This window comes from Rhizobium indicum (genome assembly GCF_005862305.2).
GTDB classification, from domain to species: Bacteria; Pseudomonadota; Alphaproteobacteria; order Rhizobiales; family Rhizobiaceae; genus Rhizobium; species Rhizobium indicum.
In genome coordinates, this window is sequence record NZ_CP054021.1 from 1740277 (window position 1) to 1796398 (window position 56122).

56 protein-coding genes (2 of these 56 running past the window's edge) are annotated in these 56122 nt (G+C 61.9%); 27 read left to right on the forward strand and 29 right to left on the reverse strand.

The features are described from left to right. A protein-coding gene (locus FFM53_RS08700) for a pseudouridine synthase (protein WP_138390685.1) crosses the window boundary here: on the reverse strand, positions 1–857 show its 5' end (the start). The gene continues 1234 nt to the left of window position 1, outside the view; 857 of the gene's 2091 nt are visible here — the first part of the coding sequence; it begins with the start codon at positions 855–857; the stop codon falls past the left edge of the window. A gap of 90 nt (positions 858–947) precedes the next feature. On the opposite strand from FFM53_RS08700, the gene FFM53_RS08705 reads away from it, so the two are divergent. Further along, positions 948–1385, forward strand: a complete 438-nt coding sequence (locus FFM53_RS08705; protein ID WP_138329004.1) for a nucleoside deaminase — start codon at positions 948–950, stop codon at positions 1383–1385. Positions 1386–1435: 50 nt separating this feature from the next. Here the strand turns inward: FFM53_RS08705 and FFM53_RS08710 are convergent, their stop codons facing one another. Further along, a complete protein-coding gene (locus tag FFM53_RS08710) occupies positions 1436–2065 on the reverse strand; it encodes a hypothetical protein (RefSeq protein ID WP_138328908.1) in 630 nt (209 codons plus the stop codon). A 133-nt stretch (positions 2066–2198) separates the two neighbouring features. Next, positions 2199–5090 carry an isoleucine--tRNA ligase gene (gene ileS / locus FFM53_RS08715; RefSeq protein WP_138329005.1) on the reverse strand — a complete coding sequence of 964 codons (2892 nt, stop codon included), beginning with the start codon at positions 5088–5090 and terminating at the stop codon, positions 2199–2201. 353 nt (positions 5091–5443) lie between these two features. Here ileS and FFM53_RS08720 point away from each other — a divergent pair, with 353 nt between their 5' ends. Together FFM53_RS08720 and FFM53_RS08725 are read left to right on the forward strand one after the other, a co-directional pair. Beyond that, a complete protein-coding gene (locus FFM53_RS08720; protein ID WP_017959151.1) occupies positions 5444–5707 on the forward strand; it encodes a type II toxin-antitoxin system Phd/YefM family antitoxin in 264 nt (87 codons plus the stop codon). Then, positions 5704–6162, forward strand: coding sequence for a type II toxin-antitoxin system VapC family toxin (locus tag FFM53_RS08725; protein WP_138328909.1), 459 nt, complete (start codon positions 5704–5706; stop codon positions 6160–6162). Before FFM53_RS08720 ends, FFM53_RS08725 begins: the two co-directional genes overlap by 4 nt. Positions 6163–6173: 11 nt before the next feature. On the opposite strand, the gene FFM53_RS08730 is transcribed toward FFM53_RS08725, so the two are convergent. Continuing rightward, positions 6174–7157, reverse strand: a complete 984-nt coding sequence (locus tag FFM53_RS08730) for a bifunctional riboflavin kinase/FAD synthetase (RefSeq protein ID WP_138329006.1) — start codon at positions 7155–7157, stop codon at positions 6174–6176. 30 nt (positions 7158–7187) lie between these two features. Further along, positions 7188–8036: a TIGR01459 family HAD-type hydrolase gene (locus tag FFM53_RS08735; RefSeq protein ID WP_138328910.1), complete on the reverse strand. Its 849-nt coding sequence runs from the start codon at positions 8034–8036 to the stop codon at positions 7188–7190. A 394-nt stretch (positions 8037–8430) separates the two neighbouring features. On the opposite strand from FFM53_RS08735, the gene groES reads away from it, so the two are divergent. Both groES and groL read left to right on the forward strand, forming a co-directional pair. Further along, entirely contained in the window at positions 8431–8727 is a 297-nt protein-coding gene (gene groES / locus FFM53_RS08740) for a co-chaperone GroES (protein WP_003545797.1), read from the forward strand. A gap of 72 nt (positions 8728–8799) precedes the next feature. Beyond that, positions 8800–10443 (forward strand): chaperonin GroEL, encoded by a 1644-nt coding sequence (gene groL, locus FFM53_RS08745; protein ID WP_012756206.1) that lies wholly within the window; start codon positions 8800–8802, stop codon positions 10441–10443. Between the two features lie 142 nt (positions 10444–10585). On the opposite strand, the gene FFM53_RS08750 is transcribed toward groL, so the two are convergent. Continuing rightward, positions 10586–10723: a hypothetical protein gene (locus tag FFM53_RS08750; protein WP_173883565.1), complete on the reverse strand. Its 138-nt coding sequence runs from the start codon at positions 10721–10723 to the stop codon at positions 10586–10588. A 351-nt stretch (positions 10724–11074) separates the two neighbouring features. On the opposite strand from FFM53_RS08750, the gene FFM53_RS08755 reads away from it, so the two are divergent. Then, complete coding sequence (locus FFM53_RS08755; RefSeq protein WP_138390686.1) at positions 11075–11521, forward strand: hypothetical protein; 447 nt, start codon at positions 11075–11077, stop codon at positions 11519–11521. A 63-nt stretch (positions 11522–11584) separates the two neighbouring features. On the opposite strand, the gene FFM53_RS08760 is transcribed toward FFM53_RS08755, so the two are convergent. Then, positions 11585–12295: a glutathione S-transferase family protein gene (locus FFM53_RS08760; RefSeq protein WP_138390687.1), complete on the reverse strand. Its 711-nt coding sequence runs from the start codon at positions 12293–12295 to the stop codon at positions 11585–11587. Positions 12296–12610: 315 nt separating this feature from the next. Here FFM53_RS08760 and FFM53_RS08765 point away from each other — a divergent pair, with 315 nt between their 5' ends. After that, the gene (locus FFM53_RS08765; protein WP_138328914.1) at positions 12611–13027 is read left to right on the forward strand and encodes a DoxX family protein; all 417 of its coding nucleotides are present in this window, start codon (positions 12611–12613) and stop codon (positions 13025–13027) included. 79 nt (positions 13028–13106) lie between these two features. On the opposite strand, the gene hisG is transcribed toward FFM53_RS08765, so the two are convergent. The 3 genes from hisG to hisS all read right to left on the reverse strand — a co-directional run bounded on the left by hisG (position 13107) and on the right by hisS (position 16675). Continuing rightward, a complete protein-coding gene (hisG, locus tag FFM53_RS08770) occupies positions 13107–13802 on the reverse strand; it encodes an ATP phosphoribosyltransferase (protein WP_138390688.1) in 696 nt (231 codons plus the stop codon). Next, positions 13799–14920, reverse strand: coding sequence for an ATP phosphoribosyltransferase regulatory subunit (locus tag FFM53_RS08775; protein ID WP_138390689.1), 1122 nt, complete (start codon positions 14918–14920; stop codon positions 13799–13801). The genes hisG and FFM53_RS08775 overlap by 4 nt, the downstream gene beginning before the upstream one ends. Positions 14921–15151: 231 nt before the next feature. Continuing rightward, entirely contained in the window at positions 15152–16675 is a 1524-nt protein-coding gene (gene hisS / locus FFM53_RS08780; protein WP_138390690.1) for a histidine--tRNA ligase, read from the reverse strand. Positions 16676–16805: 130 nt separating this feature from the next. Here hisS and FFM53_RS08785 point away from each other — a divergent pair, with 130 nt between their 5' ends. The 3 genes from FFM53_RS08785 (at position 16806) to copM (ending at position 18423) form a co-directional block, all read left to right on the forward strand. Continuing rightward, positions 16806–17567: a hypothetical protein gene (locus FFM53_RS08785; protein ID WP_173883566.1), complete on the forward strand. Its 762-nt coding sequence runs from the start codon at positions 16806–16808 to the stop codon at positions 17565–17567. 57 nt (positions 17568–17624) lie between these two features. After that, positions 17625–17990, forward strand: coding sequence for a hypothetical protein (locus tag FFM53_RS08790; RefSeq protein WP_138390692.1), 366 nt, complete (start codon positions 17625–17627; stop codon positions 17988–17990). A 73-nt stretch (positions 17991–18063) separates the two neighbouring features. Further along, positions 18064–18423 (forward strand): CopM family metallochaperone, encoded by a 360-nt coding sequence (gene copM, locus FFM53_RS08795; protein ID WP_138390693.1) that lies wholly within the window; start codon positions 18064–18066, stop codon positions 18421–18423. A gap of 66 nt (positions 18424–18489) precedes the next feature. Here the strand turns inward: copM and FFM53_RS08800 are convergent, their stop codons facing one another. Further along, positions 18490–19539, reverse strand: a complete 1050-nt coding sequence (locus FFM53_RS08800) for an aldo/keto reductase (RefSeq protein ID WP_138390694.1) — start codon at positions 19537–19539, stop codon at positions 18490–18492. 232 nt (positions 19540–19771) lie between these two features. On the opposite strand from FFM53_RS08800, the gene FFM53_RS08805 reads away from it, so the two are divergent. After that, positions 19772–20476, forward strand: a complete 705-nt coding sequence (locus FFM53_RS08805; protein WP_012756195.1) for an HAD family hydrolase — start codon at positions 19772–19774, stop codon at positions 20474–20476. A gap of 121 nt (positions 20477–20597) precedes the next feature. Here FFM53_RS08805 and FFM53_RS08810 read toward each other — a convergent pair whose 3' ends face one another. Both FFM53_RS08810 and FFM53_RS08815 read right to left on the reverse strand, forming a co-directional pair. Beyond that, on the reverse strand, positions 20598–21104 hold the full coding sequence (locus tag FFM53_RS08810) for a hypothetical protein (protein ID WP_138390695.1): 507 nt from the start codon (positions 21102–21104) through the stop codon (positions 20598–20600). After that, on the reverse strand, positions 21101–21730 hold the full coding sequence (locus FFM53_RS08815; RefSeq protein WP_138390696.1) for a DNA-3-methyladenine glycosylase I: 630 nt from the start codon (positions 21728–21730) through the stop codon (positions 21101–21103). Before FFM53_RS08815 ends, FFM53_RS08810 begins: the two co-directional genes overlap by 4 nt. A 229-nt stretch (positions 21731–21959) precedes the next feature. Here FFM53_RS08815 and FFM53_RS08820 point away from each other — a divergent pair, with 229 nt between their 5' ends. The 3 genes from FFM53_RS08820 to FFM53_RS08830 all read left to right on the forward strand — a co-directional run bounded on the left by FFM53_RS08820 (position 21960) and on the right by FFM53_RS08830 (position 24436). Continuing rightward, entirely contained in the window at positions 21960–22709 is a 750-nt protein-coding gene (locus FFM53_RS08820) for a L,D-transpeptidase (protein ID WP_138390697.1), read from the forward strand. 239 nt (positions 22710–22948) lie between these two features. Next, positions 22949–23641, forward strand: a complete 693-nt coding sequence (locus FFM53_RS08825; RefSeq protein ID WP_064651506.1) for a L,D-transpeptidase — start codon at positions 22949–22951, stop codon at positions 23639–23641. A 120-nt stretch (positions 23642–23761) separates the two neighbouring features. After that, positions 23762–24436 (forward strand): outer membrane protein, encoded by a 675-nt coding sequence (locus FFM53_RS08830; RefSeq protein WP_138328923.1) that lies wholly within the window; start codon positions 23762–23764, stop codon positions 24434–24436. Positions 24437–24454: 18 nt separating this feature from the next. On the opposite strand, the gene FFM53_RS08835 is transcribed toward FFM53_RS08830, so the two are convergent. From FFM53_RS08835 to FFM53_RS08850, 4 genes are all read right to left on the reverse strand, one after another. Next, complete coding sequence (locus FFM53_RS08835) at positions 24455–24895, reverse strand: hypothetical protein (RefSeq protein WP_138390698.1); 441 nt, start codon at positions 24893–24895, stop codon at positions 24455–24457. Between the two features lie 65 nt (positions 24896–24960). Then, a complete protein-coding gene (glcF, locus tag FFM53_RS08840) occupies positions 24961–26271 on the reverse strand; it encodes a glycolate oxidase subunit GlcF (protein ID WP_138390699.1) in 1311 nt (436 codons plus the stop codon). A gap of 245 nt (positions 26272–26516) precedes the next feature. Next, complete coding sequence (glcE, locus tag FFM53_RS08845) at positions 26517–27716, reverse strand: glycolate oxidase subunit GlcE (protein WP_138390700.1); 1200 nt, start codon at positions 27714–27716, stop codon at positions 26517–26519. Next, complete coding sequence (locus tag FFM53_RS08850) at positions 27713–29152, reverse strand: FAD-linked oxidase C-terminal domain-containing protein (protein WP_138390701.1); 1440 nt, start codon at positions 29150–29152, stop codon at positions 27713–27715. Before FFM53_RS08850 ends, glcE begins: the two co-directional genes overlap by 4 nt. Positions 29153–29313: 161 nt before the next feature. Here FFM53_RS08850 and FFM53_RS08855 point away from each other — a divergent pair, with 161 nt between their 5' ends. After that, entirely contained in the window at positions 29314–30210 is an 897-nt protein-coding gene (locus tag FFM53_RS08855) for a LysR family transcriptional regulator (RefSeq protein WP_138328929.1), read from the forward strand. A 7-nt stretch (positions 30211–30217) separates the two neighbouring features. On the opposite strand, the gene FFM53_RS08860 is transcribed toward FFM53_RS08855, so the two are convergent. Together FFM53_RS08860 and FFM53_RS08865 are read right to left on the reverse strand one after the other, a co-directional pair. Continuing rightward, on the reverse strand, positions 30218–31375 hold the full coding sequence (locus FFM53_RS08860; RefSeq protein WP_138390702.1) for an adenosylhomocysteinase: 1158 nt from the start codon (positions 31373–31375) through the stop codon (positions 30218–30220). 98 nt (positions 31376–31473) lie between these two features. Next, positions 31474–32382, reverse strand: a complete 909-nt coding sequence (locus FFM53_RS08865; protein ID WP_138390703.1) for a LysR substrate-binding domain-containing protein — start codon at positions 32380–32382, stop codon at positions 31474–31476. A gap of 231 nt (positions 32383–32613) precedes the next feature. On the opposite strand from FFM53_RS08865, the gene FFM53_RS08870 reads away from it, so the two are divergent. The 4 genes from FFM53_RS08870 to FFM53_RS08885 all read left to right on the forward strand — a co-directional run bounded on the left by FFM53_RS08870 (position 32614) and on the right by FFM53_RS08885 (position 36983). Beyond that, a complete protein-coding gene (locus tag FFM53_RS08870; RefSeq protein ID WP_062943475.1) occupies positions 32614–33144 on the forward strand; it encodes an NUDIX hydrolase in 531 nt (176 codons plus the stop codon). A gap of 62 nt (positions 33145–33206) precedes the next feature. Further along, positions 33207–34706, forward strand: a complete 1500-nt coding sequence (locus tag FFM53_RS08875) for an inorganic phosphate transporter (protein ID WP_138328933.1) — start codon at positions 33207–33209, stop codon at positions 34704–34706. An 18-nt stretch (positions 34707–34724) separates the two neighbouring features. Then, positions 34725–35462 (forward strand): 16S rRNA (uracil(1498)-N(3))-methyltransferase, encoded by a 738-nt coding sequence (locus FFM53_RS08880; protein WP_138328934.1) that lies wholly within the window; start codon positions 34725–34727, stop codon positions 35460–35462. Positions 35463–35609: 147 nt separating this feature from the next. Continuing rightward, positions 35610–36983, forward strand: a complete 1374-nt coding sequence (locus tag FFM53_RS08885; RefSeq protein ID WP_138328935.1) for a glutamate--cysteine ligase — start codon at positions 35610–35612, stop codon at positions 36981–36983. Positions 36984–37047: 64 nt separating this feature from the next. Here FFM53_RS08885 and FFM53_RS08890 read toward each other — a convergent pair whose 3' ends face one another. The 3 genes from FFM53_RS08890 to FFM53_RS08900 all read right to left on the reverse strand — a co-directional run bounded on the left by FFM53_RS08890 (position 37048) and on the right by FFM53_RS08900 (position 39981). Continuing rightward, positions 37048–37932 (reverse strand): hypothetical protein, encoded by an 885-nt coding sequence (locus FFM53_RS08890; protein WP_138390704.1) that lies wholly within the window; start codon positions 37930–37932, stop codon positions 37048–37050. Positions 37933–37998: 66 nt separating this feature from the next. After that, positions 37999–38910, reverse strand: coding sequence for a myo-inosose-2 dehydratase (iolE, locus tag FFM53_RS08895; RefSeq protein ID WP_138328937.1), 912 nt, complete (start codon positions 38908–38910; stop codon positions 37999–38001). Positions 38911–38985: 75 nt separating this feature from the next. Beyond that, positions 38986–39981 carry a LacI family DNA-binding transcriptional regulator gene (locus FFM53_RS08900; protein ID WP_138390705.1) on the reverse strand — a complete coding sequence of 332 codons (996 nt, stop codon included), beginning with the start codon at positions 39979–39981 and terminating at the stop codon, positions 38986–38988. A gap of 183 nt (positions 39982–40164) precedes the next feature. On the opposite strand from FFM53_RS08900, the gene FFM53_RS08905 reads away from it, so the two are divergent. From FFM53_RS08905 to FFM53_RS08935, 7 genes are all read left to right on the forward strand, one after another. Next, a complete protein-coding gene (locus tag FFM53_RS08905; protein ID WP_138328939.1) occupies positions 40165–41115 on the forward strand; it encodes a sugar ABC transporter substrate-binding protein in 951 nt (316 codons plus the stop codon). 105 nt (positions 41116–41220) lie between these two features. Beyond that, the gene (locus FFM53_RS08910; RefSeq protein ID WP_097620998.1) at positions 41221–42342 is read left to right on the forward strand and encodes an ABC transporter permease; all 1122 of its coding nucleotides are present in this window, start codon (positions 41221–41223) and stop codon (positions 42340–42342) included. Continuing rightward, entirely contained in the window at positions 42342–43130 is a 789-nt protein-coding gene (locus FFM53_RS08915; RefSeq protein ID WP_138390706.1) for an ATP-binding cassette domain-containing protein, read from the forward strand. Before FFM53_RS08910 ends, FFM53_RS08915 begins: the two co-directional genes overlap by 1 nt. A gap of 77 nt (positions 43131–43207) precedes the next feature. After that, a complete protein-coding gene (locus tag FFM53_RS08920; protein WP_138328940.1) occupies positions 43208–44002 on the forward strand; it encodes a hydroxypyruvate isomerase family protein in 795 nt (264 codons plus the stop codon). Positions 44003–44031: 29 nt separating this feature from the next. Beyond that, positions 44032–45051: a Gfo/Idh/MocA family oxidoreductase gene (locus FFM53_RS08925; RefSeq protein WP_094086672.1), complete on the forward strand. Its 1020-nt coding sequence runs from the start codon at positions 44032–44034 to the stop codon at positions 45049–45051. 56 nt (positions 45052–45107) lie between these two features. Further along, positions 45108–45437 carry a MurR/RpiR family transcriptional regulator gene (locus tag FFM53_RS08930; protein ID WP_094086673.1) on the forward strand — a complete coding sequence of 110 codons (330 nt, stop codon included), beginning with the start codon at positions 45108–45110 and terminating at the stop codon, positions 45435–45437. A gap of 175 nt (positions 45438–45612) precedes the next feature. Next, a complete protein-coding gene (locus FFM53_RS08935; RefSeq protein ID WP_138328941.1) occupies positions 45613–46479 on the forward strand; it encodes a DUF937 domain-containing protein in 867 nt (288 codons plus the stop codon). Between the two features lie 264 nt (positions 46480–46743). On the opposite strand, the gene FFM53_RS08940 is transcribed toward FFM53_RS08935, so the two are convergent. After that, positions 46744–47043 carry a DUF1127 domain-containing protein gene (locus tag FFM53_RS08940; RefSeq protein ID WP_138328942.1) on the reverse strand — a complete coding sequence of 100 codons (300 nt, stop codon included), beginning with the start codon at positions 47041–47043 and terminating at the stop codon, positions 46744–46746. Between the two features lie 213 nt (positions 47044–47256). Between FFM53_RS08940 and FFM53_RS08945 the strand changes: the two genes are divergently transcribed. Further along, positions 47257–48213: a LysR substrate-binding domain-containing protein gene (locus FFM53_RS08945; RefSeq protein WP_038614725.1), complete on the forward strand. Its 957-nt coding sequence runs from the start codon at positions 47257–47259 to the stop codon at positions 48211–48213. 6 nt (positions 48214–48219) lie between these two features. On the opposite strand, the gene FFM53_RS08950 is transcribed toward FFM53_RS08945, so the two are convergent. The 6 genes from FFM53_RS08950 to FFM53_RS08975 form a co-directional block, all read right to left on the reverse strand. Next, positions 48220–48861 (reverse strand): TetR family transcriptional regulator, encoded by a 642-nt coding sequence (locus FFM53_RS08950; protein ID WP_138328944.1) that lies wholly within the window; start codon positions 48859–48861, stop codon positions 48220–48222. 214 nt (positions 48862–49075) lie between these two features. Next, positions 49076–52126 (reverse strand): autotransporter outer membrane beta-barrel domain-containing protein, encoded by a 3051-nt coding sequence (locus tag FFM53_RS08955; protein ID WP_246413124.1) that lies wholly within the window; start codon positions 52124–52126, stop codon positions 49076–49078. Positions 52127–52459: 333 nt separating this feature from the next. After that, positions 52460–52876: an MAPEG family protein gene (locus tag FFM53_RS08960; protein ID WP_138390708.1), complete on the reverse strand. Its 417-nt coding sequence runs from the start codon at positions 52874–52876 to the stop codon at positions 52460–52462. Positions 52877–53039: 163 nt separating this feature from the next. Continuing rightward, positions 53040–53594, reverse strand: a complete 555-nt coding sequence (locus FFM53_RS08965) for a hypothetical protein (RefSeq protein WP_138390709.1) — start codon at positions 53592–53594, stop codon at positions 53040–53042. A gap of 2 nt (positions 53595–53596) precedes the next feature. Further along, positions 53597–55081, reverse strand: a complete 1485-nt coding sequence (guaB, locus tag FFM53_RS08970; protein WP_128440017.1) for an IMP dehydrogenase — start codon at positions 55079–55081, stop codon at positions 53597–53599. Positions 55082–55359: 278 nt separating this feature from the next. Beyond that, positions 55360–56122: the 3' portion of an MBL fold metallo-hydrolase gene (locus FFM53_RS08975; RefSeq protein ID WP_138328948.1), read on the reverse strand. The gene runs 230 nt beyond the window's last position; only the last 763 of its 993 coding nucleotides appear in the window; its start codon lies beyond the right edge, outside the window; its stop codon occupies positions 55360–55362.

Genomic DNA, 56122 nt, shown 5'->3' on the forward strand with positions numbered 1-56122 from the left:
CGCGGGCCGAGCTGGTCGCGCAGTGTGCGGCCGCGCACTTCGACGACATGGCCTTCCGGCAGGTCGCCAAGCTGGAACGGGCCATAGGAAATGCGGATCAGGCGATTGACGTCGAGGCCGAGCGCGCCGAGCACGTTCTTGATTTCGCGGTTCTTGCCTTCGCGAAGACCCATGGTGATCCAGACGTTCGAGCCTTGCGTGCGGTCGAGCGTCGCCTCGATCGAGCCGTAGAGCACGCCGTCGACGGCAATGCCGTCCTTCAGCTTGTCGAGCGCGTCCTGATCGATCTCGCCATGGGCGCGGACGCGGTAGCGCCGCAGCCAGCCGGTGGCCGGCAGCTCGAGCGCGCGGGCGAGACCGCCGTCATTGGTCAAGAGCAGCAGGCCTTCGGTGTTGATATCGAGGCGGCCGATCGACATGACGCGCGGCAATTCTTCCGGCAGGTTGTCGAAGACGGTCGAGCGGCCTTCCGGATCGGCATTGGTGGTCACCAGGCCGGTGGGCTTATGATAGAGCCACAGCCTGGTGCGCTCGATGCCGCGGATCGGCACGCTGTCGACTTCGATGCGATCGGCGAGCGTGACGTTGACGACGGGGGTTTCGAGAACCCTGCCGTTCAGCGTCACACGGCCTTCCATGATCATGCGTTCGATGTCACGGCGGGAGGCGACGCCGGCGCGCGCCATCACCTTGGAAATGCGTTCGGCCTTGGCGTCACCATCGGTTTCGGCGGCGATTGCGCGTGCGACCGCAGGCTTTGCCGGCTTGTCGCCGTCGGCCTTCGGGCCGGCTTTCGACCTGATATCCCGTGAAATGGGCTTTGCGCCCGGGCGTTTTGGCTTGTCTTTGGGTGTCATTTGTTGTTTGCCTGCCTTTTGGGCCTGTCTATCAGGTCACGCATCTGCGGTTAAGTGGAAATTCTTGCGATCGTGAAGACAAATCGTTTCATGGAGATGGCGCTCGAAGAAGCGCGTGCCGCCGGAGAACGCGGCGAGGTGCCGATCGGCGCCGTCGTCGTTGTCGACGATATTGCCGTTTCACGCTCGGGAAACCGCACGCGCGAGCTCAAAGACGTCACCGCGCACGCCGAAATCGCCGCGATCCGGCTCGCCTGCGAAGCGCTCGGACAGGAACGTCTTGTCGGCGCCGATCTCTACGTGACGCTGGAGCCTTGCACCATGTGCGCGGCAGCCATCTCGTTTGCGCGTATCCGCAGGCTCTATTACGGCGCCGAGGACCCGAAGGGCGGCGGCGTCGACAATGGTGTGCGATTCTATGGGCAGCCGACCTGCCACCACGCCCCGGAGGTCTATTCCGGCTTCAACGAGGTCCAATCGGCCGATCTGCTGCGAAGGTTCTTTTCGCAAAGGAGAGAGGCGCCGTAATCCCAGCGCCGGTGCGCGGCGCCGTCATCCTTGCCGGCGCGCCGAAAAAGCTATTGCAGGAAGTTCCACCACTGCTTGCCGGTGTTGGCGACCGCTGCATCCTTCTTGCGCTTCTTCTGCTTCTTGAGTTCGGGCTCGCCGACATCGTCGAGCTTTGCCGGATCGTCAACGGTGCGGTAGCCGGGCGGCGGATCGGATATATAGCGGCGCTGATCGACATAGGAGCCCTTCTGCAGGGCACGGGCTTCACGATAGGCCTTGGTCTGGGCTTCCGTCGTGCGCCGGCCGCCTTCGATCGCAGAGCTGGCGAGCGGCGAGCGGTAATTCGGATTGTCCGAATTCTCGTCGGCTTCCGAAACGAGACGGGCGCGGGTCTCCTCCGGCGATTCTAGCCATTGCGGATTGTCCTTGTTGGCGACCGTCTGCTGCGGCGCAACGAGGGTCTCCTTCTGCGCCTGTGCCGGCAGAACCAGCGTCGGCCGCGGCGTGTACTTGACGCCCTTGTTCTTCGGGTCCGGGCCGGTCAAAGACACGGACTGGCCGAGATCGTCGGTCAACTGTTCCATGGCGGTCTTGTCGGTGCCGTAGGTCGGGCTGCTGGCACAACCGGACACCAGGGAGCATCCCGCCACTACAACAGACAGGCAGGCGCCCATACGGAACCAATGCGTTGCTAACATGAAAACCCTTCCAGCCCTGCCGGTGCAATCATCGCCCAACCGGACAACCGTCCCCCTGACGCAAAAATCCGGCCATTTTCAGGCAGCTTTTACCGGATGAACCGCGAAAACGCAATTCATCCGGCAATATTCTTCACTTGAGCGTGGCAAGCTCGCGAAGGGCAGCAGCGTCGCGGGCCGAAACATCAGGATATTCGGGATCGGAACCGACATCCCTGGTGATACGCCAGGAGCGAGCGCATTTCTCACCCTCTGCAAGCTTCGGCACGACGCTGACCTGAGGCACGTCGGCAAGGCGGAAGGCATCCACTGGTCCTTCGCCGGCCTTGATCTCGATTGCCGAGGTGATGCAGACCTCGGTGAAGTCCTGGCCTTCGATCGCCTGCAGCAATTCAGGATCGGCGATGTGGACGACAGGAGCCGCCTCCAGCGAGGAGCCGATGCGCTTGTCCTTGCGCTCGATTTCCAGAGCGCCGGTCACAACCGAACGCACGGCGCGGATCTTCTTCCACTTCTCGGCCAAGGCATCGTTGCGCCATTCCTTTGCAACCGGAGCAAACTGCTCAAGATGCACAGAAACGGCGGACGGGTTGCGCGACAGCCAGGCCTCCTCGGTGGTGAAGGGCAGCATCGGGGCGAGCCAGGTCACCATGCAATCGAAGATCTGACGGATGACGTGCAGGCTGGCGCGCCGGCGCAGGCTCGACGGCGCATCGCAATAGAGCGCATCCTTGCGGACATCGAAATAGAAGGCCGAAAGCTCGACATTGGCGAAATCGATCAGCGCCCGGGCGATCTTCTTAAAGTCGAAGGCATCGTAGTTCTCGCGCACCAGCTCGTCGAGCTCGGCAAGCCGGTGCAGCATCAGCTGCTCCAGCTCCGGCAGATCGGCAAGCGCGATCTCCTCGCCCTTGTCGTGGGCGAGCGTGCCGAGCATCCAGCGGATGGTGTTGCGCAGCTTGCGATAGGCGTCGACATTGGTCTGGATGATCGTCTTGCCGACGCGCAGGTCGTCGGCATAATCCGAGGTCATCACCCAAAGGCGCAGGATATCGGCGCCGGCATCCTTCATCACTTCCTGCGGTGCTGTGACGTTGCCCTTCGACTTCGACATCTTCTCGCCCTTCTCGTCCATGGTGAAACCATGGGTGAGGACGGCGTTGTAAGGCGCACGGCCGCGGGTGGCCGCCGATTCCAGCAGCGACGAATGGAACCAGCCGCGATGCTGGTCGGAACCTTCGAGATAAAGGTCGGCCGGCCACTTCAGGTCCGGGCGGTCTTCGAGCGTGAAGGTGTGCGTCGAGCCAGAGTCGAACCAGACGTCGAGGATATCCATGACTTGGGTCCAGCGGGAATGGTCGTGGTCGTTGCCGAGGAAACGCTCCTTGGCGCCTTCGGCAAACCAGGCGTCGGCGCCCTCATCTTCGAAGGCTTCGAGGATGCGGGCGTTGACGGCTTCATCGACCAGAACCTCGCCCTCATCGTCAGCAAAGACGGCGATCGGCACGCCCCATGCCCTTTGACGGGAAAGAACCCAGTCCGGGCGGCCTTCGATCATGGCGCGCAGGCGGTTTTGGCCGGCGGCGGGCACGAAGCGCGTATCGTCGATCGCACTGAGCGCGCGCGAACGCAGCGTCGTGCCGTCGGCAAGGGTCTTGTCCATATAGACGAACCATTGCGGCGTGTTGCGGAAGATGACCGGCTTCTTCGAGCGCCAGGAATGCGGATACTGGTGCTTCAGCCGGCCGCGGGCAAAGAGCGCGCCGCGGGCGATCAGCTCCCTGATGACACGGTCGTTGGCATCGCCCTTCTTGCCGTTGTCGTCGATGACGCGGGCACCCTCGAAGCCGGGAGCGTCGGCGGTATAGAAGCCACCGTCGTCGACCGGGAACGGGATCTTGGTGTCGATGCCGCGGGCCTCAAGCGTGCGGACAGCCGACATCCAGGCATCGAAGTCTTCGCGACCGTGGCTGGGTGCGGTGTGCACGAAGCCGGTGCCGGCGTCATCGGTGACGTGATCGCCATCGAGCAACGGCACGAGGAATTCGTAGCCGCCGTCGAGATCTTTGAAGGGATGGGCACAGGTCATCGTTGCGAAGTCGGCCGCAGTGACATCGCTCAAGCGCTTGTACTGCAGCTTTGCCTTGGCGAAGGATTCCTCGGCCAGCTTATCGGCAAAGATCAGCTTTTCGCCCGGACGCGGACCAAAATCGTTCTCTGCGGCCGTCACCTCGTAGAGGCCGTAGGAGATGCGCGGCGAAAAGGAGACCGCGCGGTTGCCGGGGATGGTCCAGGGCGTGGTCGTCCAGATGACCACGAACGCATCCTTGAGCGCAGCCGGACCTTCGACGACGGGGAATTTCACCCAGATCGTATCGCTCTCATAGTCTTGGTATTCGACTTCTGCCTCGGCCAGCGCGGTGCGCTCGACGACCGACCACATGATCGGCTTGGAGCCGCGATAAAGCTGACCGCTTGCGGCGATCTTCAAGAGTTCGCCGGCGATGCGCGATTCCGCGTGGAAGTTCATCGTCGTATAGGGATTGTCGAAGTCGCCCTCGATGCCGAGACGCTTGAACTCTTCCGCCTGGACCTTGATCCAGCCGGCGGCGAATTCACGGCATTCCCGGCGGAATTCGTTGACCGGGACCTCGTCCTTGTTCTTGCCCTTCTCGCGATACTTTTCCTCGATCTTCCATTCGATCGGCAGGCCGTGGCAATCCCAGCCGGGCACGTAATTGGCGTCGTAGCCGCGCATCTGGAACGAACGGTTGATGACGTCCTTGAGGATCTTGTTCAGCGCGTGGCCGATATGGATGTTGCCGTTGGCATAGGGCGGGCCGTCGTGAAGGACGAATTTCTCGCGGCCGGCGGCAGACGCGCGCAGTTTCTTGTAGAGACCCATCTCCTGCCAACGCTTGACGAGTTCCGGCTCCTTCTGCGGCAGGCCGGCGCGCATGGGGAAATCGGTCTCGGGCAAATAGAGGGTCTTCGAATAGTCGATCTTTTCGGCTGTGTCGGTCATGTCTGACAATCGTTTTTTGGCGGCCCAGGAAAGGGCGCAACGGGCGTGAAATAGCTGGTGACGGAAGCGCTCGTATCCAAGCGCCAAAAACCCGGACCTTCCGGCCGCTTAGCGCGCGCGGAAGGCCGGGCCGATAATTCGCATCATCATTGCCAGCCGATATTTCTTCATCGCGCCGGTTCATAGGCGTTTTTGCCGGCAAAAGGAAGAGAAGAATTCGCTGCCCGCAATCGGCTTCAACGGCTGGAATCGCCGGTGCCCGCATCGTTCCGGAAAGCCTATGGCTGGAAAGTCTATGCGGCTTGTGGTATATATCTGACTATCTGACCAGATTTGGATCGAGAGCCAGATCCATGAAAAAAATCACCAAGCAAAGCTGGAAGCTCGAAGACGCGAAAGCGCGCTTCAGCGAGGTGGTCCGTCGTGCACACAGCGAAGGACCGCAGCGCGTGACTGTTCGCGGCCGGGACAGCGTCGTCGTCATCAGCGCCGAAGAGCTCGACCAACTGACCAAAGCCGAACCGAAAAAGCCTTTCGTCGCCTTCATGGAGAGCCTCGACCTCAAAGAGCTCGACCTCGAGCGAGAAGCAGATTACGGGCGGGATGCAGAGCTGTGATCGGCTGGCTGCTCGATACCAACGTCATTGCCGCGCTGATCAATCCGAACGGTCCACCCTCCGTCAAATCCTGGGCTGCGGCTCAAGACGAGGAGCGGATGTTCATCAGCATCCTCACACTGGCGGAATATGACAAAGGCATCGAAAACCTGCCGGACGACGATCAAAACCGCTATCGTTATGCGGCCTCCCGCGATGCGCTGGAGGAAAGGTTTTCGCAGCGCGTTCTTTCGCTGAGCGACGCAGCCGTCAGGCACTGGGGCGTCATTTCAGGGCAGGTGAAACTCAAGACCGGACATGCGCCGTCGGTTGTCGACACGATGCTCGCAGCAACCGCAATCGAGCACAATCTCTATCTGGTGACGCGAAACGTCAGGGATACGCGCTTCTCCGGCGCGGCGATCTTCGATCCATGGACGAACGATCCCGGTCAGTTTCCGCTGAGCCGGAGATAGCCAAGGCGACCTCAGGAAAAGCAGAGTTTCTGATCAAGAGCGCCGATTGGTTTAACACCCGCAAGCAGCGCCCTCGCCTCTTCCTCATCGCGTTTGATCTGGGCGACCAGCGGATCGAGGCCGTCGAATTTCAGCTCAGGGCGGAGATAGCCGAAGAAGGAGACGGAGCAGAGCTGGCCATAGAGATCGCCGCTGAAATCGAAAAGATAGGTTTCGAGCAGCGGTGCGCCGTTTTCCGTCACCGTCGGGCGGCGGCCGTAGCTTGCGACGGCATCGTGGAGCGTGCCGTCCTGGCGGCGGAAGCGGACGGCGTAGATGCCGGCGGCAAGATCGACCTCCGGCGGCAGGCGCATGTTGGCCGTGGGAAAACCCAGCTGCCGGCCGAGCTTTTCGCCATCGATCACCTCAGCCTCCACCGTATAGCGGTAACCGAGCATGCCGGCGACTTCGCTGACATTGCCCTCCTTCAGGAGCGCGCGGATATGGCTCGAAGAGACGACATCGGCGTTTTCGTCGCGGAAAGCATCGATCAGGGTGACGCCGAAGCCGTAGGTATGGCCGGCATTCATCAGGAAGGCGGGACCGCCCTCGCGGCCGCGGCCGAAATGGAAATCGAAGCCGGTGACGACTTCGGAGGCGCCGAGCCAATCCTTCAGGATCGAGTGGATGAAATCATCGGCCGAGCGCTGCGAGAACTCGTAGTCGAAAGGATATTCGATGACGGCGCTGAAGCCCAGCGTTTCCAGGATACGGGCCTTCAGCGGCGCCGGCGTCAGGCGGAAGACCGGTGTCTGCGGCCGGAAGACCGTGCGCGGATGCGGCTCGAAGGTCAGCACCAACGCGGGGATACCGCGCGCCTTGGAGATCTCGAGCGCCCGGTTCAGCACCGATTGATGGCCTCGGTGCACGCCGTCGAAATTGCCGATGGCAATGACGCCGCCCTTCAGATGGGCGGGTAGGGGTTCCCGGGTTTCATTGCGGTGGAAGACGGTCATCGGCTGGCTTCTCTTCATGCAAGGCGTGTCTCATGCAAGGCGGGGCATCCACCACTTCGGCGCGGCGTTTTCCCGTTCGAGATAGGCGTTGAGGATCGCCTCGTCGGTTTCACCGTTGAGAGTATATTCCTTAGCGTGGATACCGCCGCTGATGTAGAGGAGGTCGAGGCCGTAATTCAAGGCGCCGCGCACATCGGTCGGCATGCCATCGCCGATCGCCAGCACACGCTCGACCGGGAAATCGCCGCTAAGCTCGCGGGCAGCCGCTAGCGTCGCCTCGTAGATCGGCCGGTGCGGCTTGCCGGCGATGCGGGTGCTGCCGCCGAGCTGCTCGTAATAGGCGGCCATGGCGCCGGCGCAGGGGATGATGCGATGGCCACGCTCGACGATGAGGTCGGGATTGGCGCAGATCATCGGCACGTCGCGGGCTTTGAAATCGAGAAGCATGTCGGTGTAATCCTCCGGCTTCTCGGTCTCGTCGTCGAAAAAGCCGGTGCAGACGAGCGATAGCGCTTCGCCGGCCGGCCGGCGCTCGACGCCAATGCCTTCGAGAAGCGCCTTGTCGCGCTCGGGACCGAGCAGAAAGACGGTCTTCGGCCCTTCTGCGATCAAACCGCGCGTGACGTCGCCAGAGGTGACGATCCTGTCATAGGCGCTGTCGGGAACGCCGATCTGGCGCAACTGCTCGACCACTTGCCAGGAAAGGCGCGGCGAATTGGTGATGAGGACAACGGCGAGGCCACTGTCGCGTGCTGCTTCAAGGGCTGCGGCCGCCTTCGGGAACGGATCGACGCCATTGTGAACGACGCCCCAAACATCGCAGAGCACCACATCATAGTGACCTGATATCTCCGAGAAGTTTTCTATCCGCTTGGCCATTCCGATTTTCCGATTTGCTTCAGTCACCGGTGACATTGCAAAGGCGCAAGGCGATGGCAAGCCATTTTCTTCTCCGCCGGGCCAATGCGAAGAGCTCGAACGGCGGTCCGGCAGAGCGGAAGGGCAAAGGGTTTTGACGATTATCGCCAAGCGGCAGATCGCCGAGCGCGGACGAGTTCGGCAAAGTTCGGCTGCGCCCAGGTTTCGGCCGCAATCTCGCACTATTCTCGGGTCTCTTCACAATTCCGGCACAAAAATTCGTGATTGCTCTCATTGACTCCTCTCGGAGCCATCCCTAAATGCTCGTCGCTAGCACTCACCGCAAGGGAGTGCTAACATCTATCCATGTGGGCCACTCCGGTCCGCGAATGTCATTCGATCGAGGGATTAGACAATGGCAAGCACCAACTTCCGCCCCCTTCACGACCGCGTCGTTGTTCGCCGCGTTGAGTCCGAAGCCAAGACCAAGGGCGGCATCATCATTCCCGATACCGCCAAGGAAAAGCCGCAGGAAGGCGAAATCGTCGCCGTCGGCTCCGGCGCGCGCGATGAGTCCGGCAAGGTCGTCGCACTCGACGTCAAGGCTGGCGACCGCATCCTGTTCGGCAAGTGGTCCGGCACCGAAGTCAAGATTGACGGCGAAGACCTTCTGATCATGAAGGAAGCCGACATCATGGGCATCATCGGCTGATCGGCCGACCTGCTTTCCCGAAATGGCTGACGGGCCTTTTGCCCGAACAACTCGAATTCAGGAGTTAAGAATATGGCATCTAAAGAAATCAAGTTTGGCCGCACCGCGCGCGAAAAGATGCTGCGCGGCGTCGACATTCTCGCCGATGCAGTGAAGGTCACGCTCGGCCCGAAGGGCCGTAACGTCATCATCGACAAGTCCTTCGGCGCTCCGCGCATCACCAAGGACGGCGTTTCCGTCGCCAAGGAAATCGAACTCGAAGACAAGTTCGAAAACATGGGCGCCCAGATGGTCCGCGAAGTTGCTTCGAAGACCAACGACATCGCCGGCGACGGCACCACGACGGCTACCGTTCTTGCCCAGGCGATCGTTCGCGAAGGCAACAAGGCCGTTGCAGCCGGTATGAACCCGATGGACCTGAAGCGCGGCATCGATCTTGCTGTCGCCGACGTCGTGAAGGATCTCCAGGCCAAGGCCAAGAAGATCTCGACTTCGGAAGAAGTTGCACAGGTCGGCACGATTTCGGCCAATGGCGACAAGCAGGTCGGTCTCGACATTGCTGAAGCCATGCAGAAAGTCGGCAACGAAGGCGTCATCACGGTTGAAGAAGCCAAGACCGCCGAAACCGAACTCGAAGTCGTCGAAGGCATGCAGTTCGACCGCGGCTACCTCAGCCCCTACTTCGTGACCAACCCGGAAAAGATGATCGCCGACCTCGAAGACGTCTTCATTCTCCTTCACGAGAAGAAGCTCTCGAACCTGCAGTCGATGCTCCCGGTTCTCGAAGCTGTCGTCCAGACCGGCAAGCCGCTCCTCATCGTCGCTGAAGACGTCGAAGGCGAAGCTCTTGCTACGCTCGTCGTCAACAAGCTGCGCGGCGGCCTGAAGATTGCTGCCGTCAAGGCTCCTGGCTTCGGCGATCGCCGCAAGGCCATGCTCGAAGACATCGCCATCCTGACCGGCGGCACTGTCATCTCCGAAGACCTCGGCATCAAGCTCGAATCCGTCACGCTCGACATGCTCGGCCGTGCCAAGAAGGTTTCGATCTCCAAGGAAAACACGACGATCGTCGACGGTTCGGGCGCCAAGACCGACATCGAAGGCCGTGTTGCCCAGATCAAGGCGCAGATCGAAGAAACCACTTCGGACTACGACCGCGAGAAGCTGCAGGAACGTCTTGCCAAGCTCGCTGGCGGCGTTGCCGTCATCCGCGTCGGCGGCTCGACGGAAGTCGAAGTGAAGGAAAAGAAGGACCGCATCGACGACGCGCTCAACGCGACCCGCGCTGCTGTTCAGGAAGGCATCGTCCCCGGCGGCGGTATCGCTCTGCTCCGCTCCTCCACGAAGATCACCGTCAAGGGTGCAAACGACGACCAGGAAGCCGGCATCAACATCGTTCGCCGCGCCCTGCAGTCGCTCGTTCGTCAGATCGCTGAAAACGCAGGCGACGAAGCCTCGATCGTTGTCGGCAAGGTCCTCGACAAGAACGAAGACAACTACGGCTACAACGCCCAGACGTCCGAATATGGCGACATGATCGCCATGGGTATCGTCGACCCGCTCAAGGTCGTTCGCACGGCGCTGCAGAACGCTGCTTCTGTCGCATCGCTGCTGATCACCACCGAAGCCATGATTGCCGAACTGCCGAAGAAAGAATCGGCAGGCGGTGGCATGCCGGGCGGAATGGGCGGAATGGGCGGAATGGACATGATGTGATAGGCGAAAGCCATCACTGACTACCATTCCGGCATCCGGAACAGGAAGGGCGGCCCTCGGGTCGCCCTTTTCTTTTGACCAAAGCGATTCGACGTGCGGCACAGTGATTTGCATAGCCGACGAAAGCCCGCCCGGCTCCCTCTTACAGGCCCTGGGCACGAAGCTTGCGCCAGGCTTGCGCTGCCTGCGTCTTTCTCAGCCCACCGACATGCGAGAGATCATTGAGTTGCGGCACGATTTCCGGCCTGACGCAGAGTGAAAACGTTTGCAACGCTCTCAAAGATGATCCTCCTGTGCCAATTCTGGCGAAATAGGCCGAAGATGCAGGCATCCTAAGAAATGAGGCCGATCCGAATACCCCTTAAAAAGCCGTTGCCGTTTGTCCAAAAGCTCTTATAAATCCGCGCTGCAATTAAAGCGCGCCCGGCGATACTTTTTCGCCAATAGACGAGGCCGGAGCGCGGAAGGCGATACGTGAACGTTCGGCTCGAGGGGCTCCGGTTACGGAGGCCAGGTGGCCGTGGCAATAATCGCCGGATGAAGCGCGGGCATCATGCCCGCTGCTACGTGATCCTGTTTCTTTGTGTTTGCCGAGCGTGCGGTGGGAGCCGCATCCGAACGGGGGAACGCCTTGTTTAAGATCGCCAGAGCCAATGCAGCCGTACCTTTGACACCCGGCTCGTTTGATGACGCCAATCAAAATCACGAGATGTTGGCGCAGTTTTCCGTTTCCGAAGCCTGGACTGGAGATTTTTCGAGCGGCATGCTCCGTCTCGGCGAGTGGAGCGCGATGCTGCACGGCCTCGCCGCACAGGAATGCGGATTGCTGAGCCTGATCCGCTGCTATGATACCAAGGACCGCAGCCACATATTGGAGCTGTTCGAGCAGGCGGCGACGCTCTGCTCCTCCTTCTGTTTTTCGACGACGATCATCATGCCGAACGGCTTTCGCCAGCCGCTGTTCTGCATGGGCGAGTCCAACGGTCTGGAAGAAAAATTCAGCGGCAGCATGGTCGGCGTCTTCGTCTTTCCGCGCTTCAAGCTGGAAGGCGCAAAGCAGATCACAAGCCGGCGATAGGCCGGAAATCAAGATAAAAGGCCGCCTCGAGGGCGGCCTTCGTGCTTTCCGGCGATCCGTTCGCTACTCCGGCTTGACCGGTATGTTGAGGCCCCTGGCACTTGCCGGACGGGCGATGCAGCGCTCCAGCCAATCCGAGACAGCGGGGAATTTCGCGTATTCGAGCACCTCGCGGCCGCCATAGAAAATATCGGCACCGCGAACCCAGGTGAAGGTGGTGATGTCGGCGATCGTATAGAGATCGCCCATGATCCACTGGCGACCCTTCAGCCGGTCTTCGAGCACGCCGAGCAGGCGCTTGGACTCGTCGCGATAACGCTCCACCGGGTAGGAATTGTTGGCGACCTTGTCGGCAGCGAATTTGTGGAAATGTCCGAACTGGCCGAACATCGGGCCGATGCCCGCCATCTGGAAAAACACCCACTGGATGGTTTCGTAGCGGCCGGCGGCATCAGCAGGGATGAGTTTGCCGGTTTTTTCGGCGAGATAAAGCAGGATGGCGCCTGATTCGAAAAGGCCGATCGGCTTCCCGTCCGGACCGTTCGGATCGATGATCGCCGGAATGCGGCCGTTCGGGTTGAGAGATTCGAACTCCGGCGACTTCTGCTCGTTGGCGGCGAAGGAAATATAATGCGGCTCATAGGCGAGCCCGAGCTCTTCGAGGGCGACCGAGACCTTCACCCCATTCGGCGTCTGCAGGGAATAGAGCTGGATCATATCGGGATTTTTCGCCGGCCAGCGCGTCGTGATCGGAAATGCGGAAAGATCTGCCATCGGATTCTCCATGTTGGGCGCCGACCATAAAAGACCGGGCTTGGCAAAGGCAAGCGGGGGGCAGCTAATGCATGTCGCCCAAAAGTGTGCGGCGGTTTTGGGCCAACGACATGCATGACCACAAAAGATCTAAGCGCGTCGCATGAATCCGGTCGAACGCGGCGCGCTTTGGAGATCGTTCCATATTAGTGAACGAAGTGTCCCCTTTCGTTTATCTTTCCACAACGCAAGAAAAGAGCGACATAGAAGCATCCGAGGTCGAACCGGTGCTGGGGCACCAAGATCTCCAAAGTCCTTGAAACGGAGACAACGTCCATGTCGAACAACGTCATCATCCTGATTGCCCGTATTCTTCTTTCCTTCATGTTCATCCTTTCCGGCTTCATGAAGCTCACCGATCCTGCCGGTACTGCGGGCATGATCGCCGGTGCCGGCCTGCCGGCAGCAACCCTGCTGGCCTATGTCGCAGGCCTTTTCGAACTGCTGGCCGGCCTTGCGGTTCTCACAGGCTTCCAGGTCCGCATTGCCGGCTGGCTGCTCGCCGCCTTCTGTGTCTTCACGGGCATTGCCTTCCACCTGCCCTACGCGAGTGGCACGGAACTCGTGAACATTCTCAACCAGATCATGGTCATGAAGAATATCACGCTGGCCGGCGCGTACATACTGCTCGCCACCGTCGGTGCCGGTGCCTATTCGATCGACGCACGCCGCGGCGCCTACGCAGCCGCCTGATACCAGCAGACATCCTCCCATAAATGCGAAAACCCGCCGTCACCCGACGGCGGGTTTTCTTGTGCCTTGATGACGGGGATCAGAGGGCGGCGCGCACCGCGTCGATGATCACCTGGACCGCCGGTTCGTCCGCATGGCTCTCCTTGCGGGCGCGCACGAGGCAGGCCTGCGAATGCAGGATGACGCCGTCCTGGAGCACCTTCAGGTGGTTGGCACGCAGCGTCGAGCCGGTGGAGGTGATATCGACGATGATATCGGCCGAGCCGGAGGCGGGAGCACCCTCGGTGGCGCCCAGGCTTTCGACGATGCGATAAAGCTGGATGCCGTGCTGGCTCGAAAAGAACTGCTGGGTCAGCCGCCAGTATTTGGTGGCGATGGCAAGGCGCCGGCCGTGGCGGGCGCGGAAATCGGCGGCGACATCGACGAGATCGGCCATGGTGTCGACATCGAGCCAGATCTCCGGCACAGCGACGACGACATCGGCATGGCCGAATCCGAGGCGGGCGCAGAATTCGACGCGCTTGTCGACCTCGGCAAAACCTTCCCGCATCAGATCCTCGCCGGTGACGCCGAAATCGACGGTGCCGTTGCCGATTTCGCGGGAGATTTCGGAAGCCGAGAGGAAAGCGATTTCCACATCGTCCCAGCCTTCGACGCGGCCGCGATAGGAGCGGTCGTTACCAACAGCCGAGATCGTCATGCCGGCACGTTCGAAGATCGCCGAAGCGTCCTCCTTCATCCGGCCCTTGGAGGGAAGCGCGATGGTGATGGTCATGCGGCTGCCCTTTCGGTTTCGATGCGGTCGAGCCAGAAGGAGAAGCCGACGGCCGGAATGCGGTCCGTCGCACCGAGGAAGGTCAGGAGCCGGTCGAAGCGGCCGCCGCCGGCTAGAACCGCGGTCGAACCTTCGACCGTCACCTCGAAGACGAGGCCGGTGTAGTAGTCGAGCGGCCGTCCGAAGGCGGCACGATAGTCGAGGCAGGAAAGATCGACGCCGGCATTGGAAAGTGCTGCGACACGGCCATTGAAACGGGAAAGCGCATTGCCGAGTTTCAGGCCGGCAGCATCGGCGAAACCGGAAAGGGCCGCGGACGCATTGACCAGCGGCACGTCGAGCGACAGGAACTCTTCCAAAACATGGAAGGCCGCATCGTCGAGGCGCGTTTCGGACAGGATGAGCTTTTCCTTGAGCCTTCGGGCGATCTCCAGCGCCGAACGGCCGGCATTCGTCGAATAGCCGGTCTTCTGCATCTCGCGCTCGAGATGGGCGACCAGCGCCTGCTCGTCGCCTGACGCGACCAGCCTGGCGATATCGTCGTCCAGACCGGTGACGAATTGCGGGCTGACGAGGCTGGCAAGCAGTGCTTCCAGCTGCGTCATATTGCCGAAGGCGTGGATCAGGCGCTTCTGCCAGCCGAGCGGCAGGCCGAGCGCCTGGACGACAGCCTCGAACACCGCCTGGTCGCCCAATGTCACCGACAGACGGCGGCCTGGCAGCAGGCGGGCGAGAATGCCGGTGGCATCGCCGATGGCGCGGGCATCGGCGTTTGACAGGTCGATATCGCCGAGATCCTCGATGCCGGCCTGATAGAATTCGTTGGCGCCGTCGCGACGCTGGCGGAAAACCTCGCCGAGATAGGCGTATCGCTTCGGCGTGCCGGTCGCTGTCTCGATGTGGCGCAGACAGACGGGGATGGTGAATTCGGGACGCAGGCAAAGGCTGGCGCCGGTTTCGCTCTCCGTCATGAAGATGCGGCGGCGCAGATCTTCGCCGGCGATATCCAGGAAAGGTTCGGCCGGCTGAATGACAGGCGTATCGATGCGCTCGGCGTTGCGCTCGACGAATTCGGCGATGAGGTCGTTGGAGAATTCGGGGAGGTTGATCAGGGGCATGCCGGGCTCCGAATAATAGGCGACGGGCGTGCCGGAAAATACCCCCCTCTGCCCTGCCGGGCATCTCCCCCACAAGGGGGGAGATCAGCTGGGCGCCCCAGATTCCCCAAATATTGAGCGTGCGCCAAGTGGCTTCGGCTCCCTAAGGTGTTTGATTGGGGCAAGAGGCCACTCCTATCCGATCTCCCCCCTTGTGGGGGAGATGCCCGGCAGGGCAGAGGGGGGTATGCCTCAGACATCACCGCCCGCCCTCTTCCGATCCTCGGCCTGTGCAGCAAGGATTTCCTTCACCTTGGCGACGAGGTCGGCTTCCGGCGCCGTCTCCTGCGCGACGCGCGCTTCGCGCCAGCTGGCATTGTCCTCGATCTCGCCAGAGAGCCGCTTGCCTTCGATCAGATCCTTGATCTGCACCACACCTTCGGCGCGCTCGTCGCCGCCCTGGATGATGGCGACGGGGCAGCCGCGGCGATCGGCATATTTCAGCTGGTTGCCGAACTTCTTCCAATTGCCCTGGAACATCTCGGCGCGGATGCCGGCGGCGCGCAGTTCCTGCGTCATCTTCTGATAGCGGCCCATCGCCTCGACATCGCCGTCCATGACGGTCACCAGCACCGGCTCGATGACCTCACTCGTGCCGAGCTTGCCGAGGTTCTTCAGCGCCGTCATCAGCCTGGAGACGCCGATCGAAAAGCCTGTCGCCGGAACCGGCTGGCCCATGAAGCGGGAGACGAGGCCATCATAACGACCGCCGCCTCCGACCGAACCGAAGACGACTTTTTCGCCCTTTTCATTGGTGACGTCAAAGGTGAGTTCGGCCTCATAGACCGGGCCTGTATAATATTCGAGGCCACGGACAACCGAGGGATCGATCTTGATGCGGTCAGGGCCATAGCCGGCGCTGGTAACCAACGCACCGATGAAATTCAGCTCCTCGACGCCTTCGCCACCCCTGGCGGTTCCCGCAACCAGCTCGGCGAGACGGACAGCGCTTTCGGCATAGTCCGTGATGCCGACAAAGAACAGCACCTTGTCGATCTGCTCCTTGTCGAGACCGGCGCCCTTGGTGAAGTCGCCGGATTCATCCTTGCGGCCGGGACCGAGCAGCAGGGCCACGCCCTCCGGGCCAAACTTGTCGAGCTTGTCGATGGCGCGCAGCACGTTCAGCCGCTGGCCGGCCTTGTCGTCGCCGCCGAGACCGATAGCTTCGAGCACGCCATCCAGAACCTTGCGGTTATTGACGCGGATGAGGTAATCGCCGCGCTTGATGCCGAGGGCTTCCAGCGTATCGGCCATCATCATGCACATTTCCGCATCGGCCTGAACACCAGGCGCACCGACTGTATCGGCATCGAACTGCATGAACTGACGGAAGCGGCCGGGGCCTGGCTTCTCGTTGCGGAAGACGTAGCCGGCGCGATAGGTGCGATAAGGCAGCTGGATCTCGTTGAAATTCTCGGCGACATGACGGGCGAGCGGCGCCGTCAGGTCGTAGCGCAGCGACATCCATTGCTCGTCATCGTCCTGCAGCGAGAAGACGCCCTCGTTCGGCCGGTCGCTGTCGGGCAGGAACTTGCCAAGCGCATCGGTATATTCGAACAGCGGCGTTTCGAGCGGATCGAAACCATAATGCTCATAGACTTCCCGGATCTTTGCCGTCATCTCGTTGACGGCGCGGATGTCGGCGGCCGTGCGGTCGACGAAGCCGCGTGGCAGGCGGGCCTTGAGCTTTTGCGGTTTCTTCTGCTTGTCGTTCATTTCCGGGGATTCCACTGACTGTGACAGTGGCGGTTTCCTAGCGGATTGGGCGGGGAGCGGCAAGGGCGAAGGCCCTTGATCTCAAGCCCGGAATCGATTGAACGAAGAGGCGTCCATCAGAAATGCGGATATGTTCATGATCACCGAGGCGCTTCTCTATGCCGCGACCCTGCCGCTGACCGGCAAGCCGCATCGAAAGTTCATCCGCTATTCCGTCAATCTCTGGTCGCGGGCCGGGCGCTGCGCCGGGGATTGGGCCGAACATGAGGAGATGAGCCGGAAGGCGATCCTGGCGGCAGCGGCGGGTCTCAGGCAGAAGCGGACCGCGGTCGTCCTCGGCTCCGGCCTGTTACGCGATGTGCCGATCGAAGCGCTGGCGAGAGATTTCGACACCGTGGTGCTGGTCGATCTCGTTCATCTCGCCTCGGTGCGCCTGTGGCTGTCAGCCAAAGGCTACCGCAATGTCCGGCTGATAGAGCGCGATCTCTCCGGCTATGATGAGCTCGCCGCCGGCCGCGAACCCGAACCGCTCGGCTTCCTGCGCGGCGTGCCCTATCTCGATCTGGTGGTATCCGCCAACCTCTTGTCGCAGATCGGCCGCGGCGTGAAACGGCGCCATGAGGCCGAGGCCGGGCGAATGCCTGAAGACGCGATGGAAAGGCTGATCGCGGCGCACCTGACCGGACTTTCGGTCCTTCCCTGCCGCAGCTGCCTGGTGACCGACATCGCCTATGCCGTCATCGACCGCAATGGCAGGACGCATGAAGAGGCCGACCTGCTGCACGGCGTTTTGCCGCCAACGGCAAAAGCGGCCTGGACATGGCCGGTCGCCCCGCTCGGCGAAGAGAGCAAGGATTATAGGATCGAGCACAAGGTCATCGCTGCATGGTGACCAGGATGTGACCGCCGATCGGCTTGGCTTGTATCCAGCCTTCGCCTATAAAACAGCATGCGCATGCTTGCCCTCATCACGATGTTTCTCGGCTGGCTGGTCTACAGCGCCATGTCCGCATGGGCCGGCTGTCCGACCTGTGCGTCGATGGATGCGCCGGTCGTCGTCGAAAACGGTATGCACCATGAGATGGCTGGCATGGATAGGCATGGGGCGGCTGATACGGCCGATCCGTTGAAAGACCCGTGCGCCACCGGCAACTCCGCGCATATGCCGCTATGCGCCGCCTGTCTTCTGCTGCCAGCGACGGTGACGGTCATGGATGGCGGAAAGTCCATTTTCGGCTATCCCGCCCCGGCGCCTGCCCGCGCCCTGGACGACGACAAGCCGACACCGCAGCCGCCCCCTCCCCGACTGTCCTGACACGACGACCATCCATGCCAATCAGGTGGTTTGGCCGCCTGGAGACCTATGTCAGACAGAGGAAGGAACTCTCATGTCTTTGAAAATCATCATCCTCACCGCAATGCTCGCCATCATTGCCGCTCCCGTCCTTGCCGAAGACAAGCCGATGGACATGAGCAAGCCGATGGGCAACCACGATGCGGCAGGCCACGCCTTCAGCGAGGCGAATGCCAAGATGCACAAGGATATGATGATCGAATATAGCGGCGACGCCGATGCGGATTTCGTCCGCGGCATGATCCCGCATCATCAGGGTGCGATCGATATGGCCAGGATCGAGCTGCAATACGGAAAAGATCCCGATATCCGCAAACTCGCCGAATCCGTCATCAAGGCGCAGGAAGCCGAGATCGCCGAGATGAACGCCTGGCTCAAGGCCCACGGCAAGTAATCGATCGTTGGTGAAAAGGGGAACGCCGGAAATGTCCGGCGTTCCTCAAGACTTATGTTGGCGATCTCAGTCCTTCGGCTCGAAATCGGCCGGGCGGCGGCCGGCGCCCTGTCGCGCCAGCATCCAGCCCGGATATTCGGGCGCAAGCGCGCTTACCTCATCGAGCCTCTTCATATCGCCTTCATCGAGCTTCAGCTTGACGGCGGCAAGGTTCTGGTCGAGCTGGTCGACACGCTTGGCGCCGATGATGACTGTGGTGACGAAAGGCTTGGCGAGGATATAGGCGAGCGCCACGGTGGCGACGCTGACGCCGTGCTTTTCGGCGACCTCGCGCATGACGGCGACGCAGGCCCAGGCCTTGTTCGTGTCGACCGGCGGGAAATCAAAACTGGCGCGGCGGCCTTCGCCGTTGCCGGGCGCGCCGGGACCGTACTTGCCGGAGAGCAGACCGCCGGCGAGCGGCGACCAGACCATCAGGCCAAGCTTTTCCTCCTGCATCATCGGCACGATGTCGCGTTCGAGATCGCGGCCGGCGATGGAATAATAGGCCTGCACAGTTTCGAAACGGGCAAAGCCGCGACGTTCGGAGAGGCCGAGTGCCTTGGAAATGCGCCAGGCCTGCCAGTTGGAGACGCCGATGTAACGCACGAGACCGCGGGACACGAGATCGTCAAGAGCGCGCAGCGTCTCCTCGATCGGCGTCACCGTGTCGGTCGCGTGGATCTGATAGAGGTCGATATGGTCGGTCTGCAGGCGTTCGAGGCTCGCCTCGACCGAATCCATGATGTGGCCGCGCGAGGCGCCGCGGTCGTTCGGCTTGTCGCCCATAACGCCGTAGACCTTGGTGGCGATGACGACGTCCTTGCGCTTGACGTCTAGGTTCTTCAGCGCCTGGCCGAGCAACCTTTCGGACTCGCCGGATGAATAGACATCGGCCGTGTCGATGAAATTGACGCCTGATGCAAGGGACCGCTCGACGATCCGGTCGGCGGCATTCTGGTCGACATCGGCGATGGCGCCCCACATACTGCCCTGTTTGGCTTCGCCGAAGGTCATCGTACCCAGGCAGATTTCCGAGACGAAAAGTCCCGTATTTCCGAGTTGATTGTAACGCATGGTCGAAAAAATCCTTTGTGTCTGCCGCAAGAGGGGCTTGCGAACTGCTGAACTTCATTTTTTGATTATTGGCCTGCATTATGACAGGCACAGCCGTGGCTGGCTGCAAGTGAGGCGATTTCCATGTAGTGCGGCGGCGGCGCTTTTCAACGCCGCGCATGCCGCGCCAGAACGCCCTTGTCTCGACACAGGCAGCCGATAGATTGCCGGCCACATTTTAAGAGGTACGCATATGACGACGCGACCACTGACCACGATCGGCTTCGATGCCGACGATACACTCTGGCAAAACGAACAATATTACCGGCTGACGGAGGCGCATTTCACCGGGCTTCTCGCCGATTTCGCCGAAGGACCGAAGATTTCCGAACGGCTGCTGGAAGCCGAGAAACGCAACCTTCGCCATTACGGCTTCGGCATCAAGGGTTTCACGCTGTCGATGATCGAGACGGCGATCGAGATCACCGAGGGCAAGATTCCGGCCGGTGTGATCGCCAAGATCCTCGATACCGGCCGCGAACTGCTATCCCATCCCGTCGAGACCATGCCGCATGTGCGCGACACGCTGGAGGCGCTTGCCGGCAAATACCTGCTTGTCATGATCACCAAGGGCGATCTCTTCGATCAGGAGCGAAAGCTTGCCCAATCCGGGCTCGGCGACTTCTTCGATGCCGTCGAGATCGTCTCCGACAAGACGGCGGTCACCTATCGCCGCATCTTCGCCAAGGTCGGCGACGGGCCGGAGCGAGCGATGATGGTCGGCAATTCGCTGAAATCGGACATCGTGCCGGCGATCGCCGCCGGCAGCTACGGCGTCTTCGTGCCACACGAACTGACCTGGGTGCTGGAACATGTGGACGAGCCGAAAGAGGCGCCGCGTTTCCGCAAGATCGACCACCTCGGCGAATTGCGCGACCTGATCGACCGGCTCGGCTAGAGCGGTTCAGCTTTTAACGGAAACGTAGGACCGCTCTAGCCTTTTGTTTTTGCGCAATTCCGGACGGAACACCGCTTCGCACTTTTCCTGGAATTGCTCTAAGCCGGGCGCTACCTCTGCCTCATTGCGGCTTCGGCGGGGCCTTCGGGAACAGCGACGGGCGCTCCGGCTCGGCCGGCGGTTTCGGCTGCTGCGGAGCAGCCGCCAGCGGCTCGATCAGGATGCGGAAGGGAGCGCCGAGGCCGCGGCGCGGCGAGACCTTGGAATAATAGGGACGCAGCAGCCAGGTGGCGTTTTCCTTGATCGTCGTCTCGAAGCTCATGCCGTCCTCGTCTGTGCCGAAGAAAGCCTCGTCATCGGGTTTCGACAGGTCGAAAATCGCCAGGAAGGCAAATTTGCTTTTCGTCGAAAAGCTGATCTTCAGGTGCTGGCCGGCGCGCACCGGCAGCGTATAGACATGGCCATTGCCGAACTTCGTCCAGCCCTTCAATTGCATGGTGACGGCCGGGAATTGCAGCTTCTCCAGCTTTTCGCCGGGATCGAGCTGCGGCGTCTGCGCCATGGCGGAGACGGTCAGGAAAAACAGGGCAGCGGCGGCGATCAATGTTTTCACGGAGTGATCTTTCATGGGCGAACCAGGGCGGCGCGCATCGCCTCGACCTCGGGCCGGCAGAAGCAGCCTTCCAGATGATCGTTGACGAGACCCATCGCCTGCATGAAAGCATAAACTGTGGTCGGGCCGACAAAGGTCCAGCCGCGTTTCTTCAGATCCTTCGAAATGACCACCGATGTCGGCGTCGTCGGATTGGCGATGATATGCTCGCGGTCGACCACCGCCGGCCGCTCGTTATGGCCGGGCTCGTAGCGCCAGAAATAATGGGCGAGCGAGCCGAATTCGTCCTTGAGCTCGATTGCGCGCTTGGCATTGTTGATGGTCGAGACGATCTTGCCGCGATGGCGGATGATGCCGGCATCGGTGAGGCAGCGAGCGACATCCCCTTCGCCGAAGAGGGCGACCTTGTCGAAATCGAAACCCGAAAAGGCGGCGCGGAAATTCTCGCGCTTGCGCAGGATCGTCAGCCAGGAAAGACCGGACTGGAAGCCTTCGAGGCAGATTTTCTCGAAGAGGCGGATATCATCGGTGACAGGGCGGCCCCATTCCGCGTCATGGTATCGGAGATAATCGGGCAGATTGGCGTGCCAGTGGCAGCGGCTCCTGCCGTCCTCGCCGATGATGATACCTGTCGCGCTCATGATCCTTCATTCTGCGGGGATCCGCTTCGTTCTCTGCTCATGATTCCGGCTTTACCATTTGCAAACCGTCTTTCCAAACCGAACGGTAACCCTGACGAAAAGTTTATCCGGTCGGTCGGCTTTTCATGAATCGATCTTTACCATTCGCTGGCGGATCGGGTGGCAGCGTCATTCCCGGGCGGAACATCTCCGCCAGCGCATTTTCGGTCATTTGTAGAGAGTTCGTCCGATGATGAAACAGCTTGTTCTTGCCGCAGCCCTCTTCGGCATCTTCTCCACGGCCGCCCTTGCAGACGACCGCTATGCCACCCGCCCGCCCGTCGTGCTCAGCCCCGATCTGACCGCGCCCTGGATCAATCAGCTGGGCGGTGGCAGGGTTCGTCCTGTCGTCTATCAGCGGCCGGTCATCCGCCAGCAGCAGCGCGGCCTTTTCCAGCGCCGCGTACTGCGCCAGGCGCCGCAGGCGGCACCGCAGACCGTTTCGGCGATCAATCCCGGCATTCCGTCGATCCGCCGTCCGATCGAGCCGCAATACCTGCCGCAGATGGTCGATTACGACACCGCGGAAAAGCCCGGCACGATCGTTATCGATACCAACAACCGGTTCCTCTATCTGGTGATGCAAGGCGGCAAGGCGCGGCGCTACGGCGTCGGCGTCGGCAAGCCGGGGTTCGAATGGGCAGGCGCCCACAAGATCACCCGCAAGACCGAATGGCCGGATTGGACACCGCCTTCCGAGATGATCAACCGCGAAGCCGCCAAGGGCCATTACCTGCCGGCGCGCATGGATGGCGGGGCGGAAAACCCGCTCGGCGCCCGCGCCATGTATCTCGGCTCGACACTTTACCGCATCCACGGCACCAACGCCCCCTGGTCGATCGGCAGCGCCGTTTCCTCCGGCTGCATCCGCCTGCGCAACGAAGACGTCGTCGACCTCTACGACCGCGTCAATGTGGGGACCCGCGTCATCGTCATGTAACGGCGGCGCAATACTTACAGTGCCGCGCGTCCTTTCTGACGCGCAAAGAGCGCTGTAATCCTTTAAATTGCTGCATAATTTCTCCTTAAGTCGATTCCGATTTGAGGATAAATTATGCAGTGGAAGCCGCAAGAACATCCGGCTCCCCTTCTCCAAAAATGCTTTATCCGGCCACACCGATCTTGAATCGGGCAGAAGTTCATGTAGCTTCGAGCGGATTTGCTTGAGGGGAATCGATCATGATCAAACTAATGCCGGGTCTGGCTGCTGCCGGACTTGTCCTATCCTTGATGTCCACATCCGCCTTTGCTGCACCCGCCGGCTCCGCGTCCGACAATGCACGGCGCCCGGCGCAGATCGTGCGCGTCGCGCAGATGCCGAAATATGTGAAGCCGCAGTTCAAGCGCAAGAAAGTGCGCCTGGTAACGACGGAAGCCACCGGCACCGTCATCATCGATACCAACAACAAATATCTCTACCTCGTCGAAGGCAACAATCGCGCCACCCGCTACGGCATCGGCGTCGGTCGCGACGGCTTCGGCTGGTCGGGGGTCGTCAAGATCGGCCGCAAGGCCGAATGGCCGAGCTGGACGCCGCCGGCCGAGATGCGCCGCCGCGAAGCCGCCAAAGGACATATTATTCCTGCTTTCCAGGAAGGCGGCGAGGACAATCCGCTCGGCGCCCGCGCCATGTATCTCTACCAGGGCGGCCGCGACACGATCTTCCGCATCCACGGCACCAATCAGCCCTGGACGATCGGCCTCAACATGTCTTCCGGCTGCATCCGGATGATGAACCAGGATGTGACCCATCTCTACGATCGCGCGCCTGTCGGCACCAAGGTGATCGTCATCGGCCCCGGCAACAGGCAGGGCAAGGTGGCGTTCGAGGACAGGGGCATCGACGTGCTGCGCACCATGTTTGGCGGCTGAGCAACACTTACCAAAAAAACGAAAGGCGCAGTTTGACGCGCCTTTTGTTTTGCTTAGACTTTGCGGCGAAAAGCTGGCACACGTGCCTAAGAGTCGACATATTTATTTCGGGGCTATTCAATGACATCTGCGCTGCGTTCCTCAGCTTCCCTGCTTGCGGGCATCGCGTTTTTTACCATCTGTTCAGCAGTTTCCGCCTCGGCGGAAGACCTGCAATTCTCCATCTACGGCGGCTACCAGACCGCACCGCACAGCGGCGTCGATCTTTCCGACGGAACGAGTTTCACCGCCGGCTGGGAAGGCAAGTCCTTCGGCAGCCCGCCTTATTACGGTGCCCGCGTCACCTGGTGGCTCGAGAACTTCAACAAGCCGAACTGGGGTATCTCGCTCGATTATACCCATGACAAGGTCTATGCGGACGACGATACGCTCGCCAAGGCCGGCTGGTCGCATTTCGAATTCACCGACGGCCTGAACCTGATCACGGTGAACGGTCTCTATCGCTTCCAGGATCCGACCCGCCGCTGGACGCCCTATCTCGGCGCCGGTATCGGCGTGAACATTCCGCATGTCGAAGTGATTCGCCCTGAGGGCAAGACCTGGGCCTATGAATTCGGCGGCGTGACGCTGCAGGCCCAGGCCGGCGTCGACTTCAAGGTGACCGAACGCTGGTCGACCTTCGTCGAATACAAGGGAACCTATTCGCGCATCGATGTTCCGATCGACAGCGGCGTGGACCTGAAGACCAACATCTTCACGAATGCCGTCAACGTCGGCGTATCGTTCCACTGGTAACAAATTTCAGCTGCGGTGCTATTTGGTGCCGCAGCTGACCTTGCCCTCGACGGCATAGGGTTTTTCACCGCCTTCGATCGTCAGGGAATAGCTGCCGCTGAAATTTGCCGACGGCTTGCCGCGCTCGCCGGCGACAACCACCAGATCCAGCGTTGCGCCGCCGGTGTCATCTTCGCCGCCGTCGAAGACTTCCATCAGCAGTTCGCCGTTGCGCGACCAATGGTTGGTCAGGTGCTGCGATTCGAAAACACGCTTTCCGAACACGGCTTCTTGTGCCGGATCCTTGACGATCAGCGCGCCGCGGAAATGGTTGAGCTTGTGGCCGGCAGCGCTTTCGAATCCGCTTTCCAGCGTGAAGCGCGCTTCCTTGTCATCGGCGGAACAGAAAAAACGACTGTCGGCATGGGCGGTGCCTGCCGCACCGAGCAGTCCCGCAAATACGATCATTCCACGCCACATCGCCCAACCTCCCGAGACAGCGTCCTTTGCGGCTCTCGAAAAGATGCGCGGCGCTGCAATAGGTCTCAGCCTAACGGCAAACCTGTTAATTTTTCCGGCACAGCGCCGCCATAGGCCCAATCGAGAAGCTCGACCGTATGCAGGATCGGCATGCCGGTGCCGGTGGCGATCTGGGTGATGCAGCCGATATTGCCGGTGGCGATGATATCGGCCTTGGTGGCCTCGATGTTCTTGACCTTGCGCGCCTTCAGCGCAGCCGAGATCTCCGGCTGCATGATGTTGTAGGTGCCGGCGGAGCCGCAACAGAGATGGCCTTCCGCCGGATCGCGTACCGTAAAGCCCGCCGCTTTCAGCAATTGCTTCGGCCCCAGCGTGATGCGTTGGCCGTGCTGCATGGAACAGGCGGAATGATAGGCGACGGTGATGCCCTTCGGCGTGTGCGCCGGCAGGTCGAGGGTTGCGAGATATTCGGTGATGTCCTTGGCGAGCGCCGAGACCCTGGCCGCCTTTGCGGCATAGACGGGATCGAGGCGCAGCATGTGGCCGTAGTCCTTGATCGTCGTGCCGCAGCCCGAAGCGGTGATGATGATCGCCTCGAGGCCCTGCCCGTCGATCTCGCGCGTCCAGATATCGACATTGGCACGCGCACTTTCGAGCGCCTGTTCGGCGCGACCCATGTGATGGACCAGCGAGCCGCAGCAGACCTCGCCCTCCGGCATCACGACCTCGACGCCGAAGCGCGTCAGCAGGCGGATCGCCGCCGCGTTGATGCCGGGATCGAGCACCGGCTGAGCACAGCCGGAAAGGATCGCCACCCGGCCGCGCCGTTTGGTCTCGGGGCGATAGGTGCCTGGCTTTGCGAAGTCCGAAGCGGTCGGGATCCGCCGCGGCGCAAGCGCCAGCATGGCGGCAAAGGGTTTCAGCGCGCCCCCCCGCATCAGGCCGGCGAAGGGCCTGCCGAGACGGGCGAGTTTGAGCGCCAGACGGAAACGACCGGGATAAGGCAACACGGCGGCAAGAATGGCGCGCGTCAGCCGGTTCATGAACGGGCGTTTATAGGTCTTTTCGATATGGGCGCGGGCGTGATCGACCAGATGCATGTAATCGACGCCGGAGGGACAGGTGGTGACGCAGGCAAGGCAAGAGAGACAACGGTCGATATGGGTGACGACCTCGGCATCGGCGGGCCGGCCGTTTTCCAGCATGTCCTTGATCAGGTAGATGCGGCCGCGCGGACTGTCGAGCTCGTTGCCGAGCGTCACATAGGTGGGACAGGTGGCGGTGCAGAAGCCGCAATGGACACATTTGCGCAGAATCTGCTCGGATTCGGCGACATCAGGGTCGAGGAGCTGGGTGGGTGTGAAGTTGGTTTGCATCTAGCGGAATTCCCAAGGGATATTGGAGGTTCTGCTCGAAATACCCCCCTCTGTCCTGCCGGACATCTCCCCCACAAGGGGGGAGATCGGCAAGAGGTTGGACCATCGCTTCCTATCTGCCGTGTCGGGGTCGCAGTGCCTGAATTGTTTGGGGAAGTCGTAGCCCCCAGCCAATCTCCCGCCTTGTGGGGGAGATGTCCGGCAGGACAGAGGGGGGTATCTCAGACGCAGACCCATCTTGTTTCTCACCCCATCTTGCCCGGATTGAATATACCGGCCGGATCGAATTTTTCCTTCACTCGCCGAGACAACGTCGCCACCGCCTCGGGCTCCGGATGGAAGGCGGGTGTAACCGCCCTCGCCTCGCCGGATGCACGAATCAGCGTCGCGTGGCCGCCGCCGAGCGCCTTGATGTAGCGACGGACCAGTTCCGCTTCGGGGCCGGCCTCCATGCACATCCAGACGAGGCCGCCCTGCCAGTCGTAGAAGGCGTCGACGGCGGCCTCGAGGCGGAGTGCTGCGACCAGCTGATGGCCGGTGCCGGGGGCGACCGAGACGCGCCAGACCGGCCGCGCCGTGCCATCGGTATAGGGCAGCACGTCGCGGATTTCCTGCCAGAGCCTGGAGCTTTCCGGCTGTTCCAGCCGCGTAACTGTGGCGAAGCCCGACATTGCCGCGGCAAGCTTTTCGATGCGCACGTCGACCGAGCCCGGCAGGCCTTCGATGCGCAGAGCGGTCGCCTCACCCTCGGGCAATTTGCCGGCGAGGAATTTCCACGTCACCGTCAAGGGCAGGTGCGCGGCACCCGAGACTTCGACCGGCAGGGCCATCGCCGCGGCCATGGCGTTAGCCGCCTCGGCGTCGTTGAGGCCCGATAGCACCAGCGTCCGCTCCGTCTTCGGGCGCGGCGGCAGACGGAAGGTGACTTCGGTGAGGAAACCCAGCGTGCCATGCGAGCCGGCGACCAGCTTGACGAGATCGAGGCCAGTGACATTCTTCATCACCCGGCCGCCGGCCTTGATGATCTCGCCCTTGCCGTTGACAAAGCGCACGCCGAGCAGACTGTCGCGGGCGGCACCTGCGATCAGCCGGCGCGGGCCGGAGACATTGGCGGCGAAGACGCCGCCGATGGTCGGCTCGCCGGATGTGCCCATCACAGGGCGATGATCCATCGGCTCGAAGGCGAGCATCTGGCCGCTCTCCGAAAGTGCCGCCTCGACCTCGGCAAGCGGCGTGCCCGATCGGACAGTCATGACCATTTCGCCGGGATTATAAGCGACGATGCCGGTGAACCCGGTCGAGCGCAGCCGGTCCTCGGCGGCAACGATATTGCCGAAGCCCGAGCGGGTCTCGCCGCCGCAGATCGCCAGCGGCCGGCCGCTCTCCGCATGGGCGCGGACGATCACTGCTGCCTCTTCCTCGCTCGTCGGCATCAGATCGATCATGCGGCAGGGCGCCCTTCGAGCGGGAAGACCTTCGACGGGTTGAGGAGCCAGCCGGGATCGAAGGCGGCACGCGCCGCCATCTGCTGGGCGAGATCCACCTCGGAATATTGGTGCCGCATCAGGTCGCGCTTCTCGATGCCGACGCCATGTTCGCCGGTGAGGCAGCCGCCGGCATCGACGCAGAGCCTCAGAATATCGTTGCCGGCCGCCTCGGCACGGGCAGCATCCTCGGGATCGTTGGCGTTGAAGAGGATCAGCGGATGCATATTGCCGTCGCCGGCATGGAAGACGTTGGCGACGCGCAGGCCGTAATGATCGACGATCTCGGCGGTCCGCTTCAGCACGTAGGAGAGCTGGCTGAGCGGCACGGTGCCATCCATGCAGATATAGTCGGCGATGCGGCCGGTGGCGCCGAAGGCAGATTTGCGACCCTTCCAGATCAATGCCGCCTCGGTCGCCGACTGGCATTCGCGCACGGTCTTCACAGCGTGCCGGCGGGCGATCTCGACGATGTCCTTCAGCGCGGCGTCCATTTCCGCTTCCGACCCCTCGACCTCGACGATCAGCAGTGCGCCGACATCGAGCGGGTATCCGGCATGGGCGAAGGCCTCGCAGATCTCGATCGCCGGCTTGTCCATGAATTCGATCGCAACCGGGATGATGCCGGCGGCAATGACATCGGCAACGCAGGCGCCCGCCTCCTCCGAACTCTCGAAGCCGAAGAGCACCGGGCGCGCGCCTTCCGGCTTGGCGATCAACCGCACCGTCGCCTCGGTGACGATGCCAAGCTGGCCTTCGTGGCCGCAGACGAGGCCGAGTAGGTCGTAGCCTGCCGCATCCAGCGCCTTGCCGCCAAGCTCGATCACGGTGCCGTCGACCAGCACCATCCTGACGCCGAGCAGATTATTGGTGGTGACGCCGTATTTCAGGCAGTGGGCGCCGCCGGAATTCATGCCGATATTGCCGCCGATGGTACAGGCGAGCTGCGAGCTCGGATCGGGCGCATAGAAAAAGCCGTCCGCGGAGACGGATTCGGAAATATTAAGATTGGTGACGCCGGCCTGGACCACGGCGACGCGGTTCGGCAGATCGATTTCGAGGATGCTGTTCATCTTCGACAGGCCAACCACGACGGCATCCTCCTGCGGAATGGCGCCGCCGGAGAGCGAAGTGCCGGCACCGCGCGGCACGACGGGAATGCCGTAGCGGTTGCAATAGCGCATGACGGCGGAAACCTCAGCCGTGGTGCGCGGCAGGGCGACGGCGAGCGGCAGGCGGCGGTAGGACACGAAGGCGTCGGTCTCGAACGGCACCAGCTCGCGCGCCTCATGCACCAGGCATTCCGGCGGCAGAAGATCGGTCAGATCGGCAACGATCTGGGCTCGGCGCGCCAGCACGTCAGCGCGCGGCTCGAGAAACGAAATGGCGTCGGACATGGCGTTCTCCCTGGCCCTGACGACGGGGAATGACAGCGGGAAGATGATAACGGAAACCGGCCGCGAACCTCCCTGCCGCCGATAGACCGGCTTAGCACTTTCCCGAAAGTGGCGCAAATGCTAAGCACTTATGCCAAAAGAGGAAAAAGTCGCAAAACCTTATGACCAATCTGGGTGATCTCGAAATCTTTGCCAAGGTCGTTTCAACCGGAAGCATGTCGCTCGCCGGGCGGGCGCTCGGCTTTTCGCCGGCCGTCGTCTCCAAACGCATCAAGCGGCTGGAGGACCGGCTCGGTACCCGGCTCCTGCAGCGCACGACGCGGCAGATCTCGCTGACGGAGGCCGGACAGGGCTTCTACGACCGCGTTCTCGGCATTCTCGCCGGGCTCGAAGAGGCGGAATTCTATATTTCCGGCCGCTCGGCGCAGATGCACGGCACGCTGAAGATCTCAGCCCCGACCTCCTTCGGGCGCATGCATATCGCGCCGTATCTGAAGGATTTCATGGAGGCGCATCCGGAGCTTGCGATCAACCTGGTGCTGACCGACGAATTCAGCGACATCGTCGGCGGCGGCTTCGATCTGGCGATCCGCATCGCCGAACTCACCGATTCGAGCCTTGTTGCCCGGCGGCTGGCGCCGGTGCGCCGGCTGCTCTGCGCTTCGCCGGATTACCTTGCTGCGCATGGCGAGCCGAAGCACATCGACGAGCTGAAACACCATCGCTGCCTGCCGGCCCACAATAACGACACCTGGCGGCTGAAGGGGCCGGACGGGGCGCTGAGTCTCAGGCCGGAAGGCTTGCTCATCACCAATTCCAGCGAGGTGATCCGCGAGGCTGTGATCGCCGGCCTCGGGATCGCGCTGCGCTCCACCTGGGATATCGGCGAAGAGCTCAAGGGTGGCCGGCTGGTGCAGGTGCTGCCGGCCTATGAGAGCTCGCACAATGTCGCGCTGTCGGCCGTCTATCCCAGCCGGCAGTTCCTGCCGGCCAAGGTGCGGCTGTTCATCGACTATCTGGCGGAACTTTATGGGCCTGTCCCCTATTGGGAGCGTTGACGCCGCTTCAGCGCGCCAGATCGAGATAGGCGTTCGCCACCATCGCATCGATATCGGCGGGCACAGGCACGAGGCAGGATTGGGGACCGGCTTCGCCCCTGGCGATGCGTTCCAGGCAGCGGGCCTGAAGGGTGAAGCCGAGATCCATCGATTCGACGGTATTGCCGAGCGGCCGCGGGCCGGCGAGGTTGGCCATGTGGCCGCCACCCAGCACATGGAAGGAGCGGCCGTCGCCGAGATGGAAGGTCTCGATGTAATCGGCCTCATAGCGGTCGATGCCGACGATATCGGGATGGCGGCGGAAAGCCTCGACATCGATCTCATGCGGGAAATGACCGCCATTCATCAGGATCGCGCCATCCTTGACGAGCGGCAGGTCGGCCGCCGTGACGATACCGGCAAAACCCGTGACGGTGATGATGATATCTGCCGAGCGGATCGCCGCATCGCGCAGCGGCGTGACGAAGCCGTCGAGATGGGCTTCGAGTGTCGTCACCGGATCGGTATCGACGACGCTGACGGTGGAAAAGGCATTGCGGAAACAGGCGGCCGTGCCCTTGCCGCAAGCGCCGTAGCCAAAGACCGTCACGCGTTTGCCGTTGGTGGAGCGGTTGGTGAAGCGCAGGTAGCTTTCGAACAGGCTCTGGCCGACGGCATGCCTGTTTTCGGCGAACTGCTTGATCGGGCTGTCGTTGATGACGAGGATCGGCATGTTCAGGCGCTCGCGCAGCGGCAGCAGCCGGGTGCGGCCGGAGGTGGTTTCCTCGGTGCCGCCGCGGAGATTGGCGTAGGTTTTTTCCGCCGCGATGGCGAAAAGATCGCCGCCATTGTCGAGCAGCAAATCGGGCTGTTCGGCGATCACTGCTTCGAGGCTCTGATGATGCGCGGCGGGATCGGTCGTCTGCGAGGCAAAAACCGTGATGCCTTGGGAACGCAGGAATTCGACCGTCGAAGGCTGGGTGCTGTTGAGATTGCCGGTGCAGACGAGACGGGCGCCGCCGGCGCGAAGCGTCATCAGCAGCGCTACCGTCTTCGGCTCCAGATGAATGCCGGTGCCGATCGACAGGGCCTCGAAAGGACGCGTCCGCTCGAATTCGGCGGCCGTCGCCTTAAGCAGCCGGCAGCTGTTGCCGATCCAGTCGATGCGGGTTGCGCTCTTTTCCATCATCTCTTTCCTATTTGCGTGTTGGTGCTATTTTTAGCCGAGCAACAGGGCGGCGAATATGGAAGTAATTCTGGCGAAGGGGCAGAAAATCTGCCCTTTCAGGCCGGTGTCCCGCAACGAAGCAGCCAGCCGGATAAGGCGGCAAAGGCCGTCCGTTTCGCATCCGGCGTGCGGCAGCAGAGGCTATAGCCCGATGGCCGGGAGATGAAACCGTAGGGCGCGACCAGATGCCCGCGGTGGAGATCGTCTTCGATCGAAGCGCGTGGCGCAAGCGCGATGCCAAGCCCGGAGCGGGCAGCAGCCAGCGCCAGCAGCAGATCCTCGAATTCTTGGGCGCGGGAAAAGACGACCGGCGGCGTGCCGCTTTCGGCAAACCATTCGTCCCAGAGCTTCGGAACGCTGCGGCTGACAAGCACCGTCAGCGCACCCATTGCCGCCGGGCCGCTCGATAGTGTCGCGGCAAGCGAAGGCGTCGCGACCGGGCCGAATTCGTCCTCCATGAACCGCAGGGCGGTGATGCCCGCGGCCGGCCGGTATTCGCCGCCCATGATCACAGCGTCCAATTCGGGATGCATCTGCAGCGGTTCGACCACGGTCATCGGCACGATGTCGACGGTATGACCGAGGCTCGCCTGCATGTCCCCGACGCGCGGCATCAGCCACCAGACCGCGAAGGCGGAGGGCACGCCAAGGCGGATGCGGCCTGGCACCACACCTTCGAGTTCCGAAGCGGCGCGCCCTAGAATGTCGAAAGCCGCACTCGCGGCGGCTGCAAAAACGCTGGCCTGCAAGGTCGGGACCAGCCTGCGGCCGTCACGCGTAAAGAGCTTGCGACCGAAGTGATTCTCCAGCGTGTCGATCTGCTGGCGCACGGCGCCGCGCACCACATTCAGCTCTTCGGCAGCCTTCAGAATGCTGCCGTGACGGCAGACGGCCTCGAAGGCGCGGATGGCATTGAGCGGTGGAAGACGCATGGAGACGACATTCACAAAATCATAGTGGATCACTAGATCTCGCCATTGAACGAAAGGCAAGATCACGCCATATTGTACAGCTGTGCAATGTGACGCATTCGAGACAGGATGTGGCGGATTTTCCGAACCTGTCCCACCTCGATTTCCCTATGAACGGCGATCAAATCGCGTTTCGATCGTCACGCCTATTTTGGATTGAGTAAGCTTTCCGTGATATACGTATATGAGTGATTCCTAACGACGACTGCGAAGGTGACCCGACAATTGACTCTTCTCGCCCGACTGGCTTCCGATGTGCAACTGATGTTCCGGCGTCCGCCGCGACAGCAATATGGTGCGCTCTGCTATCGGGTAAAGAAGAAGAGCGGCGAGGTCGAGGTACTGTTGATGACCAGCCGCGATACCGGCCGCTGGGTCATTCCCAAGGGCTGGCCGATGACGCGCAAATGCGCCCATGAGGTCGCGATGCAGGAAGCCTTCGAGGAAGCCGGCGTCCGCGGCGTCGTCGAAACGGAGACGCTCGGCGCCTACACTTATTCGAAGGTGCTGCGCGACGGCGTGCAGGTGATCTGCAAGGTGCAGGTCTATGCACTCGAAGTCACCGACATGGCGAAAAACTTCAAGGAAAAGGGCGAGCGCCGCATCGAATGGGTCTCGTTCGACGAGGCGGCCGGGCGCGTGCGCGAACCGGAACTCCGCCACCTTTTCCTCGCCTTCAAACAAAGGATGGCCGACAGGCTTTCGGCCAAGGCTGCAAAACAAATTCCAGAAGTGAAACAAATTCCGGCAGAATGAATCCTGCCATCTTGCGCTGCTAGGAAAGCAGCGTAGAAGCAGATTCATCCTCAGGAAAAAGAATGCCGCCACGTCCCGCAGTCCTCACGAAACGCACGCTCGACAAGGACCTCGACAAGATCACCCATGCCGAGGACGCGGCGAAGCATGTTTTGCGGCGGCTGGTGACGCCTGGTCTCGGGCTGATCTTCGTCGGTCTGGCCATGCTCTTTGCGGGCGTCTACGTATTCGACCGGCCGGGAGCGATGCTCGTCATCGCGGCGGCGGCCCTTGCCGGCTACATGGCGATGAACATCGGCGCCAATGACGTGACCAACAATGTCGGCGCCGCCGTGGGCGCGCGCGCCATGACGATGGGCCAGGCACTCATCATCGCCGCGATTTTCGAAGTTCTTGGCGCCACGATCGGCGGCGGCGAGGTCGTCAAGACGATTTCCGCAAACATTGTCGACGCCGTCCAGGTACCGCCGGCGCTGCTCGGCTGGATCATGATGGCGGCCCTGATGGCGGCGGCCCTCTGGATCAACCTCGCAACCTGGATGAACGCGCCGGTGTCCACCACCCATGCGATCGTCGGGGCGGTGATCGGCGCCGGCATCTCAGCCGTCGGGCCGGAGCCGGTGAACTGGCGGGTGATGCTGGAGATCACCTCGAGCTGGATCACCTCGCCGCTGATCGGCGGGCTGATCGCGGCCGGGCTGCTTTATCTCGTCAAGACCCTGATCATCTATCGCGACGACAAAATCGCGGCCGCACAGCGCTGGGTGCCGGTGCTGGTCGCGGTGATGGCCGGCGGCTTCATGGCCTATATGGTGCTGCAGCTGTCGCCCACGGGCAGGTTTCAGTCTTTCACCATCATCCTCATCGGGATCGGCATCGGGCTGGTGAGCTGGCTTGCCGCCCGGCCGCTCATTCTCGCCCAAGCGCGGGATCTCGAAAACCGCAACAGCTCGCTGCGGGTGCTGTTTAAGCTGCCGCTGATCGGCTCCGCAGCGCTGCTGTCCTTCGCGCATGGCGCCAACGACGTTTCGAACGCGGTCGGGCCGCTTTCGGCGATCGTCCATTCGGTCGGCATCGGCGGAGACGGTGGCGTCGGGCATCCGCCGCTCTGGGTGATGCTGATCGGCGCCTTCGGCATCTCCGTCGGCCTGCTGCTCTTCGGGCCGCGCCTCATCCGGCTCGTCGGCGAGGAGATCACCAAGCTCAATCCGATGCGGGCCTATTGCGTCGCGCTGTCGACCGCCTTCACCGTCATCGTCGCCTCCTGGCTCGGCCTGCCGGTCAGCACCACGCATATCGCCGTCGGCGCCGTTTTCGGCGTCGGCTTCTTCCGCGAATGGTACACGCGCCATTCGAAGGCCCGCATCGCCTATATCAGACGCAAGGCCGAAAGCTGGGACATTGACGAGCCGGAAGAGCCGAATATCCACGAGACCCGGCGGCGCTATCTCGTGCGCCGTTCGCATTTCATGACGATCATCGCCGCCTGGATCGTCACCGTGCCGGTTTCGGCAGCGCTTGCGGCAATGATTTATTGGGTTATGTTCGCGCTCTTCGTCTGAGATCCCGAGTTTTTTTAAATGCGCGCCAATTTCCGTATGCAACGGCTTTTCGTCGACGCGCCGCTTTCCAGCGGCGCCGTCGTAGAGGCGAATGCCGATCAGTTCAACTATCTCGGCAATGTGCTGAGGATGGAGGACGGTGCGGAGATCCTGCTCTTCAACGGCCGCGACGGCGAGTGGAAGGCGACCCTTACCTTCCCCACGCGCAAACGCATCCTTTTGACGGCAACCGAAGAGACGCGGCCGCAGCCGCTGCCTTGCGACCTGCACTACCTCTTTGCGCCGCTCAAGGTCGGCCGCTTGGACTATCTCGTGCAGAAGGCGGTCGAAATGGGAGCCGGCCTGCTGCAGCCGGTCATGACCCAGCACGTCCAGGGCAAGATCACCAATCTCGACAAGCTGCGCGCCAATGTCGTCGAGGCGGCGGAGCAATGCGGCATCCTCGGCATTCCCGATGTGGCCGAGCCGGTGAGGCTTCTCGACCTGCTCGACCGCTGGCCGAGCGAGCGCCGCATCATCTATTGCGACGAGGGCGATGCCGGGCAAAACCCGCTGCCGGTGCTCTCGGCGATCAGGGAAAGACATCTCGCTTTGCTCGTCGGGCCGGAAGGCGGCTTTTCGGAAGAGGAACGCGCGCGGCTTCGAAGCCTCGATTTCGTCACCGCCATTCCGCTCGGACCGCGCATCCTGCGGGCCGATACGGCAGCCGTTGCGGCATTGGCAGTGGTCCAGGCCGCGATCGGCGACTGGAACTAAGATCGAAAACGGGTTGACATGGAAATCACTGTTATTTTTTTGATGCGTCATTGAAAGAATTTCACTTGCAACATGGGTGGCTTGGGTCCAAATCACCCTTCCAATTGCCCGGCCCCCTGGGCGCCTTTTTGAATACAGGTATCCCGCATGGCCCGCGACACTACCGACCAGACACCGCTCTCTTCGGTCCAGGATCTGACCGATTATATCGCGGCGGGCAACAAGCCGCGGGAGCGCTTCCGGATCGGCACCGAACACGAGAAATTCGCCTTCTTTCGCGCCGACAACAGCCCGGTTCCCTATTTCGGCGATGCCAGCATTTCGGCCCTCTTGACCGGCCTGCAGAAAAAAAGCGGCTGGGAGCCGATCACCGACGGCGGCAACATCATCGGGCTTGCCGAGCAGAACGGCATGGGCGCGATCTCGATCGAGCCTGGCGGCCAGTTCGAACTTTCCGGCGCACCGCTGGAGACGATCCATGAGACCTGTCGGGAATCGAACCAGCATCTGGCGACGCTGCGCGAAATCGCCGAACCGATGGGCATCCGCTTCCTCGGCATCGGCGGCAGTCCGAAATGGACCTATGCGGAAACCCCGCAGATGCCGAAATCACGCTACGAGATCATGACCCGCTATATGCCGAAGGTCGGCACCCAGGGTCTCGACATGATGTACCGCACCTGCACGATCCAGGTGAATCTCGATTTCTCCTCGGAAGCCGACATGCGCAAGAAAATGCGCGTCTCGATGAAGCTGCAATCGCTGGCGACCGCTCTATTTGCATCCTCGCCCTTCACCGAAGGCAAGCCGAACGGGCTGCTCTCCTGGCGCGGCGATATTTGGCGCGATGTCGACAACCGGCGCGCCGGCCTGCTCGATTTCACCTTCCGCGACGATTTCGGCTTCCGTGACTATGCCGAATGGGCGCTCGACGCGCCGATGTATTTCATCGTCCGCGACGGCCGCTATCACGACTGCACCCATGTCACCTTCCGCCAGTTCATGAACGGCGCATTGAAGGGCGAGGTCGCCGATCCGGCGCCGACGATGGGTGACTGGACAAACCATCTTTCGACACTTTTCCCCGACGTGCGGCTAAAGCGTTTCCTCGAAATGCGCGGCGCCGACGGCGGCCCATGGCGCCGCATCTGTGCCTTGCCGGCCTTCTGGGTCGGCCTGCTTTACGACGATGCGGCACTCGACGCCGCCGACGAGTTGACGAAGGATTGGAGCTTTGCCGAGATCGGTGCGCTGCGCAACGCCGTTCCCGCCGAAGGGTTGAAGGCGCAATTCCGCGGACATCCGCTCTTCGACATGGCGCGCGAGGTGATCGGCATATCAAGGGCCGGCCTCAAGGCGCGGGGCAGGCTCAACCGCGAAGGCCAGGACGAGAGCATCTTCCTGGCGCCTCTCGAAGAGGTGCTCGCCAAGAAGGCGACACTCGCCGAGGATCTGCTGTCGCTCTATCACGGCCGCTGGCGGGGCTCCGTGGAACCGGTGTTCGAGGACTATCAGTACTGAACTGAGCCCTGAATAATTCCCTAAATCGGAACCGATTCAAGGAATATGCAGTGGCAAGCTGTGGTCACGGCGCCTTCGCGCGCTTCCTGGCTTCGCGCAATCTGGCCGTGCGACGAGCGGGCCTCAGTTCCTCGATCGTCGGCAGCCACCACTCGGCGTCTTGAACTGGTGGCATCTTCGCAGGCCAGGTGCGGACGAGTTCTTCCAATGTGGGGACCCGCCAATATCCCCAGACATGATCCTCGGTCACGCCGGCATAGAAGTCCGTAACGACGTTCGGGTCGACCAGTTCGCCGGTGATCTCGGTAAAGACGACGATTCCGTAGGCGGTGACCACAGGGCGGCCTATCGGCGGCAAGTCGTCGCTCTGAAGCGGGTAGCGATGACGCTTCCGTTCCGCAGAGCGGAGCTTGCTGCGTATATCCTGTTCGGTCCCCTTCCGCTCCTCGGCTCGACGCCGTCTCTCCTCTGGCTCGTTTCTGCGCGCCGCCGCCTCGATCTCCTGCCACCGGCGTCTGAGTTCCTCATAGGACCGGAAGGGAACGTGCCATATCTTGAGATCGCCGTCCCATCGCGAGAATGGCACTTCGCGCAATTCGTCGACGACGGTCTTCGAATACGGCGTGCGAATTCGAAAGCCTGCCTTGCCGAGTTCAAGGTAAGAACTGTCGATGGGATCGAAGGCGAAGGCGTCGCGGCCCTTCGCATCCGCATGGGCGTCGGCTTCAGCCTCCATCTCGGCAAGCCATCGCCCGATGCGGCGGGACGCCGTCCGCCCGGGAACGAACCAGGCCTTGCGGGCATCACTCCAGCGGGCACGGGGGAAACGTCTTCGGAATTGCTCGACAGTCATCCTGTCATAGGAGAAGGAAATGTCGGCGCCCGGCTTCACACCGTCGTCACTCGGCGGCGCCTCGTTGTGATCAGCGGGGGATTTCGTTTCGGCCATGGAAGGAGAACGCCGGCGCGCAGGGATCGGTTTCCGGCGAGGATATCATGCCGCGAAGAAATCGGCTCAGCTCCGGAAATTTGCCTGCACATGCTTAAATGCCCGCTCGACGGCGGGGCGTGGTTCAGCGACGGCGGGGTCCTGCTCGGCTTCGACGACCAGCCATCCGCGATAGCCGCTGTCCCTGACGAAACGGGCAAGCCGCTTGAAATCGATGATGCCGTCGCCGGGGACGGTGAACATGCCCCCGCGCACGCCGGCATTGAAGCTCATGTCACCCGCACGCACCTCGTCGATAACAGGACCTCGAATGTCTTTCAGATGAATGTGCACGATGCGATCGCCGAACCGATCGATCAGCCTGGCATAGTCGAAGCCGCCGGCGACGGCATGGCCGGTATCGAGAAGCAGTCCCGCCTCCGAGCCTGTCTTGTCAAAGATTGCCGATATCTCGTCGAACGTTTCGGCGACCATCATCAGGTGATGGTGGTAGGCAAGCGTCAGACCATATTCCGTCGCCAGGCGTCCGGCGAAATCGGTCAGGCGCCCGGCATATCCCGCCACTTCGGCCGCCGGCATGCGCAACCGCTGCGACATCGGTGCATCCAGCGGCGATCCAGGCGTCATCATCGCGACTTCGCCATAGACCATCACCTTGCAATCCATCGCTCGCAGCAGCGCGGCGTGCCCGGCAACGGCCTTCATCTCGTCGTCGACACTGCGCTCGGCCAACTCGCCGGAATGCCATCCGGATGCGAGAGCAAGCCGATGGCTGTCCAGCAGCGAGCGGAGCACTCCTGCCTCGCGCGGGAATTTCCGCCCGAGCTCGATCCCCTCATAGCCGCTCTCGGCAGCGTCCCGGAGGCAGGTTTCTAGCGATATGTCGGCGCCGAGGTCTTCCAGAACGTCGTTGGCCCATGACAGCGGACTGACCGCCAGACGCACGCCAACGGGCAAGGCAGTGATATGTCCAGTCATCGATATTTCCTCCGAGATATGTCTTGAGAGTGCCGCTTGGTGGCCGCGAAAAGGAGCGCCCCATGTGGAAATGGCCTATGTGGATGTTCGCACGACCAGCTTGCCGGGAAGGGTTACGGTTTCCGGCTCCAGCCGGCCCTTGATCATGCCGATGACCGCCTGCACCATCTCGATCCTCGGCTGCTCATAGGTCGTCAGGCCGTAGCAGGAGGCGCCGCCGAGTTCGTAATTGTCGAAGCCGACGACGGCGATGTCATCAGGTATCCGCAGTCCGAAATTGCCGCGGATCTCGTCCATCGCTCCGAGGGCGAGGATATCATTTTCGCACATGAGGACGTCGACCCTTGCGGCCGGGTCGATGTCGTTCAGATAGTGACGGACGGATCCTGCCCCAGCTTCGGCGCTGTATCTGTCGGCGGACAGAATGACGATCTCGTCCACCCCCTTCCCCTTCCAGAAATCGATGAAATGCTGCCGGCGCCGCAGCGCCGTCGATAGCGCCGGCGCACCGGTCATGAAACCGGGACGCCGGTATCCCCTTTCATAGAGGTGGTCGACAATGTCGCGCAGCGCCAGTTCGGCGTCGCAGACGACGGCCGGCACGCCGTCGATCTGGCTGTCACGAGCCAGGACGAACATCGGCGGCATGCCCCTGCCCAATTGCCGGTCGCTCAGCGTTTCGTTGCGAAAGGCGGTGCCGAAGAGGATGACGGCGTCGACCTGACGCTGATCGGCGTTCAGCAGCGCATGGACGTGATCGAAGTGATTGTTGATATTGATCAGCACCGCGACCAGGCCTTCCGCCTGCAAACGTTCGGTCAGGGTTTCCAGGAACGGCAGCTTCTGGGGATTGGCGAAGTCGTCGACGAAGACCGCGACCTGATGCGTCAGATTGGTCGCGAGACTACGGGCGAGCAGGTTGGGCGTGTAGTTGAGCACGGCCGCCGCCTCGAGAACCCTACGCTTGCTTTCCTCGGTGATCGAGGCGCCCGGCGTAAATGCCCGGATGACCGTCCACTTCGAGACGCCTGCCGCATCCGCGACCTCTTTGGCCGTCGCTCTTTTTCGCAATGATGCCTCCCCGCAAAAAAAATGAAACAAACATTCCATTTTATGATCCAGATGAAATGAATGCTTGATTTTAGCGCATCCGTGAATAAGATGCACCCGTTTGCACCCGGTAGCAAGCACGTTTGCACCCGGTAGCATTCGTTTTTGCCATCCTGAGGAGTGGATGGCCTAGAGGAGGAAGACATGACATCTATTTTGAAGAAGCTCGCATTCGGCGCCCTCGCCCTTGGCGTTGCGACCACGGCGGCTGTCGGAGCCAAGGCCCAGGAGCCGACGATCATCGCCGTCACCCACGGCCAGGCGTCCGATCCGTTCTGGTCGATCGTCAAGAACGGCATGATGCAGGCGGCCAAGGACAGCAACGTCAAGGTCGACTATCGCGCTCCCGAAACCTTCGACATGGTGGCGATGGCGCAGCTGATAGAAGCCGCCGTCAACCAGAGCCCTGCCGGCATCGTCATCTCGAACCCCGATCCCGATGCGCTCGGTTCGGCGATCGAAAAGGCCGTTGCCGCCGGCATCCCGGTCATCTCGATGAACTCCGGCATTTCCGCTGCCGAAAAACTCGGCATCAAGCTGCATGTCGGCCAGGACGAACTGCCGGCAGGCGTCAAGGTCGGCGCCAAGCTCAAATCTCTCGGCCTGAAGCACGTCCTCTGCGTCAACCAGGAAGTTGGCAACGCGGCGCTCGATCAGCGTTGCGCCGGCACCGAGAAGGGCTTTGAAGGCGGCACGGTCACCGTTTTGCCGACCACGGCCGATCCGGCCGAAATTGAAGCGAAGATCCAGGCGGCTCTGACCTCCGATCCGTCCATCGATGTCGTTCTCGGCCTGTCGGCTCCGCTCGTCGGCGAGCGTGCGGTCGCCGTCGTCGAGAAGATGGGCGCTGGCGACAAGGTCAAGGTCGCATCCTACGATCTGTCCGCCGGCTTCCTGCAGGCTGTCGCCGACGGCAAGGCGTTGTTCGCGGTGGACCAGCAGCCATACCTCCAGGGCTATCTCCCCGTGACCTTCCTGGCGCTCAACGCTCGATATGGCACGATCCCGGCAGGCAACGTCGCCTCCGGCCCGAGCTTCGTCGAGAAGGATGCGGCCGCATCGGTCATCGAGAAATCCTCCCAGGGCATCCGCTGAGGCGGAGCCGCGGCAGCTTCCGCCTGGGCGGAGGCTGCCTCCAACGCCGCGCCTCCACGCGTGAAGGCGCACGCACGGCAACGACCAATCCTTGAGGAATGAACCATGACGCTCGCCAATGAACAGAATGGGGCTGCCACCCGATCCGATGAGCGGCTGAAAAAGGTTTCGGGTTTGACCGCGCTGCTGCGGCGGCCGGAACTCGGCGCCGTCGCCGGTCTGGTGCTCGTCACCATCTTCTTTTTCTTCACCGCCAATCCCGCCATGTTCACGCTGGCCGGCGTGATCAATTTCATGGCGCCGGCCGCGCAGCTCGGCATTCTGGCGATCGGCGCGGCATTGTTGATGATCGGCGGCGAATTCGATCTGTCGATCGGCTCGATGGTGGCCTTTGCCGGATTGGTCTTCGGCACCGCCCTCGTCGTTCTGCACCTGCCGCTCAGCGTGGCGATCCTCGTTGCGCTGGCCTTCGCCGCCGTGATCGGCGTGACCAACGCCCAGATCACCATGCGGACCGGCCTTCCCTCCTTCATCGTCACGCTCGCCTTCCTGTTCATCCTGCGCGGCCTGACGCTCGTCGGCCTGAAATGGGCAAGCGGCGGCGCCACCCAGCTGCGCGGCATGAAGGAAGCCGCAGCCGGCAGTCCGCTCGCGCCATTCTTCTCGGGCGACGCCTTTATCGGCCTGTTCTCATGGCTCGCCGGGCACGGGATCATCGAGACCTTCCCGAACGGCACGCCGAAAGTGCCGGGAATTCCGGTCGAGATCCTGTGGTTCTTCGGCATCGCCGTTCTTGCCACCTGGGTCCTGCTCAGAACCCGCTTCGGAAACTGGATCTTCGCAGCCGGCGGCGATCCGCGCGCCGCCAGAAAATCGGGCGTTCCGGTTGCCCGCGTCAAGACCACGCTTTTCGTGATCACCGCCCTTTGCGCCACGCTGGTCGCCATCCTGACCGTGCTCGACGCAGGCTCGACGGATGCGCGCCGTGGCTTCCAGAAGGAGTTCGAGGCCATCATCGCCGCCGTCATCGGCGGATGCCTGCTGACAGGCGGCTATGGCTCGGCCATCGGCGCATTCTTCGGTTCGATCGTCTTCGGCATGGTGCTGATCGGCCTGACCTACACCTCGATCGACCAGGATTGGTACCTCGTCTTCCTCGGCGGCATGCTGCTGATCGCGGTGATCTTCAACAATGTCATTCGCAAACGCGTCACGGGAGAACGCTGATGAGCATGTCTCAGACGCCCCTCGTCGAGGTGAAGAACCTCGTCAAACACTTCGGCTCCATCATTGCGCTGAACGGCGTGTCGCTCACCGTCAATGCCAACGAAGTGCTCTGCCTTCTCGGCGATAACGGCGCCGGCAAGTCGACGCTGATCAATACGCTCGCCGGCGTCTTCAAGCCGACATCGGGAGAATTCCTGGTCGAAGGGCAGCCGCGCGCCTTTGCCGGTCCGCGCGACGCGCTCGATGCCGGTATCGCCACCGTGTATCAGGATCTCGCGATGATCCCGCTGATGTCGGTGACCCGGAACTTTTTCATGGGACGCGAACCGCTCAAAGGCCTCGGCCCCTTCAAGCGCATGGACATGGAACACGCAAACAACGTGACGCGCGACGAGATGCACAGGATCGGCATCGATGTGCGCGATCCCGAGCAGGCCGTCGGCACGCTTTCCGGCGGAGAGCGCCAATGCGTTGCGATCGCGCGCGCGGTCTATTTCGGCGCCAAGGTGTTGATCCTCGACGAACCGACATCGGCACTCGGCGTGGCGCAAACATCGATGGTACTGAAATACATCAACCAGGTCCGCGGCAAGGGCCTCGGCGTGATCTTCATCACCCACAATGTTCGCCACGCCTATGCTGTCGGCAACCGCTTCACCGCGCTCAACCGCGGCCGCACGCTCGGCACCTATTCGAAGAGCGAGATCGGCATCGAGGACCTTCAAAACCTGATGGCCGGCGGCAAGGAGCTGCAGACCCTGTCGGAAGAACTCGGCGGAACGATCTGACCGACCTTCACCCCGAACTACGATGCGGCGCTCGCGCCGCTCTCACCACCTCAGACCCTTGATATGGAAACCCTGCCATGAGTGCTGCCAAGACTTCCCCCTTCCCGCTTGCCGCCTGCGCCGAAATGCTCTGGCGCGACAAGCCGATCGAATGGCGCGCCGCGAGGCTGAAGGAAATGGGCTTCGGCGTCGGTCTCTGGAACTGGCCGGAGCACGACCTCGCCAAACTGGAGGCAACAGGCGCGACCTTCACGATCATGAACGGCTATCTCACCGGCCGCCTGACCGACGACGAGGGCGCCGCCGAACTTTTAAGGACGGCGCGCCAAACCGCTGAGATCGGCAAGCGGCTCGGTGTGCAGCGGCTGAACCTGCACGGCACCGGCCTCGGAGATGGGGGCCTACCCGTCCAGCCGGTCGAAGTGGTCACCGGCGCGATGTGGCTGAAAGCGCGCGACACGCTCCTCCGGATCGTCGACATGGCCGAAGAGGAAAACGTCACCTTCACGCTCGAAAACCTCAATCTACCGGTCGATCATCCGGGCGTGCCCTTCGGACGCGCGGAAGACACGCTGGCGCTGGTCTCGAGCGTCGATCACCCCCGGCTTCGCCTCAATCTCGACCTCTACCATGCCCAGATCGGCGAAGGGAACCTGATCGAGCTTTGCCGCAAATGCCTGCCCTGGATCGGCGAAATCCAGGTGGCCGACGTGCCGGGCCGCTGCGAGCCGGGGACCGGCGAAATCAACTGGCGCGGCATCGCCCGCGCGCTGAACGCCATGGGCTATTCCGGCCCGGTCGGCATGGAAGCCTGGTCGGCGGGCGATCCCGAAGCCGCGCTTGAAGCCTTCCGCACCGCCTTCACCCTCTGATCCATCTCGATACGCACAGGATTGCTGCCATGCCAGCCAACAAACCCGTCAATCTCGGCCTCATCGGCGCCGGCCGCATCGGTTCCTTTCATGGGGAGACCGTGTCCCGCCGCCTCGTCAACGCCAATCTCGTCGCCATCGCCGATCCCGCACCGGGCGCTGCCGCCAGGCTCGGCGAGACGCTCGACGTCGAGACCGCTTATACCGGCGTCGCGGAGCTTCTTTCCCATCCCGGGCTCGATGCCGTGATCATCGCCACACCTGCCCGCTTCCACACCAATATCCTCGTCCAGGCCGCCGAAGCCGGCAAGGCGATCTTCTGCGAAAAGCCGATGGCGCTGACACTGGAGGATGCCGATCGCGCTATTGCAGCGGCACGCGCGGCCAACGTTCCCCTTCAGGTCGGTTTCAACCGGCGTTGGGATCAGGCCTTTGCCGAAGGCCGTGCCGCGATCGACGAGGGAAAGATCGGCGCGCCGCAGCTGATCCGCTCGCTGACGCGCGATCCCGGCCCGTTCGGCGCCGATCCCGATCGCATTCCGCTCTGGACGATTTTCTACGAAACCCTCATTCACGACTTTGACACGCTGCTTTGGCTCAATCCCGGAGCAAAGCCCGTCGAGGTCCATGCAATGGCCGACGCCCTCATCCGGCCGGATGCCCGGGAGAAAGGCTTCCTCGATACGGCTGTAGTGACCATCCGGTTCGACAATGGCTCGATCGCGGTCGCCGAGGCAAACTTCTCCGCCCTCTACGGCTACGACATTCGCGGCGAAGTCTTCGGCTCCGGCGGGATGGTCACGATGGGCGACGTGCGCCGCTCTAGCATGACGCTCTTCGACGGCAATGGCGTCTCGAACGACACATGGCGCCGCGACACCGAGCACTTCGTTCACGGCTATACGGCCCAGCTCGCCTCTTTCGTTCGCGCCGTTCGTAACCGTGAACTACCCAAAGGGCCGACGGGTACGGATGCTCGCAATGCACTCGCAATCGCGCTTGCCTGCATCGCATCGGTTTCGAAAAAGCAGGCAATCCCGCTGGACTGAAGGCCAACCGCGGTGCGTCCGGAGCCGGCGCACTGCATCTCGAAGGAACCACGGTCATGAATTCTGAGGAAAATCTCAAGCGGCCGACCGATCTGACCGAACTCAAGGCCATGATCGTCAAGACAGGCTTGACGCTGCCCGAACAGCAGGAACGCGCTGCCCGCATGGCGCTCACAAATCCGGAACTGATCGCGTTCGGGACCGTCGCTTCTGTCGCGCTCAAGTGCTCCGTCTCCCCCTCCACCGTCGTTCGCGTTGCCACCGCTCTCGGATTTGCGAGCTTTCGCGACTTCAAGACATTTTTCCGGCAGCATCTGAAAACATCCCGCCTTGCCGAGCAGAGCATAAACACTGCCCGACACGCGCCTCCCATCCCGAACCGATGATGTCCTAAAGCGAGAGGGCCGGCGGCGGTGTTCCACTGATCTGCCGCTGAGGCTCGACCGCATGCTCCAGCAAAAAAATTCCTCCCTAAGTTCTTATGGCAAAAAGCCGTTTGCACATTACCATTTCCGGATATAGTGACGTGACACGCGTCACGACTCGGGGAAAGGGACCTCCATGCTGCCACTCTTCGACATGATGATGCAGGCGCAGAACGGCGCGGCGATGGAGGCGATCGCCCGGCAGTTCAACCTTGCGCAGGAACAAGCGACGAAGGCAATGGCGGCGCTGATGCCGGCCTTTTCCGCAGGGCTGAAGCGCAGCACCAGCAATCCCTATGATTTCGTCGGGCTGATGCAGGCGGTCTCCTCCGGCAATTATGCGCGATATTTCGAGGATATGAACCGGGCGTTCACGCCGGAGGGCATTTCCGACGGCAACAATATCCTTGCTCAACTCTTCGGTTCGAAGGAGGTTTCGCGTGCGGTCGCGGCCCAGGCCGCGCAGATGACCGGCATCGGCCAGGATATCTACAAACGGATGCTGCCGGTGCTCGCCGATACGCTGATGGGCGGGCTGTTCAAACAGACGACCGGCCAGATGGCCTCGCCGGTCAACCCCTTCGTCAACACCGCGATGAACGAGACCATCCAGAAGTGGCTGGAAAGCACCGGCTTTGCGCCGAAGCCGAAGACAGCTCCGGAACCCAGCATCTTCGACAATCCCTTCACGCAGGCGATGCAGCTGATGTTTTCGGTGCCGAAGCCGGAAGCGACATCTCAACCGAACCCCTTCCTCGACAATCCCTTTGCCAAGGCGTTCCAGGAGATGATGGGCGGGCTCGGCCAGCAGCCGGCGGCCCCGACCAAGACCAAGACGCCGGAGGCGCCGAAGGAAGAGGCGAAGCTCAATGCCGACAGCTATACCGAGATGCTGAACGCCATGTTCGACAGCGGACTGGAAGTGCAGAAGAACTACCAGAGGAACCTGGAAGCGATCTTCGAAACCTATCGGCCGAAGCCCTCCTCGGACAAGGGCGAATAGCGCTCTAAAGCGCGACGCGATCTTTCAGATTCGCTTGCCACGCTTTAGGTGGTTGGTTTCGCGCATGTCGTTGCCGCAAAACCGCGGCACAGTTTTGCGCGACATGCTTTAGATTTTTGCGCATGTCGTTATCGCAAAACCGCGACACACTTTTGCGCGACATGCTTTAGCGCATAAAAAAACCCGGAGATGGCTTGGGAAAGCCGATCACCGGGTCAAGCGGCAGGGCTATTGGCTATCACCCTGCGGGGAAACTCGCCGCTCCTACTGTTCGTAGGAGCGGAAGAGCGACAGGCGCCAGCGATTGCGCGCCGAGCGCGTCAGATGTTCCGACGGGTCCTCGAAAAAGGTCGACGCCAGGAACGCGGAGGTCAGGTCGGCCCTGCTAAGGCCGATATCCCTCAGCTGAGCGTCGCTCAGATCGTGCAGCGTGTTGATCTCCATCCGATTGCGGAACCCGCGAAAGAGGGAGGTCAACGGTGCGAGGCCTGCTGCCAGACGCTGGGGAAACGTCGGGGTGAGCTTGCCGCAGTCGAGTTCTATTGTTCTGTCTGTCATCCGCATGGGACTCTCCTTTCTTTCGATTTCTTTCAGGCGCGCAACAACCCACCCCTCCCGCGAGGTCGTGCGGGAAGGAGCAAGGCTGAATTCGCTCGGACAGGCAGGGTGTCTGTCCTTCACTTTGCTTGATTTGCATCCCGAAGATGCCAAAGACCTATTGATCAGTCCAACGAATGTTTCTAATGATTATCATCAGCTATCTTTATGGGTGACAACATGTCCGCGCCTCTTGATCTCGACCAATTGCAGACTTTCATTGCCATCGTCGATTCCGGCAGCTTCACCAAGGCCGCCGACCGGGTCTACAAGACCCAATCGGCCGTCTCCATGCAGATGCGCCGTCTCGAGGAACGCATCGGCAAGCAGCTGTTCATCAAGGACGGGCGCGGCAACCGGCTGACCGTCGAGGGCGAAAAACTGCTCAACTATGCCCGGCGCATCATCCGCCTCAACAATGAGGCGATCGCGGCCTTCGACGACAACAGGCTGGAAGGGATGCTGCGGATCGGCACGCCTGATGACTATGCCGACCGCTACATGCCTGAGATCATCGGCCGCTTCGCCAAGACGCATCCGAATGTCGAGCTCTATATCGTCTGCGAGCCCTCGGTGGATCTTGCCGAACGCATGCATAAGGGCGAGCTCGACATCGCGCTCGTCACCCACAATCCGCGCGAGCGCATGTCCGATGTGGTGAGAACCGAGCCGCTCTGCTGGGTGGGTTCGGCCAACCATCCGATCCGCGACGACGCGCCGGTGCCGCTTGCCGTCGGCCGGCGTGACTGCCAGTGGCGCCAGCTCGCCTGCTCGGCGCTCGATGCTGTGGGGCGCGAGCACCAGATCCTGTTCACCAGCTGGTCCTGCACCGTCGTTGCCGCTGCTGTGCTTGCCGGCATGGCGGTTTCGGTGATGCCGGAATCGGCGCTGCGGACGGGCATGAAGGTGTTGAGCCAGGCGGACGGCTTCCCGGCGCTGCCGCCGGTGCAGATCGGCATCATGAAGCGACCGGGCGTTTCGCTCTCGCTGATGAACGCGATCACCGCGCATATCACCGCCTGCCTCGACAACATCACGCCCACTGTCGTCGACGACAGCCTCGAGGCAGACGTCAAATCTGCCCAGGCGCGCCTTTATCCGCGGCTGAAGGCGGCCAATATGGTCCCAAGCTGGTAGCCGCTCTCAGGCGGCGCGCGGCAGGGTCGTGGCGAAAAGGGAGGCGCGGATGACGCGCTTCCACTCATCGAGCATACGCCGCGCCAAGGCCTCCTCGCTGACGGCGGCAAGCCGGATGACGGCGCCGATCAGGTGGCTGAATAGGTAAGTGCGCGCATACATTTCTTCGTCGCAAAGGTCGGGAGCCAGCTGACGCACGGCGTCATGGAAGATGCCGGCGACGTGACCGCTGTGCTCGATATTCAACTGCAGCAGATCCTGATCGGTCTCCGTTCCCATCCAGACACCGAGATAGACGGGATCGTTGTGGTAGGAATCGTAATACCAGTCGATGGTGGCGCAGACGACGTCCTGCGCCTGGTCGAGTGACTGAACGTCGGCAAACATCGCCGCCATCTTCGCCTGGATCGCCGAGGCGTGCTGGTCGAACAGGGCTTTGACGATCGCCGCCTTCTCCGGGAAATACTGGTAGACCGAACCGATCGGCACCTTGGCGGCGATGGCGAGTTCCGTCATCCGCATGGCGCTGACGCCCTTTTCGGCGATGATCTTGGCGGCGGCGGCGAGAATAAGGTCCAGCCTCTGGATGCTGCGCTCCTGCTTCGGCTTCCTGCGCAAGCCGATCCGATCCATGCTTTCCGCGCCCATGTCGTTCCCATTCTTTTTGTTCGCGCCGGAAGGCATGACATGCAGGTCTTCATCGGCCGTAAATGGAAACACTCGCATTTTAACGACCGGCAAAAGCGTATGAAAAACGGGGCTCTACGGCATTATGCTGCAACTCAAAGTGTTGCAATGTCCTTACGCGCCTGAAAAGACGCGGGAGCGCTGCAATGCATCTCGTATTTAAATCGGGACGTTTCTAGAATTTCACCGACAGCGCCGCTTTAACCCCATGCTGCTGCGCGTTATCGGCAATCTGGCCGGAATAGGCGATGCCGAGGATGGCGCTTCCGGTGAGGTCGAAGTCGAGCCCGGCGTCGAGAACCAAGGCGTTCTCTGCCACCGGCACGCCGGCGACGGTGAACGCGTCGCCTCCGGCAAAAGCCTGCGTCGACAGCGGAACGATGTCGCCGGCGGCGTGCCGCCAGCCTGACATGCCGCGCAGGGTGGCGTTCGTCTCACCCAGGCGGATCTCCATTTCAGCATGCAGCCCAAGCGTGGTGATCGTGGTGTTGGTCATGCGGCTGGAGCTGTGGAGCGCAGCCGCCCCGCCCTCTTCGGTGAAACCCGCCGTTCGAATACCCACATGAGCGAGATTGACGAAGGGCTCGAAAGAGGCCGCCGCCGTATCAAACTGATAGCCCAGCTCCGCAAATGCCTGCAGCGTGCCGGCATTATAGCTCGCCTCCAGCCTGTCCTCGAAGCTTCCGATGGCGACGCGGCGGCTGGTTTCGATCTCATGCCATGTGTGAGCGACGCCGGAGCGGAAGGCGAGACCGCCCCATTGCGTACCGGCGTAAAGGCCGAGATGATAATCGTCGCTCGATCCCGATGAGCTTCGATGCCGCGGATCGAATTGGGAATTGCTGTAACCGGCCATCAGGCCGAGCCTGACGTCATCGAACATGGCGTCGACGCCGGCGAGAAACCCGCCGGTCTGGTGGTTGAGGGTGGCGGCATTGCCGTCCGTGCGTGTCTCGCTTGCGCCGCCAAAGGCCGTGCTCCAGAAAACCGGCGCGTCCGAAGGATCGGCAGCGATGAGTTCCGGACCGCCCGGCCAGAAAGCCTGAATCGGGATTACGCCGGCACCGGCATCGCCGAACGCGGAACGCAGGCGCTCGTTGGCGGCCTCGCGGACAAAGAGGCTTTGCGTGATCAGCGCGGTTTTTAGCGAGGCATGAATTTCACCGGAAAGCGCGTCGTAACTCGCCTGGATCAACGGCTCGTCATCGGGCAATGTGACGATGGCATCGTAGATATCGTTGCCAGTTCCGAGATTCTCTGCAGCCTCTGCCGCGGCAATCTGGTTGCGCGTCCGTGCCATGTCGCTGAAACTGATGTCGTTGCGTTCGATCTCCAGATAGACGTTGTTCGGATCATAGGAGAGATCCGCCGAGAGGAAGGCGTAATTGGAGGTGACGGCGCCGAATGTTCCGTTGATCCCGCCGGCGGCGGTAAGGATCGTATAGGTGGAGAAAGGCTGGTAGTCGCCATTCATCCCGACATGGGTAACGCTGGCGCCATTGAGGAACGCGGTCCCCGTGACCAAGATGAGGTCGCTGGCAGTGCTGCCGGGATCCACCTCAACTTCATAGGTGGAACTGGGATCGAAGGTGAGGTTACCGCCGATGGTCAATGTTCCGATGGAGTTGCCCGGCGCGATGGTGGCGCCGGCGCCGGCGGTCACCGCACCGAGATGACCCGAGCCGGCCAGCGTGCCGCCCGTCATCATCAGGATGCCGCCAAGGCTGCCGTTGACGATCAGGCGTCCGTCCGCAACCGTGGTGGTGCCGGTAAAGCCTGAACTGTTGCCGGTCAGACGCAAGGTGCCGTTGCCCAGCATGGTGAAGTCGCCGCTGCCGGAGAGTATGCCGCCATAGGTGCTGCTGCTCGCCTGATCGAGCTTGAGTTCGGCGCCGCCGATGGCGATCTCGCCGCTGCTTCCCGAAAGCGCTCCCATGGTCAGATCGAAGCCGCCGAGATCGAGTATACCGCCATTGACCGCATAGGCGCCGTTCTGAACGAAGGCGCCGGCGCCGCCCGCCTGCAACGTGCCGGCCCCAACCGTCGTCGCACCGCCATAACTGTTGGCGCCCGACAGCGTCAGCGTGCCGGCGCCCTGCTTGGTCAAACCGCCGGCACCTTGCAGATCCGTCCCAATGCCGATGGCAAAGCCATTGGTGTCGATAAAGGCGCCGCCCGCATCGAGCATGACATCTCCGGCGTTGAACCCGCCCAGGAAATTCGCCTCATTGCCCGTTGCACGCAGAACACCGCCATCGAAGACGAGCCCGGCGTCACCGGCGCCCCTGTCGATATAACCGGTCTCCAGGACGCCGCGTCCGCTTCCGGCGCTGCCGACAAGTTCTACCGTTCCCGTGGCGCCCGAATCGTCGGCGATGACAACCCCGGAAGCCGAAATCATGCCGCCGTTCTCGACCGTCACGCTGCCCGAGCCGAATTCGCCGACAAACAACGCGCTGGAACTGATCCAGCTCGATCCCGTGCCCGTCACGCTGACCACGCCGCTGCCGTTCGTACTGAAGCCGACATAACCCAGGCTGCCGGTGACCGAGCCGCCGTTCGAAATGGTCAGTGATCCCGCGCCGGCCGTGCCGACCGAGACTTCGGTGGAGTTGCTCCAGACCGAGTTCGGGCCGGTAACGATGACCTCGCCGATGGCGGTGGAATCATTGCTGATATAGCCGGACGCGCTGTTGACCGTTCCGCCATTGGAAATGATCAGAGTACCGGCGCCGCTATCGCCGATGGTGAGATCCTGCGAATTCGTCCAGGTCGAGCCGCTGCCTGTCACCGTCACCGTGCCGCTGGCAGCGGCGGAGAAATAGCCGATATAACCGTTGATATTGTCGACAGCACCTCCGTTTTCGATGGTGAGCGTGCCGGTGCCTTCATTGCCGATATAAAGGTCGTCGGCATTGGTCCAGGTTGAGCCTGCCCCCGTGACCGTCACCGTGCCGCTGGCGCCCGGGTCGACGCCGAGCACGCCGATGTCATTGCTGACGGCGCCGCCATTGCGGATGATAAGGGCTGCGTCGTCGCCGTTCTGGTCGCCCACGAGGAGGTCGGTATTGATTGTCCATGGGCTCGGTTGCGTGCCCGGGCCGGCACCGCCCGGATCGTTGCCATCGACGATCTCCGTGTCATTGCCGGTGATGACCTGCGCCCATCCCGGCTGCACGGCCAGGACCAGCGCCGCAGTGCTCGCCAAACCCGCAAGTCGCAGCATGGCCATCCCATGGATTGCCGCTCCACACATCCTTTCGCCCATGCTCGCTCGCAAATCGTCCCCACCGTCATTCGCTCGCGCAGAAATAGACCAATCAATTTAAATATTAGTAACCATGTTACTGAAATATTCATCGGCCGCGGGAACAACAGCCTTACGTCGCACGCTTTAGGCGCATGTTTTGACTGGTCCACCGCCTCTTCACTTTGGTGAAAGCAATATCGTTGGGAATGACTCATCGTCCGGCGGCCATTTTAGGCGCCGATGCCGGCATCTTGCGTCGTCGGCCTACAACACTTACGGGCAAATGATGGGGCGGCAGCGCCTGTCGCCTCAGCTGATCACCATCCATGCGGCAAGCCAGACCCACATGGCGGCAAGCACCAGGTAACCGGCAGCGAAGATCGGGCTGCGATAACGCAGATCGTTGCTGGTGACATGGATGGCGGCGTGGGCGTAGCGCAGGGCGACGAAGATCCAGGCAAGCCCGACGGTGACGATATTGTCGGCGTCCGCGATATAAAGAAGAATGCAGCAGACATGGAAGAGCACAGGCAGTTCGAACTGGTTGGCGAGGCAGTTCTTGACGGCAAGGCTCTCGGCCGGCTCGTCACGGTTTTCGCGATAATCCGATTTCGCGATGCTGCCGGCGCGGAGCATTTTTGCGCGCCGAAGCCCAAGAAGCGCATAAAGACCATAGACCAGGGCCACATGGGCGAGGAGTGGCCAGAAGATTTGATAGCCGGTCATGTGTGGCCGTTTCCTTTCCGCTTCCGCTTTCGTCGCGAGCATTAGCCGAAAGGGGAGCTGGATACCAGCATAGGGCAACGCCCCATCGGCACCTGCGTCGCTAAAGCACGTCGGCACAGGTGTCCCGGCTTTTCGACATGGAGCTGGATGGAATAACGGCGCCTCAGTCCTGGCGCGGCGAGAGCCAGCGGGCAATGGCAAGCCGGGCGATGACGATGAAACAGATGGCGAGGCTTGCGAATTTCAGCCGCGTCATCCACGGCAGCAGGTGTGTTGCAAGACTTGCGGACGCCCCCTTGCCGAAGGCCATAAGGCTCGAGATGTTCTCGGCGTAGTCGGCGATGCCGTAAATGAACGGCAGCAAGTAGACCGCCTTGCCAATGACCGGATGCACCGATTGGCCGAACCACGAACCGACAGGACCGAGCTTGAGGAAGGCGAGGAATAGCAGCGCCGTCAGCAGTGCCGGAAAGATCAGCTCCGGCCCGAAATACATGGCGCGCAGCAGCCTGGTCGCCGTCTCGTTCTCATCGAGCAGCTTCTGCATGTGGAAGACCGCCGACTCGTCGTAACCGGCGAAATAGGTGTCGAGCACCGCCTGCCCGGTTTCGTGCTTGAACGGAACGACGAAACCGAAGGTCGTCCAGGCGAGCACGGCAAGGCAAAGGGCTGCGAGCAGCGCGACGACCCAGAGAGGAATCCCGCTGCCCGCCTTCATGGTCAGAGGCCGGCGCCCGGATAGTTCGGGCTCTCGCGGGTGATCGTCACGTCATGGGCATGGCTTTCGCGAAGACCGGCACCGGAGATGCGCACGAAAGTGGCCCGCTCCTGGAAATCCTTGAGGTCCTTGCCGCCGACATAACCCATGGCCGCCTTGAGGCCGCCGGCAAGCTGGTGGATGACGCCCGAAACCGGCCCCTTGTACGGCACCTGGCCTTCGATGCCCTCAGGCACGAGCTTCAGCGTGTCGCGCACCTCGGCCTGGAAGTAACGGTCGGCCGAGCCGCGGGCCATGGCGCCGACGGAGCCCATGCCGCGATAGGCCTTGAACGAACGGCCCTGGTAGAGATAGACCTCGCCCGGGCTCTCATCGGTGCCGGCAAGCAGCGAGCCGATCATGACGGCGGAAGCGCCGGCGGCGATCGCCTTGGCAAGATCGCCGGAGAACTTGATGCCGCCATCGGCGATGACGGGCACGTCCTGATCATTCGCGGCCTGAACCGCCGACATGATCGCGGCGAGCTGGGGAACGCCGACGCCGGCAACGATGCGCGTCGTGCAGATCGAACCCGGACCGATACCGACCTTGACGGCGTCCGCGCCGGCATCGATCAGCGCCCTGGTGCCATCATAGGTGGCGACGTTGCCGGCCATGATGCGCACCGAATTAGAAAGCTTCTTGACGCGGGTGACGGCATCGAGGACGCGCTGCGAATGGCCGTGGGCGGTATCGACGACCAGAAGGTCGACACCGGCCTCGATCAGGCGTTCGGCGCGCTCGAAGCCGTCGTCACCGACGCTGATGGCGGCGGCGGCGCGAAGCCTGCCCTGCGCATCCTTGGAAGCGTTCGGGTTCAGCTGGGACTTCTCGATGTCCTTGACGGTGATGAGACCGACACAGCGGCCTTCGGTGTCCACGACCAAGAGCTTCTCGATACGATGCGAATGCAGCAGGCGCTTGGCCTCCTGCTGATCGACGTTTTCCTTGACGGTGACCAGATTGTCCTTGGTCATCAGTTCATGGATCTTCTGTTCCTGATCGGAAGCGAAGCGCACGTCGCGGTTGGTCAGAATGCCGACGAGGCGGCCGGACTTCTCCACAACAGGGATGCCGGAGATGCTGTAGGACTTCATGAGCCCGAGCGCATCGGCAAGCGTCGCATCGGGGCCGATCGTCACCGGATTGACGACCATGCCGCTTTCAAACTTCTTCACTTGCCGGACCTGCTCGGCCTGCTCGATCGGCGTCAGGTTGCGATGAATGACGCCAAGGCCGCCGGCCTGGGCCATGGCGATCGCCAGGCGGCTCTCGGTGACGGTATCCATGGCTGATGAGATGATCGGGATGTTGAGTTCGAAATCCCGGGCGATGCGGGTGGAGATATTCGTCTGGCCCGGCATGACCTCGGAATGTCCCGGCTGCAGCAGCACGTCGTCGAAGGTAAGCGCGTCTGCGCCGGTTGCCGTTTCAATGATGCGTGCCATGGCCAAATTCCTTCATTTAATAAAAATGCGACCCTGTCCGGAAACGAATCGTCCGCCCCGGCGGTCTGCATGGGTTGCTTGGAAGTTGGCGAGGGCTGGTAACACGTCTATGACAGGAAGGAAATAGCAAAAAGCCCGGCCTGCCCGCCGGGCTCGTCATGGGTGCCATGCGCCAGGAGCATTCCGGGAATAACGCTAGGCAATTTTCTGTCCAGAACGTTGTAAAAACAATATGTTATTGCGGTTCAGCGCTTCCGTGAAGGCTGAACCGCTTCGGATCAGATGTCGAACTGATAGGTCTTCGGCACGAAACGGTACCCGCCATCCTGCCGCTCGACGAAGCCGACTGCCGGGAACGGCATGTGGTAGCCAAGGAAGGCGATCTTTTCGCTCGCAATCATCTCGAAAACCTTGCGGCGGGTGGCGGCTGCCTGCGTCTTGTCCATGTCGAAGCGCACCTCCCAATCCGGCCGCAGCAGCGACAGGATATAGTGGTTGGCGGTATCGCCCGTGAGCACAAGGCGCTTGCCCTCGGATTCGACGTGGAACACCATATGTCCCGGTGAGTGGCCGGCCGCCAGCATCGCCGTTATGCCGGGTGCAAAGCTATCACCCTCCTTGAGGAAAGTGGTCTTTTCGGCAAGCGGCACCACATTGGCGAGCACCGCCTTGTGACCGCCCTCAGCCGGCGTACCCTCACGCGCCTTGTCCGACCAGAAGTCATATTCGGCCTGGCCGACGACATAGCGGGCATTCTTGAAGGCAGCAGCACCGTCTTCCATCAGGCCACCAATATGATCGCCGTGCAGATGGGTGAGCGCCACCAACGTGACGTCGTCGGCCGAATATCCCGCCGCCTTCAGGCCTTCGGTCAGTTGGCCGGCCCCACGTGCGCGGCCGCCAGCGCCGAAGCCGGTATCGACGAGGATGACATCCGAACCGGTATCGATGAGAGCCGGCATATAGCCGTTCATGAACTTGTCGGCCGGCAGGAAGTTTGCGGTCAGCAATGCCTTGACGGTTTCGGGATCCTGATTGGTG

Coding starts and splice junctions, on each gene's coding strand:
- glcE (WP_138390700.1), bottom strand. CDS start 27,716: ATGATCGATCTGATGCCGACGAGCGAGGAAGAGGCAGCAGTGATCGTC.
- FFM53_RS08765 (WP_138328914.1), top strand. CDS start 12,611: ATGTCGAACAACGTCATCATCCTGATTGCCCGTATTCTTCTTTCCTTC.
- copM (WP_138390693.1), top strand. CDS start 18,064: ATGTCTTTGAAAATCATCATCCTCACCGCAATGCTCGCCATCATTGCC.
- FFM53_RS08855 (WP_138328929.1), top strand. CDS start 29,314: ATGACCAATCTGGGTGATCTCGAAATCTTTGCCAAGGTCGTTTCAACC.
- FFM53_RS08850 (WP_138390701.1), bottom strand. CDS start 29,152: ATGTCCGACGCCATTTCGTTTCTCGAGCCGCGCGCTGACGTGCTGGCG.
- FFM53_RS08800 (WP_138390694.1), bottom strand. CDS start 19,539: ATGCGTTACAATCAACTCGGAAATACGGGACTTTTCGTCTCGGAAATC.
- glcF (WP_138390699.1), bottom strand. CDS start 26,271: ATGCAAACCAACTTCACACCCACCCAGCTCCTCGACCCTGATGTCGCC.
- FFM53_RS08830 (WP_138328923.1), top strand. CDS start 23,762: ATGACATCTGCGCTGCGTTCCTCAGCTTCCCTGCTTGCGGGCATCGCG.
- FFM53_RS08775 (WP_138390689.1), bottom strand. CDS start 14,920: ATGCCCCTGATCAACCTCCCCGAATTCTCCAACGACCTCATCGCCGAA.
- FFM53_RS08880 (WP_138328934.1), top strand. CDS start 34,725: ATGCGCGCCAATTTCCGTATGCAACGGCTTTTCGTCGACGCGCCGCTT.
- FFM53_RS08875 (WP_138328933.1), top strand. CDS start 33,207: ATGCCGCCACGTCCCGCAGTCCTCACGAAACGCACGCTCGACAAGGAC.
- groES (WP_003545797.1), top strand. CDS start 8,431: ATGGCAAGCACCAACTTCCGCCCCCTTCACGACCGCGTCGTTGTTCGC.
- iolE (WP_138328937.1), bottom strand. CDS start 38,910: ATGACTGGACATATCACTGCCTTGCCCGTTGGCGTGCGTCTGGCGGTC.
- ileS (WP_138329005.1), bottom strand. CDS start 5,090: ATGACCGACACAGCCGAAAAGATCGACTATTCGAAGACCCTCTATTTG.
- FFM53_RS08835 (WP_138390698.1), bottom strand. CDS start 24,895: ATGTGGCGTGGAATGATCGTATTTGCGGGACTGCTCGGTGCGGCAGGC.
- hisG (WP_138390688.1), bottom strand. CDS start 13,802: ATGACCATCACCATCGCGCTTCCCTCCAAGGGCCGGATGAAGGAGGAC.
- groL (WP_012756206.1), top strand. CDS start 8,800: ATGGCATCTAAAGAAATCAAGTTTGGCCGCACCGCGCGCGAAAAGATG.
- FFM53_RS08940 (WP_138328942.1), bottom strand. CDS start 47,043: ATGCGGATGACAGACAGAACAATAGAACTCGACTGCGGCAAGCTCACC.
- FFM53_RS08960 (WP_138390708.1), bottom strand. CDS start 52,876: ATGACCGGCTATCAAATCTTCTGGCCACTCCTCGCCCATGTGGCCCTG.
- FFM53_RS08820 (WP_138390697.1), top strand. CDS start 21,960: ATGATGAAACAGCTTGTTCTTGCCGCAGCCCTCTTCGGCATCTTCTCC.
- FFM53_RS08920 (WP_138328940.1), top strand. CDS start 43,208: ATGAGTGCTGCCAAGACTTCCCCCTTCCCGCTTGCCGCCTGCGCCGAA.
- FFM53_RS08945 (WP_038614725.1), top strand. CDS start 47,257: ATGTCCGCGCCTCTTGATCTCGACCAATTGCAGACTTTCATTGCCATC.
- FFM53_RS08950 (WP_138328944.1), bottom strand. CDS start 48,861: ATGGGCGCGGAAAGCATGGATCGGATCGGCTTGCGCAGGAAGCCGAAG.
- hisS (WP_138390690.1), bottom strand. CDS start 16,675: ATGAACGACAAGCAGAAGAAACCGCAAAAGCTCAAGGCCCGCCTGCCA.
- FFM53_RS08910 (WP_097620998.1), top strand. CDS start 41,221: ATGACGCTCGCCAATGAACAGAATGGGGCTGCCACCCGATCCGATGAG.
- FFM53_RS08720 (WP_017959151.1), top strand. CDS start 5,444: ATGAAAAAAATCACCAAGCAAAGCTGGAAGCTCGAAGACGCGAAAGCG.
- FFM53_RS08710 (WP_138328908.1), bottom strand. CDS start 2,065: ATGTTAGCAACGCATTGGTTCCGTATGGGCGCCTGCCTGTCTGTTGTA.
- FFM53_RS08825 (WP_064651506.1), top strand. CDS start 22,949: ATGATCAAACTAATGCCGGGTCTGGCTGCTGCCGGACTTGTCCTATCC.
- FFM53_RS08790 (WP_138390692.1), top strand. CDS start 17,625: ATGCGCATGCTTGCCCTCATCACGATGTTTCTCGGCTGGCTGGTCTAC.
- FFM53_RS08965 (WP_138390709.1), bottom strand. CDS start 53,594: ATGAAGGCGGGCAGCGGGATTCCTCTCTGGGTCGTCGCGCTGCTCGCA.
- FFM53_RS08735 (WP_138328910.1), bottom strand. CDS start 8,036: ATGGCCAAGCGGATAGAAAACTTCTCGGAGATATCAGGTCACTATGAT.
- FFM53_RS08815 (WP_138390696.1), bottom strand. CDS start 21,730: ATGAGCGCGACAGGTATCATCATCGGCGAGGACGGCAGGAGCCGCTGC.
- FFM53_RS08730 (WP_138329006.1), bottom strand. CDS start 7,157: ATGACCGTCTTCCACCGCAATGAAACCCGGGAACCCCTACCCGCCCAT.
- guaB (WP_128440017.1), bottom strand. CDS start 55,081: ATGGCACGCATCATTGAAACGGCAACCGGCGCAGACGCGCTTACCTTC.
- FFM53_RS08930 (WP_094086673.1), top strand. CDS start 45,108: ATGAATTCTGAGGAAAATCTCAAGCGGCCGACCGATCTGACCGAACTC.
- FFM53_RS08885 (WP_138328935.1), top strand. CDS start 35,610: ATGGCCCGCGACACTACCGACCAGACACCGCTCTCTTCGGTCCAGGAT.
- FFM53_RS08905 (WP_138328939.1), top strand. CDS start 40,165: ATGACATCTATTTTGAAGAAGCTCGCATTCGGCGCCCTCGCCCTTGGC.
- FFM53_RS08925 (WP_094086672.1), top strand. CDS start 44,032: ATGCCAGCCAACAAACCCGTCAATCTCGGCCTCATCGGCGCCGGCCGC.
- FFM53_RS08860 (WP_138390702.1), bottom strand. CDS start 31,375: ATGGAAAAGAGCGCAACCCGCATCGACTGGATCGGCAACAGCTGCCGG.
- FFM53_RS08955 (WP_246413124.1), bottom strand. CDS start 52,126: ATGCTGCGACTTGCGGGTTTGGCGAGCACTGCGGCGCTGGTCCTGGCC.
- FFM53_RS08935 (WP_138328941.1), top strand. CDS start 45,613: ATGCTGCCACTCTTCGACATGATGATGCAGGCGCAGAACGGCGCGGCG.
- FFM53_RS08810 (WP_138390695.1), bottom strand. CDS start 21,104: ATGAAAGATCACTCCGTGAAAACATTGATCGCCGCCGCTGCCCTGTTT.
- FFM53_RS08785 (WP_173883566.1), top strand. CDS start 16,806: ATGTTCATGATCACCGAGGCGCTTCTCTATGCCGCGACCCTGCCGCTG.
- FFM53_RS08760 (WP_138390687.1), bottom strand. CDS start 12,295: ATGGCAGATCTTTCCGCATTTCCGATCACGACGCGCTGGCCGGCGAAA.
- FFM53_RS08705 (WP_138329004.1), top strand. CDS start 948: ATGGAGATGGCGCTCGAAGAAGCGCGTGCCGCCGGAGAACGCGGCGAG.
- FFM53_RS08890 (WP_138390704.1), bottom strand. CDS start 37,932: ATGGCCGAAACGAAATCCCCCGCTGATCACAACGAGGCGCCGCCGAGT.
- FFM53_RS08915 (WP_138390706.1), top strand. CDS start 42,342: ATGAGCATGTCTCAGACGCCCCTCGTCGAGGTGAAGAACCTCGTCAAA.
- FFM53_RS08805 (WP_012756195.1), top strand. CDS start 19,772: ATGACGACGCGACCACTGACCACGATCGGCTTCGATGCCGACGATACA.